Here is a 56,222-nt window from a genome sequence, read left to right as displayed (position 1 = left end):
CCGCGACCGTCAGCATCCAAACAACAACGAAGTGGCTCCAGAACCGAGCTCGTATCCAGCCCATCGAGTGCCTCACCGCCCCGCGCGGCCGGGCAGCGCGGTGCGCTCGTGCTGCACGAAAGCGGGGGGCTGCCGGTGCGCGGGGCGGGCGGCGCCGAACTCGTCAGGCTCCCACGGCCCGGAGGCGTACGGAGCGGGCGTGCTCCTTCGGATCAGCGTGATGTTCATGGAGGCTCCCGGGGTCAGGCGGCGTGCGGAGCGGGCGCGGCGGGGGTGTGTGCGGGCTCGGCTGGGACCGGCTGTGGACGTGGGGCTGCGCAGGGTTGGTCGAGGCAGTCGACCCAGCCGTCGGCGGTGCGGATCGAGATGTGCACGCCGTAGCGGGCGAGGACGTCGGCCAGGCGTCCGCCGCACACCGCGCAGCGAGGCCGCGGCGGCGCGGCGCGGCGGACGGGGCGGGCAGGGCGCGAGGGGGGTGTCGGGGAAGGGGCCGCGCGGTGGTGTCCGGCTCGGGCGGCCAGTTGGTGGGCGCGCTGGTTGTCCTGCTCGGCCTGGCGGCGAGCCTCGGCCGCCTTGTGGCGGATGCCTTGGTGCTCGGCGGTGAGCTTGTGCTCCAGGTCCTCGGACAGCACCAGGCCACGGCTGTTGAGGCCGAGTTGGGCCAGGGGGACGGTCTCCTCGTGGAGGTCGTCCCCCGCGCAGGGCGGGTGGTGCAGGGCGTAGCGGGACAGGTCCTCGCTCTCCCACCAGCGGCCGGTGCGCGGGTGGGGGTGGCCCCACAGGATGCGGACCTGACGGTCGGCGAGGTCGAGGATGCACACCGCGCTCTGCTCGGCGAGCAGGACGTGGGGCAGGGCCGTTCCCGGGCGCATGAACCAGATGTCGCGGATGCCGGCGACGGCGTAGTCCCGGTGGCGCTGCTGCCACAACGAGTCGGTGATCAGGCTGCTTTGGGCCTCCAGGGCGAGGCGGGAGCCGTCGGCGAGGCGGACGTGGACGTCGGCGCGGCGCTCGCGGCCGGGAATCCACTGCTCCTGGCGGACCTCGGTGACGTAGGGCAGCGAGCGCGCCCACCGTTCGAGCTGAGCCTTGGCCTCCAGGTGCCAGAGCGTTTCGGGGTGGTGGCCGCCTGGCGGGGCCATGTGCGGCGGGTGCGCGAAGTGGTGGCGCCGGGCGCCGCCGATCCTGCCCCGCGGGATCAGCGGGACGCTCGTGCCCGCCGGTACTCCGTCCAGGCCGAGGAAGCAGGCCGCGCACACCAGGCTCTCGCGGTGGCGGTAGCCCAGCGTGCGCCACTGGTCCATCGGCCGGTCCTCGATGTGGACGTGGCGGCCGGTGTCCAGGTCGAGCCCGACCACCAGCAGATCGTCCGCTGCCATGCGCTGCCCCCGTCGTTCTGAATCTGCTCGGTGCTGGCAGTTTTCGGGACGCAGGTGCTGGTGAGCGCCGTGCGGGGGCGGCGTCCCGCCCGGCGGACCGACGGGCGCGAAACATCTTCCGTGGCGGTCCGCCGGGCGGGACAAGGGGCGTCGTCCGGGAAAGGCGGGGCTGGAGGTGTCACAGGCTGCGCAAGCGAGGGGCCGCCCTCGTCGTCAGGCCGTACGGCCAGGTTCCTGCAGGAGGTCAGCCCCGGTGAGCCGCACCATCCCCGTGCTTCTTTCGTTCGTTGCGTCGATGACGGTGCTGAGCGCCGCGTTCAGTACGGTGCGCGCGTTCATGCTGGCGCAGGCGTCCTCGTCCGAGGCGCGTCTGGCCCGCCAGCGTGCGATGCAGGCCTGGGTGGGTGCGGTGCTCGTCGCGGTGGTCGCCTGGGTCGTGCGGGCGCGGCTGCCCGACGGCGGTGGGGACGCCGGGCGGCCGGGCTCGGTGTCCATACCGTGGCGGACCGTGGGGCTCGCGGCGGCCTCGGTGGCTGCCGTCGTGGCGGTGGCGGTCCTTCTCACGGGTCTCGTGCGGGCGCAGCGCCGCCGGCGGGACCGGGAGCACAAGGAGGAGGAGACCCGGTGGGCGGTGCAGGAGCGCATCGCCGCCGCGACGGCACGCCACGATGCGGTGCTCGAAGAGTACGGCGCTCATCTCGTCGACTACATGGCCGCGCTGGAGCGGCCCGCGCTCAACGATCTGTCCGTCAGCGAGACCGAGCGGTTCGACCGGGCGAGGATCAACGCGGACGACGCCCGCCTGACCGTGCGCCACGGCGCGCAGGAGCTCGTTGCCGCGTACCACGAGGCGGTGGCCGAGCTCGAGGTGTCGTGGCAGATCGCCCGGGACCATGCGGAGCGCGTCGGCACCTCCTACCTCGAGCCCGCGGTCTCCCGGCGCCTGGCGAAGGCCGCCGATCTGATGGCCGTGGTGCACGGTGGTACGACCGAGCACGAGCGGACGCTGGCGTATCAGCGGGTCCGCCGGCTGGTCGGCCCCTCGATACGCGTGCCGCAGGTAGCCGAGCTGGCGATCGCGCGCCTGGTCCGCCCCGTCCTGACGAATGAGGGCTTCGACGCGGCGGGCGGCCTGGACTCTCTGGTACGCGCGAGCCGGTCGGAGGAGGTCGTGGTGATCGCGCCCGCGCGCGGGGTGCCGTTCACGCGCCACCGCCTCGAAGATCTCACCTGACCCCGCCCGCCGGTTGCCGGCCGTCAGGCGGGCTGCCGCAGCAGGGCGATGACGGTGGCGTCGTCGCGGTAACCGTCCGCGTCAGCTTGCGCGGCGGAGGTCAGGGCGTCGGCGAGGGCCTGAGGGTCCGCCTCATGCGCGCGGCACAGCCGCTCCATCTCCTCCGGGTCCACCTGGTCCGGGATGCCGTCGGTCACGAGCAGGACCAGGCGGAGGTGTTCGGGGATCTGCGTCTCGCGGCACATGGCCGCGCCGGCCTGAGCGAGCCCGGTCCTGGACCAGTTGTCGTGGGCGGCGGCGAGGTCCACGGCCACGCCGTTGCGGCGCAGGTACTGGCCCATGCTCTGGTCGGTGCTCCACTGGGTGAGCGCGGCGCCGTCCCAGGCGTAGGCGCGGCAGTCGCCGATCCAGAGGATAGTGGTGGGCTGGCCCGGCTCCATGCGGGCGTAGACGGCGGAGGCGTGCGGCGGGGTGTCGTAGGCGTGGGCCATCTGTCCGGCGGTGGTCAGGGCGGCCAGTCCGCCCATGGTCATGCCGATGTGGGTGATCACCGGAGGCACCGCCTGGGCGTAACGGACGACTGCCGCGTCGTGGCCTGCGCCGTCGACGACGGCGCCACACACCCGCTGCCCGCGCCACTGGAGGTCGTACCCGTCAGCGCACGGGGGCTCAGTGCCCGGCCGCTGCGCCATCCCCACCGTGATCGCCTGCGTGCCCGCCTCTTGGTGGATATTGGTCTCGGCCATCGTCTTCTCCTTCGTGTCGGTCGTCGGCCTTGTCGGGCCGCCCTCTACTCCGGCTGAAGAAGAAGTTCGTCATGGAGTCCACGGGATTGCGAAGTTGAGGCTAATGGGACAGGAGTGACCCTTGGCGGCCGCGTCCAGCAAGCGATGTTGGGTCGGCTCCAGCGGCCGCATCCGGTCAGATCTTGTGATCCCCGCGCGCAGGTGAACGGTGCTGCGTACGCTAGAGGTTGACGTCCCGGTGGTCCCCCCGTGCCACCGGGACGCTGTTTGTCAGTGATCCCGGATCTGGTGGATCCCGTCCACCGGGTCCGATGCAGCCCGGATCCGGTCGCACCACGCGTCGGGCCACAGTGTGGCGGCGTCCCAGCGCAGCCCGCCGAGATATAGGTGGGTGAGGTCGACCGTGCGCAGGTCTGCTCTGCGGACGTCGTTGCACACACGGTCGAATGTCTCGTCCGCCTCCGCAAGATCAGTGGCCAGGCGCCTGAGCGTACTGCGGATGATGCGCGGCGTGGCGGTGGCGAGTTGCTCGGCGTCGCGACGGGCCTGGCGCAGGACGAGGGCGAGCTGTTCTGCGCCCGGGCCAGCATCGCGGACTTGGGGCGGGAGGGTGATGTCGAGCGTGTCCGCCACGGTGGTGATGGACCGGCCTGGGTGATCGAGAGCGTCCTGGGCCGCCCGCCGGGCTTCGGCGATCTGATGGGCGGCCCACAGCAGGTGCCCGCGGGTCTGCAGGCGCGTCGCGGCGTTCCAGGAAGCGATGGTCCGGGCAGCGGCCGCAACGGGGCGGCGGCGCCATGGGAGGTGCCGGGACACGTACGCAAGCCACGCCGCCGTGTTCACCGTTCCCCCCTTGTCCGCCCGGTCCTCGGAGCACTGTATGCCCGAACGCCGCCCGATACGGCCACGATCGAGGTGCCCGGCATGAGAGAGGGCCGAAACGATGAAGTCCCGCTTTGCAGCGGGGCTTCATCGGGCTCTAAGGACGGGCATGCGCAGCTGTGGCGCAGGGGCTCGTCCTGCCCGCGGACGGGAGGCCGGCGTCAGCGGCGCGACCACCTGAACCAACGCCCGGTCATCCGGCGCCCGGTGACCAAGAGCAGACCGAGGAGCAGAACGAGCAGGCCGACAGACTGTGCCAGCTCGACGCTCGGGCCGTCGTGGCGGACCACCATCAGGCCGCTGACCAGCGACATGACGACGGCGCCGAGCCCAAGGACAGCCTGGAAGAACACCATCAGTCGCCACATGCTTGGTTCCGCCTCCTCTGCCGTCGAGCCTCTTGCGCGCGTAAGGGTTGTTGTGCTCGTGACAGATGACTGTAGCAGTCTGATGATGTTGCAACGCTGTCAAGACCCGTCGGGTCGCGACAGCGTTGCTAGTTGATGGGTTGCCCGAGCCGCTCGGCGATCTGAGCGCGGATGGTTGCGGTCCTCTCAGGCGCGGTCACTTCCATGAGCATGTTGACCAGGTCGGAGGCGAGGGGGCCCGCCTCGTGGAGGGGAAGGTGCATCCATGCCTGGGCAGCGTTCTGTGCCGCGATCTGGGTGCGCCGCTTGCCCGGCCCGAGGCGATCGAACCAGGCGAGGGCGAGCCAGGTCCACGAGGCGGTCGCGAAGGCGAACTGGCCGCTCAGGTAGGCCAGGTCGGCTCGGAACTGTGCGGCCTCAAGGGTCGCGGAGGCCGTCTCGCCCTGCTCGGCGGTGAGCTGCTGCAGGATGCCGTCGGCCGCGGCTATGGCGGTATCGAAGTCGTGGGCCCGGCCTGCGGCCTGGGCGGCGGCGAGCCGCTCGAAGAGGCTGCTCGGCGTCTGCCCCGTCGCGGTGGACGCCGGTTGCGGGGCCACGGGCGGGGTTCCTGCCGCCTGAGTGGTGCCGTCGGGCATGACCTGCATGTCGAAGTGGGAGGCGGTGCGCTCGTCCTGGACGTGCACGAGGACTGGCTGGCCGCTGCCAGCGGCCTCGATGTGGAGGACTTGGACGACGACCTGCGAGGGGTCGACTCCGTCGGGGACGACCTGCGGCTCGTTGTCGAGGTAGAGCTGGCCGTCACGGCTGATGTGGACCTGGTAGCGGGTGCTGGTGTTCATGGTGTGTGACCCGCGGTATGGCTCCGCGGGCACTCCTCCTTGAGTAGGTCAGAGCGAGAGTCCGTGGCTGCGGAGATAGGCGCTGGGGTCGATGTCGGATCCGTACGCGGGGCCGGTGCGGGCTTCGAAGTGCAGGTGCGGGCCGGAGACGTTGCCGGTGGCACCGGAGAGGCCGATCTGCTGTCGGGCCTTGACCGTTTGTCCCTTGCTCACGGTGATCTTCGAGAGATGCCCGTACTGCGTGTACTTGCCGTCGCTCATCTTGATGATGACGTTGTTGCCGTACGCGCCGCCCCATCCGGCTTCGACGACGGTGCCGGTGCCGACGGCCTGGACGCGGGTGCCGGTGGCGACGGGAAAGTCGATGCCCGTGTGGTGACCTGAGGACCACATGCCGCCGCCGGCCTTGTAGGGGGTGGTGACGCGGGAGTTCTCCACGGGAAGCGCCCACCCGCCCTTGGCGCCGGTGGAGTTGGCCGCGTTCTCGACGGCGTCGCACCCGGAGGTCGTTGTGAGCACGGCCTTCTTGCCCCAGCTCTTGACGACGAGCTCACCGGCGGCCTTCTCCCATTTGGCGTACGCGTCGGGGAAGCCTGAGCGCTGAACGTTCTGGGCGGCTTGGGTGAGCGGCTTGACCTGCCACTTGTCGACCTTGGCGAGGCGCTCGAAGAAGGAGTTGCTCGCATAGATGGGGTCGGTGACCTGTGCGACGGTCCCCCAGCCCTGTGAGGGCCGCTGCTGGAAGAGGCCCTGCGAGTCGCGGTCTCCGTGGTGGATGTTCCGCAGCGTCGATTCCTGGATCGCGGTGGCCACCCCGATGACCGCCGCGCGGGGCGGCAAGCCTCGGCTCCGGGCGACGTTGGTGATGATGCTGGCGTTGCGCTGTTGTTCCTCGCTCCAGTTGACGCTCTCCTGTTTGCCCTGTGGGTTCAGCGGCACCGTGACCTGTCCGCCGGGCTCCGCGGCCGGTATTTCCTGCTCCTTGCTGGCCACCTGCATGGCCGAGTTGGCGGGTGTGCAGGAGTCCTCCCACCTCGATCCGTCGTCCGATCCGCCGGCGCCCAGCATCAGCGGCAGGCAGAGGACCCCCGCGAACATCGCCGCGATCCCGCCCCCGGCGATGCGTATGGCTGTGCTCATGTATCGATCCCCAGTCGTCGATGCGCATCCCGCCACGAGGGACGGAAACCGCAATTCCCGTGCCATGGGGTGAGCCCGTTTAGCCGGGCGTCCCAGGGCTGCGAATGCGCCTCTACATAGCCGTGTTTTGCGCGGCTAGCGTCTGCGCCGAGTGAAGGCAGCAGGGAATCGACAACTTGCGCTGAATTCTAAGGCATTGAATTGCGGATGCGTCAACGCATCGGCGCTGGGGAGGCGTTTAGCCGCCTCCCTATATTCGGCTGAAAACAATTCGGCGTGAGGCTCGCTTTCCGCGCTGTTGACGACCAGTTGTCCAGGTCCTTCGCGGACTGGGGCAGGCTTTCGCGGCCTGGGAGGGAATCGTGCAGGTAACACAGCAGGTGGTACAGCTCGCAGCCGAAGGCGGCATCGGTTCCATTACTGATGGCATTACGCCCAGTTGGGACGTGTTCGGCGAGATCGGGACCAAGGCAAAGATCATCGTCGGCGTGGTCATGGCCGGCGCGATTCTCTTCCTGCTCGGCAGTGCCATCATCGGCGCCGTACATATTCGCGTCGGAAACCAGCAGCACAACACGATGGAGACGAAGAAGGGCCAGACCATGGTCGCCAGTTCCCTTCTCGGTCTCTTTGCAGTCGCCTCCATGTCGACCCTGTTCGGCATCGTCTACGGGTTTGGAATCTAATGGCCGGCAACCAAAAGCAGACCGGAACGCGGAGCCTGACGGCGAAGGCGTCGGAAACTCCCGGCGCCGGAGAGCCATCCCCGTGGCGCAGGCTCAAGGTCGGCTCGATCATCTTCGGTGTCGTGCTGGCGCTCGGGGTGGCGCTGACCTTGTTCGGCGGCGGCGGGGGCACGGACGACAAGGGCACTCCCGAGACGCCCGCCACCTCCACGCCCACGTCGCAAGCAGGAGGCAGCGGGCCCGGCGCCAAGGCGAAGACCATCAAGGCCGGTATCCCGGTGGGGTATCCGCGCACCAAGGACGGCGCCGCGGCGGCCGCGGTCAACTACCAGGTCGCCCGTTCATCGCCGGGGTATTTCACCGACCAGGCGCTGCGCCACCAGGTGCTGAAGACAGTGATGACGTCCTCCGCGCTGGCCAATCAGCAGGCCCAGGACGACCAGTCCGCCAAGGCGCTGATGGCGGCTCTCGGCGTGACCGAGCAGACGGCCCCGGACATGGTGATGCGCGCTGCTTCGCTCGGCACCAGCGTGCGCTCGTACTCCCAGGACACGGCGACGGTCAAGGTCTGGATGAGCGAGGTCGTCGGGGTCCCCACGGAGAAATCGAAGATGCCCGTCTCCGGCAGCTGGTCGACCTACACGATGATCCTGCAGTGGCAGGACGGCGACTGGAAGGTCGCGACGATCGATCTGTCGGATGGCCCCACCCCCCTCGTCGCTCCTGACCAGTCGGCATCGTCTACCGACGAAATGCGCCTGGCGAACAAGGAATTCGAGGCGCCCCGCTATGCAGGCTGAATTCATGCAGCGGCGGGTGGCGCAGGGCCTTGTCGCCGCCATGTTCGCGAGCCTGCTGGTAGTAGCGGGCCCAGCAGCCCCGAAGGCCCAGGCAATTCCCGGCTGGACGAACCCTTGCAACTTGCCCGGCGGAAAGACCGTGTGCGACAAGGTGGAGGACGGCGCCAAGTGGGTCTATGACAAATCGGGCGCCGATTCCCTTGTCGACGGCGTGGGTGAGGCCATCGACTTCGCAAGTGACCCGCTCGGCTACCTGGAACAGAAGCTGCGGGCCGGCACCAAGAGCATGTTCGGCGCCTTCGGTGAAGAACTCACCGGAAAGAATCCGAACGAGCCCAAGAAGGGCAAGGGCAAGAAGGGCAAGGGGGACTAGGCGTGACGGAAATCGACTGGGGGAACCCGGGATTCATCCGCCTCTACGGTCTCGTCTTTGCCCTCGCCACCGTATTCACCATGGTCCAGTGGCTGATCTCGGTGGTGAAGCGAGTGGTCCGGGGAGTTCCCATCGCTCAGGCGGCCATGGAGAACGTCGGTTATCTACTGATGTCCGTGGCCGTGGCGGGGTTCATGCCGGCCATGGTGATGACCACCGTGAATTTCATCGACAGTGCGGCTGAGGCGATCCTCGGCGACTACATCGCCGAAGTATTCGTCGGTGGACTGGTCATCTTTGCCGCACTGGCCGCCATTTCCGTCCTGGTGCCCGGCTTCGGAGTGGTCATCGCCATTCCGATCGGGCTGGCGATCCTGTTCGCGGTGTTCGGCCTGTGGATCATGCTGGTCGTCCGCGACGCCCTCATACTCCTCGGGCTGATCTTCGGCCCGATCGTCTTCAGCGGTCTGGTCGACAAGGACCTGTGGGGCCACACCCGCAAATGGGTTGGGATCATGGGCGGGATCATCGCGAGCAAGCTGGGCATCTACCTCGCCCTCGCCTTGGCTGGCGCCCTCCTGGACGGCGTCGCCGACCCCAACCACGACATGACCTTGCCGCAAGCCATCGGCTCCTGCATCACCTTCATTGCCTTGCTCTTCATCGCCCTTTTCATGCCCTTCCAGATCGCGAAGTGGATACCCATCGTCGGTGACGAGATGCAGGCCATGGCCCAGGTCAAGGACGAGGCGGGCCAGCGGGCCAAGGCCGCACATCAACAGGGAAAGCAGAAGCAGAACGAGCTGCAGACACAGGCCGCGTCCAAGCCCTCGGCCGGCGGTGGAGGCGGTGCCGCGGGAGCGGCGAGCAAGGCCGCGCCACCTGCCGCCGCGGCGATGGCCGTCAAGGAAGCCGGCGACCAGCTCCGCGACCAGGCCGTGCAGGCCGCGAAGGACGGCGCCAACAACGCCTCCGGCGACGGCGGTGGGGGTGGTGGTCAGCAAGGTGGCGGTCAGCAGGGCGGCGGTCGTCAGGGCGGCGGCCCGGGCAGGGGCAAAGGCCCCGGCGGTGGTGGGAGCAGCCCGCGTGGTGGCAGCCGCGGCGGCTCCGGGGGCGGCACCCCGGGTGGTGCCCGGCGTCCGGCTCCCGCACCGCCTCCTCGGTCGAGTGCACCGGGTTCACGGCCCGGGGGTGCTGTCCCGCCCCCGCCGCCCAGGCCGGGCGGCCAGGCGCCCCCGCCCCCGGCGCCCGCTCCCCCGCCCCCTCCGCCGGCGAGCTAGCGGCAACCCTCCCCTCCCACAACACGCTTTGAGAAAGGAGTCGCGATGGACCGCGTCTTCAGCTTCCCCCGACCGCGGCCGCGCGGTCTGCTGGGGCGTCGCTTCGAAATGGACGAGCAGTTGGTCCTGCTCGGCGGCATCGTTCTTGCTGTCGGCCTGTTGGCCGGCCTCCCCGGGATTCCACTGAAGATCCTCGGATGCCTCGGCGCGGCCGGGACGTGCATCTACGTCACGATGGTCCCCTACAAGGGCCGCACCTTCCTGCGCTGGTACGAGATCCGCCGCACGCACCGGACACTGCTGCGCGACGGCAGGCTCCTGTACAAGTCGACCGCCCCGCTCGCGGGCCGCCGCCGGGACGGCACGCCGATGCCGGTGGAACAGCCGGTAGGCGTCCCGGGGTCGCTGGAGTGGATCACGGCGAAGACCGCGTACGGGGACATCGCCGTCCTCCTCCAGCCCACCGAGTCCATGTTCGTGGCGTGCATAGAGGTCGAGGGGGCCAAGAACTTCGGCGGCCTGGACGGCGCGGACAAGGAAGCGCTGGTCTCCGCCTACGAGTACCTGCTCAAGGAGACCGCGGAGTCGGGCGGGCGGATCGAGTACGTGCAGTGGTTGGCGCGGTTGCTGCCCACCGACCCCAATGCACACGCACACGATGCCGCCGCGCGGCGGGATCCGTCGGCGCCGTCCTGGCTGAGCGACTCCTACGACCAGTTGGTCGACATGGTGTCCATCTACGCCGAGGACCGCAGGCTGTTCCTGGTCCTGGGCATCCCCTACACCCACGAACTGTCTGCAGAAGCCCTGACCTACCAGACCCTGCACGACGGCTACGGCGAGGTGCTCGGCAAGGAGATCGAGCAGTTCATCCGCGGGCTGGGCGGCGCGCAGCTGCGCTGGGTGCGCAACCTCGACGAGCCCGCGCTCGCGTCTTTGATCCACCACGCCTACGCGCCCGACCACTGGATCAACGACACCCGGGGCATGGACCGCGCGTCCTGCTGGCCGGCCGAGATGGACGCGCGGGAGCCCACCCGCATGGCGGCCCGCAGCTGGGAAGGTGCCGACCCCTGGTACACCGCCACGGCCTGGATCAAGCAGTTCCCTGTGCTCCCGGTGGGCGTGAACTTCATGGCCCCGTTGCTGCTGTACGTCTCCGACGTGATTCTGACGGTCGGGGTGACGATGCGGCTGCTGCCTGCCGACAAGGCCCTCGAGGACGCCATGGCGGACGTCACCAACGAGGCCGGGCAGGCAGACAACCACCCCGGAAAGATCATCGACCCGCGTGAGGAGCGTGAGCTGGGGGCGTCTGCCTCCACCATGCACGACCTGGCCAACGGCGCGGCTGGCGTGAGGCTAACTGGGTGGGTCACCGTCACCGCGCCCGACCCCGAACTGCTCGTCCAGCACCGCAACACGGTGCGGGCGGCCGCGGTCAAGAGCCAGTTGGCGCTGGAGTGGTGCGACTCCGAGCAGTACCGCGCCTTCGCCAACACCCTGCCCATGGTCACCGGACTGCTGAAGGACTGAGGTGCATGCTCGAACTCGTACGCCGCCAGTCCCAGACCAGACGGCGCGCCCTGCGCACCACTACCGCCACCGCCTCCGGGCTCTATCCCGCGGTCGGCGCGCCGTCTTCGGACCCGAGGGGCGTGATCATCGGCCGGGAGATCTACTCCGGCAAGGCCTACATCTACGACCCGTTCATCCTCTACGACCCCTCCGCGCGCGAGCGCCTCCCCAGCGGTCACGCGCTCGTCCTCGGCAAGTCCGGTTTCGGCAAGTCATCGCTGGAAAAGTGCTACGTGCTGCGGCAGCTGCGCTTCCGCGACCGCTCCTTCTGCATCCTGGACGCGCAGGGTGAGGATGGGGTGGGCGAGTGGGACAGCATCGCCCGCGCCCTCGGCGTCACCCCGATCCGCCTGGTGTACGGCGGTGAGGACGGCGAGGGAGTGCGGCTCAACCCGCTGGACCCGCGAATTCCCTCCCAGTACCAGTTCAAGATCCTCTGCAGCATGGTGGAGATCATCGGCGGGCCGCTGAGCAGCGAGAGCGAGTTCTCCCTCTCGGTCGCCCATGCGGCCGCACAGGTGCGGGCCGCGGCCGAGGACCGGGTCGCGGTCCTGTCCGACATCCACGACGCGCTGACCAACCCTGAGCCGGCCATGCTCGGCCGGCGCCAGGTCGGCGTCGAGGACATGGTCGAGTGGGGCCAGCCAGCCAGCCTCGCGATGGACCAACTGTGCAGCCCCACTCGGGACTTGGCTGGGTTGTTCAACGGTCCCACCACGCCCGGGATCGACTTGGACGCGCGGCTCATCGTCTTCGACCTCACACGCCTGCCGCGTGAGGGCGAGGCCATGCCGCTGCTGATGAGCGTGATCGGCCCGTGGCTGCGCTACGCATGGATCAAGCCCGGCGACAGCATCAAGCGCACCTTGATCGTCGAAGAGGCGTGGCACATCCTGTCCCACCGGCCCGTGGCCAGGCTCTTCGAGGAATTTGTCCGGTACGGACGACGCCTCGGCCTCTCCTTCTGGGCGATCTTGCACCACCTCGGCGACCTGATGGTCGAGGAGGCCCCCGAGGCGGCGGCGATCTTGAAACTGACCGCCACCCGGGTGCTCTACCACATGGACAAGGCCGAGGCCGACATCACGGCGGACTACCTGCAACTGCCCGACTGGGCGCGTGAAGCGCTAGTCGACGGTGCCAGCCGCTGCTCCCCGGGACGAGCCGTGTGGCAGGTGGGCAACCGGATGCATCTGGTGGAGCACATCCGCAGCGCGACCGAGTCGGAGCTGACCAATACCAACCGCAAGATGACCGAGGCCGCCTCCGAGAGCCAGGCGCCCGCGGCACCGCTCATCTCGATGCGAAAGAGCGCCGCCTGATGACCCTCTGGAACCTCACCGCCCGCGCCCCGGCCCGGCACGCCGCAGCCCCATCCGCCGCGTCGTCTGCCCGCCTCTGCACGGCATCGGTGCGCCGCAGGGGCCACGCCGCCGCCCCTGCCTCGATATCCACCGGTGGGGGTGCTCGGTAGTGGCCAAAGTTGTCACCCCGCACTCGGGCAACCGCCTGCACGTCTACAAGGACGCCTGGTGGATCGCCCTGTGCATCACCGCAGTTGCTCTCACCCTCTGGGCGTGGGTGGCCACCATCCTCTCCGGCCTGCTCGCGCACGCCTCGCCCGCGATGGTGTCGTGGAACGAGACAGCGGCCGCCATCCCCGTGCTGGTCACCAACCCCCTGCACCCGCAGGACGCCTACCCGGCCGGATCCGGCGTAGGCGGGCCGTTCGCCTTCTATCCGCCGTTTCTCGCGGTGGCGGCCGGCACCTGCTGGGGCGCCCGCGCCGGATGGCGGCGCTGGCGTACGACGCGGGACGAAGGTACTGACGGCCTGGCCACGAGCGCCCAGTTGCAGGAGGCCATGGGCGAGGCAAAGGCCCTGTCCCGGCTCGGGGCCCTGCGCCCGAGCCTGGCCACTCCGAAGCCCTCCCTCGACAAGGCGGCCGCACCGTCCAAGGCTCTGCCGTGGCGCTCCAGCGCACCGTCACGGGTGACCGACGTGCCGGTGAGCGAAGTCGCCGTGTTCTGCGGCACCGCGATCCCGACCGGCGTGAGGCTTTACATCCCGTTCGAGGAAACCGTCCTGATCGTGGCCCCTCCCCGAGAGGGCAAGACGAGTCAGCTGATCATGCCGTGGATCCTCGACTTCCCCGGCAGCGTGCTCGCCACCTCCTCCAAGACCGACGTCCTGTACGCGACGGCCAAGAGCCGCGAGAAGTACGGGCCGGTCATGGTGCTCGACCCGACGGGCCTGTCCAACTGGCCGCTGCAACTGCAGTGGGCCATCACGGATGGCTGCGAGGACTTCACCGTCGCCCGCAAACGCGCCGAGACCCTCACTGGCACCGCAAAGTCGGATGAAGGCACCAAAAACGGCGGCTACTTCGTCATGAACGCCCAGATGCTCATGACGTGCTGGCTGCACGCCGCCGCGCTCGACGGGCTGAGCGGCATGGACATCCTGCGCTGGGCCACCGCTCCCACCGAGCGGCAGCCGGTAGACATCCTGGCCGCCCATGGCCAGGAGAACCTCGCCCGGGCCCTTGCCGCCCAGCACGCCGCGGCGCCCGAGGAGCGGTCGGCGAGCTGGCGCACCGCCGAGCAGTCCATCCTCGCCCTGTACGACCAGAAGGTTGCCGCCATCTTCGGCAAGTCGGCTCGCGATGAGAAGAACTTCTCTATCGCGAAGTGGCTCACCGAGGGCGGCACCGTCTTCCTCATCGGGGAGGAGGACGAGGGCTCCAGCCTGGCGCCCATCCTGGCGGCGTTCTCGCGGGCCATCCTCGACACTGCCAAGGTGATCGCGGCCCGGATGCCCAACGGCCGCCTCGACCCACCGTTTGCGCTGCTCGGTGACGAGTTGGCCAACGTGGCTCCGCTGCCGCAGATCCCGAGCCTGATGTCGGTGTCCGGCTCGCAGAACATTTTCATGGTCGCCGTGTTGCAGAACTTGGCGCAGGCGCACGAGAGGTGGGGGGAGCTGGGCGTCAGGAAGATGTTCGCGGCTGCGACCATCAAGGTCATCTTGGGTGGTGTCTCGGACGAGCAGGAGCTCAAGACGTACTCCCAGCTCGCCGGCGAGTTCGAAGAGGACACCGAGTCGGTCAGCGACGACGGAGAGCGCGCTTCCATCAGCATCTCTACCCGGCGCCGGGCCGTGCTCGAACCCGGGGACATCCGGCAGATCAAGGAGCGCGAGGGCCTGGTCGTACACCGGCGAACTCCCGTCACACGGGTGAAGTTCGAGCGGATCCACGAAGGCCCGCGCGCCAAGGAGATCAGCGAAGCCACTAAGGAAGCCCTGAAGAAGGTGAACAGCCATGCCGCCAGCAACTGAGTGGTCCCTGGTCGTCCTGCAGTCCGTGCGCGGCAGGTTGTCCAACCTCACACGACGCGTCGCCCGCCTGGAGGCATGTGCGGCCCCGGGCCCCGCCCAACCGCGCCGCTCCGAAGAGGCCGATGACTTCTTCGATGCTGTCCTCGATGCGCTGGACGCCTTCAACAACGAGCAACGTGTGGTGTTCAAGCACCTGAAGCGCCTCGAAGAGGCTCTCTCGGTTGCTCCCACGCCGCCGTCTGCCCGCCGTGACAGCGATCCTCTGGGCCCGCTCTTTGACGCGCTGGAATCCATCAACGACGAGCTCACCGGTTTCGCCGCGCGCCTGGCCCGACTCGAAGACGCCGCATTCCAGGTCCGGTTCCTCCCCTGGCTCCCGCGGTTGCTGAGCTCTTCATCCGCTGCAGCGACCGTGCGCGCGGCGAGGAGCCGCCTGGCACGAAAGGCGGTGTCACGTGCCTGATCCGCTCGGCCCGCTCTTCGACGCGCTGGAGTCCATCAACGGCGAGCTCACCGGTTTCGCCGCGCGCCTGGCCAGGCTTGAGGACTCTGGAGCAGTGCGGGGTGCGGCGAAGCAGGGGGCCGCCGGCGAGGATGGCGGCAGTGACAGCGCCCGCGCCCGCGGCGCGCCCGTCGTGTGGCACAAGGTCAAGGAGGAGGAACGCGCCGAGCTGTGGGGCGAGTTCACCGCGTGGGTGATCCGCATGGCCGACACCTACGAGCTGACCACCGAGCAGCTTCCGCATGCCTGCTGGTGGGAGCACGGAGCCGTGGTGGCCGAACTGACCGCGCTGTGGACCGGCTGGGAGTCGGCCTTCGGCAACGAGGAGGACGCGGCGGCAGGCCCCTACCTGTGGCATGACGCCTGGGCACGCGGCATCGAACGGATCGGGCGCTCGTGGCTCGGCGAGTGCACCAACGGATACCACCAGGCCAAGTCGCGCACCGTCTGGGGCACCGATCCCGCCTATCGCAAGAAGATCATTGAGGCGGGGCCACCCGGTGTGAGCAGCGGCGGACCAACTAACCCCAAAGCCGCATAGCCCCCTCCCCGGTCCCGGCATCACCCAGCGTCATCACCGACCTGGGTTGTGCCGGCCACCGCCAACCGAGTCTGCCGTGGGCACGCTCATCCTCCGACGAAAGGTACGACCTGATGACCACCGCCATCCGGCCCCGCCACGCCTGCGACCAGGTACTCCATGTCAGCGCCGTCGAGACACCCCTGATCACCGAATTCGTCGCCTCCCTCAGCCACCTCGAGCGCGCAGTCGCCCTCTGCGGCACCTCCGCCGCCCTCGTGCTGCCCAACGGGAAGTCCGTCACCACTCGCGAGATGAGCGAATGGGTGGCCATGAACACCAACCGCCTCCACGCCCTCCTGGAAAAGATCACCGACACCTTCCCCGAGCAGCGGACGACGTCGGCCCCCGTTCTCCCCTGAGCCGAACTGCGGCGCGCACCCGGCGGCGCGGCCAGGCGCAGCGGCCTCGGTCACCGCAGCCGGGTCACCGTCACCACCCCGTGCCGAGTCGTCCCGCTCAGCACCTCGACCAGCGGGCCTGACTCCACCACCTGGTACACCGCCCCGGAATCCGTGCGTGCCCTAAGCGCCGGGTGTGCGCCGGTCAGGTGGGCTGCCACCTGCGACGCGAGCTGTGCGTTGACCTGCTGGGAGAGCGCGATGCGGCTGTCCGGCAGACGGACAGCCAGTGCCCGCGGCCGCGATGCGGGGCCGGTGTAGCCGACAACCTGCGCATCCACGGTGTCCGCGTGGCGCACCTTCTTCCAGATCCGGCCCGCGCGATACGGGGAGGTGGCGTGCTTGGCGACCAGGCCCTCGACCCCTTGCACCCGCAGGGCGTCGTGCCACAGCAGCGCGGTGGCCCGGTCGTCCGTGGCCGGGACCGCCTGCAGGGGTGGCCCCACGTCTTCGAGCACGTCGAGCAGCAGCGCCCTGCGCTCCAGGTACGGGCGGGATCGGACGTCTCCGTGCTCGGGGTGTACGAGGATGTCCCATGCGGCGTACGAGGCAGGCCACCGGGCTGCGAGATTCGCCGCTCTGGCAGGGGCAGAGGCCGCCCGGGCCTGCGCCGCGCTGAAGTCGACGTGGCCGGATACGTAGACGATGGCTTCGCCGTCAAGGACAGTCACGGCGGGCAGTCGCAGAGCCGCCCGGGCCAGGTCCGACCAGACGTCGGTCACCTCGCGGCCGGACCGGGACTGCAGGCGCACGCCGCTCTCCTCACGCCACAAGATCACCCTATGCCCATCGAACTTGGGTTCGAACCACCAGCCTCGTCCGGCCGGGAGCTGGGGCACCGACTGGGCAAGGGCTACGGGCGCTGGGAACTCCACCCCACCAGCCTGCGGTGGCCCCTGGCGCACCGCCCGTCGACGCCCGCTCCTCCGCGCACACCCCTACGTCTTGTCTGAGGTGCGGACGCGGAAATGAGTATGACCGCTCATGTCACGGCACCGGCCTCTGATGAACATGAAGATCAACATCGCCAAGAGGGGGAGACCACTCATGCTCAACCGCATCGCCGGCGTCCTGGTGCCCACCGTTGGACGTCTGTCGGTGACCACCGATTCGAGCTTCACGATCATGCCCGGCAGCCTGTACGCGGCGAATCACACGTCGCTCGTCGACCCGGCGATCGTGCTTGCCGCCCTGCACCGGATCGGCGCCGATCCGGTCGTGATGGCGACCGCCGGGCTGTGGCGCGTCCCCCTGCTCGGCCATCTCCTCGCCCGCGGGGGCCACATCCCGGTGCATCGAGGCGACCGGCGGGCAGGCGACGCAGTCGATGCCGCCGTGCAGGCCCTGGAGCAAGGCCGATCGGTGCTCATCTACGCCGAGGGGGGCCTGCCCCGCCGAAGGGACGCCGGTGAAGCGGCCCCCGGGTCCTTCCGCAGCGGCCTGGCCCTGCTGGCCGAGCGCACCGGAGCGCCCGTCGTGCCTGTCGGGCAGGCAGGGGCACGCCGAGTCACCTCGGGCAGCACGGTGAAGCAGCTCGCTGGGCTGGTCACGGCGCCGCTGCGCCGTCCGGGACTTCACGTCCACGTCGGGGCGGCGCTGCAGCTCACCGGTGACCGGGCGGGGCGCTTGGCCACAGCGCACACCGCGGTGACCCAAGCCTGGCGGACGGCGGCCACCCGGCTCGGGGAGCCCGCCGCGCTCTCGTTCTAGACTCCCCTGTCCCGGCGGACACGGTCGGCACGGCCCGGGTCACCGCTGTCGCCTCTGCTGGAGGTGCCTCAGGAGGCAGCGGGGCGCTGGGCTTGCTCGTACGCGGTCCTGAAGGCGGCTGTGGGCATATGCGGGTCGGCTTCGGCCGGGGCTGGGGGCTGCTGCGCCGGGGCGCCTGGGCGGCCGACCCGGTTGACGGCGGCTCGCGCCCGGAGGGCCATATCGCCGCGGACCGCCTCGGCGAACTGTCGCGGTACGTCGCGGCGGTCCACCACGCCGACCATGGTCCCGTGCTGGGTCCCGACCCAGGCGTAGGTCTCCACCCTCCAGCCGAGCTGACGTGCCGCCGCACGGAGCGCTGACCGGAGCAGGTCGGCGCCGCCGAGGTCGTCCGCCTCCTGATCGGGCATACGGAGTTCGACGCTGCCTCCGTAGCCGCCTCCCTGCGGTGGACAGCTGGCCTGGAGCAGCGGGACGAGCACGGTGATCATGACAGCGCGGCGAGGGTCCGTGGCCGGTGTAGGCATCAAGGGGTTCCCGGGGTTGGCACTACGCGGACAGTGGGGACAGTGGGGTGGTCGGGTCGGCGCGCCGGACCGCGATGATGTCGGCCAGAGCCATCCCGGCTTGCAGGATCTCGTGGGCGGCCACCCGCAGCCAGGGTTCGTCCCGCGGGCCGGCGGAATGCTCCTCGATCCCCATGACGTCGACGCAGTACCACTGGGCCTTCTCGTGGCGGCCGCCCGGGCCAGCCCAGCAGACCCCCAACCGCACGGAGTGGCCGGAGGTTTCGACGCCCGGCAGGATCTCGCGCAGCTGTGTGAGGGCCGTCGTGGTGTGATCGCTCAGGACCAGGCACCCGGTGGTCTTGAACGGCTCCTCTGGGTCGAGGAGTTGGGCGTGCCGGGTCTGCTTGTGCAGGACGCCGCCCAGCTCAGTGAGGACGGTCTGGCGCACGGCCGCGATGAACGGGGTGCGGGCCCGGACCGAACCGGTGGCGCGCTGCTCGAACGCGGAGGCGCCGCCGGGGCCGTGCCAAGGGCCGGGGCCCGGACAGCACGGCGAGCCGCATCCGCAGTCCTGGGGCGCATCGTCGAGGTCCTCCAGCTGCGGCCCGTCGTCCTGGCGGCGCGCGTCGGCGATCTCCTGCTGCAGAGCAAGGAGATGGAGAGCCTCCTGGGCGTCGGCGGGCAGCCGGTCGAGGACCTTCCGTGGATGGCTGCGGCCAGCCGGCCGCGGGTGCACGTTGGCGAAGGTGTGGAACCAGGTCTCCGGCCGCAGGTCCTCGCGGCTCATCTTCTTATTGACCTCGTGATCGGGATGTTCGAAACCGGTGGTCTCGCCCCACAGCAGGTAGGCCTCAGCGGCTGCGGTGAGCGTCTCGTCCATCAGTGAGTAGTCGAACTCGGACGGAGCCAGGCGGGCGAAGGCATGCAGCGGGATGCCGTACCAGTCGTAGTCGGGATCGTCGTCGAAGGGGTCATCGGCCATGGCCTGCGCAGATTCGGCCCGGTCGGCGGCCCGATGGCTGGTGATGAGCAGCGCCAGGTCCTCGCCGTGGGTGCGGGGCACCGGCAGCGCCCCGGCGCGGACGTCGGCAGCCAGGTCGGCGAACGCGCGGGCCACCTGAAGTCTGAACGCCTGGTTCTGTCGGTCGGCGCAGCGCGGCAGCCGCATGAAGACGATGTCCTCGGGGTCCTCGTCGCCCGGCACCAGCGGAACGTACGGGGCGTCCGTCCACTCGAGCGCCTGGTAGTAGGCGCACTCGGACAGTTCCTCGGCGACGCCAGCCCACAGCCGGGCGCCCGCCGGCGACAGCAGGTCGGCCCGCGTCCCGCGCGGGCGGTCCTGCTCCCGGTCGTTCAGCGCAACCCAAGGGTCGCCCTCCACCGGGCTCAGCAGGACGGGCGTCTCGGAGGCCAGTTGGGGCTCGGCGGGCTGGGTGTTCGTCCGGAACGGCAGGAAGCCGTAGTGATAGGACCAGCCGTCCGCCGATGTGGTGAGCGACGGGGACGGCCCGCTCGCGGGGCTCAACGCGACGCCGCCGTACAGGCTCAGAAGATCGTCTTCCATGAACAGCAGTCGGCGCAGCTCGGACCAATCGAAGTGCTCAGGGTCCTCCAGGTCGCTGTCGGTGAGCCCGCAGCCGGCTCGGAACTCCGAGTCGGTGACCGCGCGGTAGTGGATAGCGCGCGCCTCTTCGATCATGAGGTGCATCAGCAGCCCCTCCGCCGGGTTACGCCCCAGCGGGATCCGGGCGTCCTGCAGATCGTCCAGCAGTCCATCCGCCGCTGGTGCCAACAGGGTGCGGAAGTCGCTGCCGAGGCGGTCGGTGCAGCGTGGCAGTCGCGCCAAGAGTCCCGCGCCGCGCCCGTCGTTCGGATCGAACGGCTCGTCCCCGAAGACTGCTGCGTCGTGAGAGGCTGCGGCGCTGAGCGCGCGCAGGGCCAGCACCAGGATTCGCCGCGTCACCGGCGAGCACAGCCGCTCCCAGTCCTCCGAGATCCCCAGCTCGTCCCAGTCCTCGTAGCCCGCCTCGGCGTCGTCGTCGAAGGGCTCGTCCGGGGTGGCTCCAGGGAGTGCGTCATTGCTCACCCGGAAAGCGTAGTGGTACATCTGGCGGCCGTGTCTCGGGCCAGCCTTGCGGTCCCCTCGCCGAGGGAAATGGCGCGCTCAGCGCTTCGCCCTCATTCGGCTGCGGCGGGCGGGCGGGCGTCGATCAGGTTGACGGTGTAGCCGTGCCCTTGCATCCAAACCACGGTGGCGTCCAGCCCGGATGGAGCGACGGCTCCCCGTTGGGCGAAGGACTGTTCCATGGCCCGCTGGATGGGCCCGAGAACCGGGGTGTTCGTGGACTGTATGGGGGCGTGCCATTGCGGGCGGAAGCCCTGGAGGCCGGTTCGGGTGCGGCCGCCGATGGGGTGCGAGCTGTAGGGGAACTCGACGTGCATGTACTGGCCGTCTTCGCCCGCGATGAGGACGTTGAGAGCCGGGTCGGGGTCGTCGAGGGGGACGCCACAGGCGATCTTGACGTCGCAGGTTTCCCAGCTGAGAACAACGCAGTCGGCGGCTACGGCGGCCGCCAGGAGGGAGAGGCCCTCGATGCCCTTCTGGGCGTCTGCGCCGGTGTAGAGCGGACGGGTGTGAGCTACGGCGACGACGCGGCCGGCACGCAGGGCGGTGAGGGACGGCGGGTGTGCCATGCCCTGGGCCAGCGCCGTGGTGTGTGCTCGCGCCGTGGAGTCGGTGAGCATCTGGATGATCGTCCCTTGTGGGAACAGGTCGCCGGGCGTGCGCTCGAGCGACCGCTCCTGGCGGGGGCGACGTGTGCGGGTCGGTTTCCTGCGGCCCATCTGATTCTCCTGACAAGCGGCGGCGAGCTCCTCAGGAGGGGACGCTAGGTGTCGGTGGACGGACCAGGTGGACTTGGAGCGGCCGCGTCCCGCGAGGCGGACCGTCGGGCTGCAGGTATCTGATGGGCTGTCCCGCCCGGCGGATGGCTGGCGTCTGAGGGCTCGTCGGTGGAGTCGGGGCGAGGGCCTTCCGGACGACTTTCGCCCTCCGGCCTCGGCCGCCGGAGCCGAGCTGAGACGATGGCTCGTGCCGGGGCGGCTGAGGGGTTTGGATGGCCCCGCCGTGACGGAGGCTGCCCCGGCAACTGGAGCAGCCGCAGGCGTGCGCGCCCGCTGTCGTGGGTCAGATCCGCTCGAGCCAGTTGTAGGTGAGGTCGACACCGTCGTGGTGCAACGACGGACGGACCGTTGCGGACCTCAGGGTCGTGGTGAGGATGCCTCGGCGCTGGGTGTCGGTCATCGAGCGTTGCCACTGACTCAGCGCGTGCTGGGGGGAGACGGGGACATTCAGCTCCAGTTCGACACCGTCGGCCAGAAGGATCTCCTGTGCGATACCGAGTTCACGACAGCCCTCGGTGGAGAACGCGCGGGCGAGTACTTGCTGCGCGATGCGGAGCTCGAGGCGGTCGGCGGGGAGCTCGGGCAGGCATCCCGTGGCGCAGCTGTAGGTGGTCGGCTGGCCACCGCCGGTCAGGAGAAGGCCGCACAGCCCGCAAGAGAGCAGATCGGTCAGCAGCGGCCCGTACCAGAGGGCGGGGGTTGACGGCGCGGCCATGAGTACGGGTACGGGCTGGGCGCTTCGCGGAACGAAGATGATCTGCTGCAGGTCCGGGCGCCCGCTTGGGACGGTGACCATGCAGGCGGAGATCGGGTACGCGCCGCTGTCCGTACGCCAGACCAGTACCTGCCCGTCGGGGCAGTCCCGTGAGACGCTGCACGAGGAGAGTCCGAGTTTGGCCGCGTCGTCGCGGATGGCGAGCAACTCGGGGTCACGTGGCACCGCAGTGATGGCGGCGTGGAGGGCACCGGAGAAGCCCTGGGCGACGTCGTCCCAGTTGGCGAGCCGTCTTCGTGCGTCGGCGTCCAACAGGATCCAGCGCATCAGGTTCCAGCCCGATCGGGCCGAGTCGGGTAGTAGTGCGCGGGCAAAGGTGTTCGCCTCCACCGTCCGCCAGTTGCTGTCCACGATGAGGGCCGGGATGTCATAGCGGTGCAGCATGCGCTGCAGGTAGATGTCGAGGGGAGCGCCGGCCGTGGTGAGACGGGCACGGTGACTGTGGGGGATCTTGAGAGCTTCGATGATCGCCTCGACGGCTTCCCTGCCTGGCCAGGCGGTGCCTTGTTCGAGGGCGAGGTACTGAGCGAGGGAGATGCCTGCCCGCTCGGCCACATGCGAGGGTTCGAGAGCGGCTCGGGCTCGGTAGACCGCGATTACCTCAGCAAGGTTGGCGCCCACCATGCTCGGCTCCTGACTTCGACTATCCACTCACCCGGGTCGGGTGTTCCACCAGCGCTGTACAGACTGTTCTACTGCCCCGTACGGTCTCAGTGGAAGGAACGCTTGTATAGCGAACCCAGACAACGATTTGTCACGTCCATAGCCGCATCGTGGACCACGTCTTCGCTCAAGAGTACGGCGCAGACGGCTTCAGTACAGGGCAGTCGGCGCATCGAGCGTGCTGCTCGACCTGCCGGTGGCAGCGGCAGGGTGTTGGACTTTTACACAGTGGCAGTGCCGCTTTGGCAGGCCCGGCTCGGGAGGCAGGTGCTTCTCGACGGATTTCGTCGCGCCCCAGAGCGTGTGCCGAGCGCGTTCGGGCCGGCCGGGTCACAGACCGCGCCCTCGGAGCTCAGGTGGCTGCAGTAGGGAACAGTTCGCAGACGATCCCGTAGACCGCGGTTGCATCCTGGACCGTTCGGCCTCTGGCCATGAGCGCGCGGCGTGCGGCATCGCGTGCCCTAGGCTGTTCCGGGCTGATCAACAGGGCTTCGGCCACCGCCTCTTCGAGTTCCCGTAGATGCTGGACGTGTCGTTCCGTCGGGTGCGCCGACACCGTCACGGGGCCTCTCTTAAGTTCCGTGATCGGGGCGGCATGCGGCGCGACCGTCGTCGGCGTGCCGGGCGGCGGATTCTCCGGTGCGTGGTTGCCGGCGCGGGGGTGCTCTGCTGGTGCCCGGGATGCTGCCAGGACCAGAAGGGCGCAGAGGTCGAAGAGGCTCACGGGGCCGAACCCGCGGCTCGACAGCCGCTGGAGGGTGCCGCGCGCGTCCCCGGAGAGACGAGCAGCGTGGGGCATGGTGTGGTTGATCAGGTCGTCCGCGATGGTCTCAAGCGCCGCCCAGTATTCGGCGGTTCGGAATGAGGAACTCGGGGAGAATGCGGCGGCCATAGCCATAAGTTAGTTGTCCTCGGCACCGCGCGGTCCCGTCAACCGCTTCGCGATCGGCAACCGTGTGCACAGCGGCAGGATTGCTGTCGAAGGCAGTGGTCACCAGACGCTCCATGTCCTCAGGGATCGTCGACTCTGCTGGAGGCTGCCGGTTCCTCCTGGCGGTCGACTTGTCCGGCGGCCCGCAGGACGGGCCGCCACGGACGGTTCAGCCCACAGCGCCCTGGTCCGGGGTGCTCAGGACGGTGTTCAGGGGTGGTCACGGAGCTGGTCCGCGACACAGTGCCCTGTTCGTCAGCGGTGGTCGGCGGGCAACCGCGCGCCCGATCGGGTGCGGTGCACCAGCCCCGGCCCTGGGAGCTGCTGGTGGGTCAGGCTGCGGAAGGAGCCGTCTGGGCCAAGGTGGCCTGCGGTAGCCGGCTGGCCAGCTCGGCCGTGTCCCCCTGGTAGTGCAGCGTGCGCATTCCCAGTCGGGCTGCGGCTTCGATGTTGTCGGCTCGGTCGTCGACGAACAGTGTCCGGCCGGGGGCGGGCCACCCAGCCGCTGCAAGGGCAGCTTCGTACGCTCTGTCTTCGGGCTTGTTCACCCCGATCCTGGCCGAGTACACGGTGCGGGACATCAGGGTGGCGCACCACTCGGTGTCGTCGAGAGCCGAGGCCAGTGGGAGCGGGGCGTTGGACAGCAGCGTCATGGGGACGCCGACTGCGTGCGCGCGGTGGAGGACCTCGAGGACCGCTGGGTCGGTGCGGGTCCACATCTGGGTGTCGGCCGTGCGCAGGGCGGCCAGGAGCTCGCTTCCGGGGGCCGCTTCCCGTCCGCCGCGCACCAGGTCCTGCCAGAACGCCTGATCGCTGACGGCGCCAGCGTCGTAGGCGGCGCGTCTGCCCCAGAAGGCCCGCTGGAAGATCTCGGTGTGCGCGGCGGGCCAACCGGCCAGGACCGCGAGACGCGACCACATGTCGAGGGTCGGCTGTTTCCCGATGACCCCGTTGTAGTCCCAGATCACCGCCTCCAGCTCGTCGACGGGCAGGGGCTGGGAAGCGGTGGTGAGTGTGCTGGTCATCAAGACTCCAGTGCTCGGCGGGCGGTGACTGCGACGACGGCAGCCAGGACTGCGGGAAGAACGAGGGCTGCGGGAAGCGTGAGGACCGAGGCGAGCGCGCCGATCGCGGCGGGTCCGGCCAGCAGGCCGATATACCCGGTCGCCGCTACGGTGCCCACGGCTCGCGGGCCGCCGCGTCCGGCGGCGGTGATCAAGGAAGGGACCGCTGTGGACAGGCCCAGGCCGAGGGCCATCCATCCGGCCAGTGCCGCAGGAGCGGAGTTGGCGAGCACTCCTGCGGCCAGGCCGGCGGACGCGATCAGGGCGCCCGCTCGTACGACGGTGACCGCGCCGAAGCGGGCGGTGAACCGGTCACCGAACAGTCGACCTGCGGCCATGGCCGCGCTGTAAAGGGCGTAGGCGGACGCTGCAGCGCTTTCCGACGCGTCCAGATGGCGCAGGTGCACAGCCGCCCAGTCGGTGGCCGCTCCTTCCGCGAGCAGGCACGCTGCGGCGAGCGATCCCAGCAGCCACATCGTCGAGCGGCTCAGTCCCTGGGGCCCTTCGGAGTCGCTGTGCGCTTCACCGGCGGGGTGCTGGTCGAGCTCCTGTATGTGCCGCATCTTCGGCCCGGCTGCTGCGGCCGCCAGGGCAACTGCGGCGGCAACAGCGGCGAATACGACCTGGTGGGACAACCAGGTGGTGGCCGCAGCGATTCCGGCACCGGCCAACGCGCCTAGGCTGTAAGCGGCGTGGAGTCCGGACATGATGCTGCGGCCGTACCCCTGCTGGCACTGCACCGCTGCCGCGTTGACTCCGACGTCGAGAAGACCGTGCGCCAGGCCGAAGGCCACCGCGACGACGCAGAGACTCGTCAGGGAGCGGCACTGTCCCAGGGCACCGAGAGTGACGCCGAAGACGATGGCGGGCGCCACGAGCAGCCGGGCGGGGCCATGCCGCTGGGCCAGGCGGCCGCCGAACTGCAGGCCGGCGACCATACCTGCCGCTGCGGCCAGCAGCACCACGGCCAGTCGGCCGGGGCCGAGGTGGGCCGCTGCCTGCACGGCAGGCATCCGCGCCCCCCATACCGCCATGACCACACCCAGCCCGATGAAGAAGCCGGTGAGCAGGCGCCGTGCGGCCCGAGGCGGAGCGCCAGCATCGACCGTGATCGTCGCGGTCACCATCGTGCGTCCTGGGCCGGTGCGGCAGAGCCGGGAGTCCGCACACCGAACACCCGTGCCGCGACGGCACGGTGCGGCGCTGCCGGGATGGGTCTGGGCACGGTCACAGGGGTATCGGGTGTCATCGTGACCTTCGCTCGCCAGGGGGTATCGGGGCACCGTGGCTGGTCCGCCGGGGGCCCAGGCGGGCAGGGGCCGGAGAAGGAGACATCAGCGTTGTCGCCCGCGTAGTGCTCCAGCCATGCCCTTCGGGCGGATGCCTGCCGCGCTCCCGCCCGGCATGGATCTGCCGAACCAGGAAAGGCAGGGAACGGATGTCGGCGGGGGACGGCAGGCACAGATTCCTCCGGAGCAGCACGGGCGGCGAGCACGGTGGGTGTCGGGAGGCAACGCTGACCGAGTCCAGGCATGCCCGCAATGCGCCATTTCTGTTGACGGGAGCCCTGGTCGGGAAAGCGTCAGGCCCAGGAACACGTCCCGCCTCTTCCATCCCGCCAGGCGGTCCCGCGGCAGGTCACTCGCGGCCATCACCGGGCGGATGTGACGGCGACAGTTCAGTGCAGTGCGGAGTGACGGCTGCCGGCGGCCTCCCCTTGGCATCGCGCTCTGCGCGCCCGCCCGGCGGCCAAGCCGCGCCGTACAGGACGGAACGCAACCGCCACTCGGTGAACCACCTTCCGGCTCCGCCCAGTTGCCCGTCCCGCGGGACGGCCTACCCCTCTCCCCCGCACCTTGCCCCAGCTCTACCGTCCACTTTCATGACCGAGCCACTTACTGGTGCCGTGCACGAGCGGATCATCGAGACGTCCCACTTCCAGCCCGGTGACGATGTCCACGTCATCGGGTCCGTCATCGACGCCCGCCGCTTCGAGCGGCCGCACATCGTCTACCAGGTCCGCGAAGGTGCAGGGACCCACGCCAGCGGGGAGCCTGCGCTCCTCCTGCACGATCGCGGGAGCACGCTGAGAGCACCGGCCCGTTATCTGATCCACCTAAAGAACTGCCCCCAGTGTGCAGTCTTCGAGGCCGAGCTCCGCGAGGAGATCACCACGGCCGACTACGGCGACACGGCGCCCCATGAGGTGATGCTGGTGGCCCGCTCCGCTGACGGGCAACTGCTTCACATCCTGGATGTGCTGCGGATTCAGGATGAGCTTGGATACTGACATCGTTCGGCCAGGAGCCGTCAGGGACTGCCCCTCCGCACAGCCGACCTGACGCTCAGGGACGCCCGGGGCGAGGTCGACGCCCACTTCGTACGCTGGCTCGCTGCCGCGGAGACCGCGCTGCGGCCCAAGCCAATCACCCTCGCCCGTGCGGCCGGGGGTTCAGCTCGACCTCGGCGGCAGACGCCGTGTCCTCAGAGCAATGTTCTCGTAGTAACCCATCCATCAGACCTGGATTGGCCTAGGCACCTAGGCGCGGGGCGGTGCACCGCGCCTATGCAAGGGGTGGTTGCTCTCATCGCCTTCTGGGGGGAAGGTAGAACGCCGAAGCGTCCCTCCTCACTACGCTTGAGGAGGGACGCTTCTGGAACTGCTGACTCAACGCGGAGTTGGGTCAGGTTTACACGGCTCCGAACTCATCGTCGGCTGCCGCTGCCACGAAGCTGTTCCATGCCGCGACGGGGAACGCGAGTTGTGGCCCTGCCTTGTCCTTCGAGTCACGCACGAGTACCTCGCCTGGGCGCCCCGCCGATCCGGCGGTCACCCGCGCTGCGCACTCGATGCAGTCACCTCCGTTCTGACCGCTGTAACTGCTCTTTCGCCATGTGAGCTCCTGCGTCAACGGAGACTCTCCTAACTTCTTCCATAACCGACGGCCTTCCACGTGAAGGCCTCCCGGGCCGGTGCCCGGGCATCCTCTCAGAGTCTCCCCTGCGTCCTCGGATCGCCAGCGCCTACGTGGGCAGAGTGCTAGCGGCCCAGGCTGGCGGCAGCGTCATCGATCATCGTTGCCGACAGGCTGGGGTCGGCGGCCAGGGCCTCGAGCCGTTCGAAGGCGTCGATGAACGGAGCGACCTTCTCGGCGTCCGAGTGGACGCCGCCGTCTACAAGCGTCTCGAGATAGGCAAGCTCGCCAACTGTCTCGTCTTCGAAGTCCCACAGGGTGAAGGGGCCGTGCATGGCGGGATGGGCGCCAGCAGCGAAGGGGAGCACTCTGATCGTGATGTGCGGTTGTTCAGCGAGTTGGCTGAGCCGCAATAGCTGCTGCTGCATGACTGCGGCTCCGCCAACGGGTCGGCGGATGATTCCTTCGTTGAGGACCACAGTGACAGACGGAGGGTCGGAGCGCTCCAGGATGCTTTGCCGCTTCGCCCGAACCTCGGCGTGGACGCGTTGGATCTCCTCATCGGCGTCGGAGAGGGCGAGGATGGCCCTGGCATATTCCAGATCCTGGGTGAGGCCTGGCACGAACTCGGACTGGTAGATGCGAAGCTTCCGGGCCGCAGCTTCCAGGCCGAGGCAGGCCTGAAACCAAGGCGGGATCTTGCCCTTGTAGGGCTTCTCCTCCCACCAGTCCTTCCTGGTCTTGGTGATGAGGGCGTAGTTCTCCAGCTCGTCGCGCAGTTCAAGCGGAGCTTCGTAGTAGTCGCACAGCAGCCGGACGTCGCCAACCTCGACCGCAGTGTCCTTCGTTTCCAGGCGGGTCATGCGAGCCGTAGACCAGCCGAACACCTTGGCGACGGCCGAGGCATTGAGTCCTCGTTCCTGGCGGAGCCGGCGGAGCTGCAGTCTGAGCAGGATGCGGCACAACGCGACTGATCTGTCGTCAACGGCGGCCATCTCGACTCCTTCAGTGCGGACTTGGCCTTGAGGCGACACGCGGCCAGGTGTCTCTGTGTCACGTGTCGATATGACGATAGCCCTCGGCCGCAGACCCTGGGAACGCGAAAAGGCTCGCTGAGAAATTTTCGCAACATAGCTTTACGTAAAGAAGATGGCGCTGCCATACTCGACGCGTCGCAACAGTTGGCAGCTATCTGCGCACACTCCGTGACCGCGTCCGGCTGCCCTTCGCCAACCGACGAGGACCGGCTATGCCCCCCACCTCGCTTGATGCGCACCCTCACTTCGAGCCGCGTACGAGCTGCGACTCGACCATCACCGCCGACGCGACGCGGGAGGCTTCCTCGGCGCGGCACCGCCCGTCGGTGCCCGACAGGAGCTCCGAGAGCCTGCACGCCGACCGCGCTGCATACGACACCGTGCGGAAGCGGCAGGTTCAGCTGGTCGTTGCGCCCGGGGTGTACGACCTCACCAGGTGGTGGGTGCGCCCTCTCTCGGGTGGGGATGGTTGGCTGGCGGCGCCGAACGAGCTGGAGGACGTGGATGGCCATGCCGAGTGACCGACTCGGCACGGCTTCCCGGCCATGTCACTGGCAGCCTGCACGGCGTTCTGTGACCGTTCTCACCTTTCCTGCCGAGATTTCGCGAAGCGTCAGAAACGTCTCTGAGTTGGCTGGTCCCCGACAGTTACTCGGCTCCCTGGTCGGGGGCAGCCCAGTACCGGGTCAACATCTCGTCGACCCATGTGGGGACATGTACCTCACCCTGGGGACCCATGACCGGCATCCAGGGCGCGACATCGAAGACGGGCGTGCCGACGACCGCGTCGAAGTCCGTCACGTAAAGATCTCGTCCGTCGACCTGTACGAGCTTCGGGTGGCTAACGGCCAGTTGGTTCGGCCGTCGATGGTTGCGGTGAGCGAAGGTGCCCGTTGCCGGCCAAGCCGGGTTGTTGCGTGGGCTACGCGCATGCAGGGCCACGTCCGTGGGGCTGGCCCGATGGAAGTGCCACAGGACCTCCAGGTGCGAGAACTCCTGGAGTCCTTGAAGGGTCTCCAGCGGGAAGTCCTCGTTCATGCGGATGATCGACTCCACGCCGCCTTGGAAATCGTCGACGGGGTCCGTATGGCCCGCGACGACCTGCGCGACTGCCGTGATCTCGATCCGCGTTGGGCTGCTCATTCGCGTCCCTTTCGTGTTCGGCCGTCCCGGCCTCGTCAGAGGTTCATTGGCACTTCAAGTCGGTCAGCCTATGGGGCGAGTAGCGCTCCTTCGTTGGCTGGCCGTGGGCAGTGTGCCGACGACTGCGACGTCCGCCAACTTGGGAAGGGCGGCGGGGGCCCGCGGGTCCAGGTATGGGGTCCGCGCAGGTTAGGCCTGGCTCAGCATGGAACGGGCGCGCGCGTCCAGCTCCGCGGCTTGGCTCCCGGCTCGGTTCCGGAAGGGCGACAGTGCGCGGCGCATCTGGACAACGGTCTCCTTCGCCCGGCCCGACTGGACGCCGGTCATGGCGTCGAGGGCTTGGTTCCAGGTCTCGCAGGCGCTGTCGAGGTGTCCTTGCTGGGCCTGCACGGCGCCGAGGTAGCCCAGGGTGACGGAGTGCGTCCTCGCGAACTGCGCTCGCCGTGTCCGGACGCTGCGGTGGAATTGCGTCTCGGCGCCCTTGAGGTCGCCCAGGTCTCGCAGAGCGGCGGCAGTCTCGTGGGCGAGGCTGGCCTCGGTGTAGAAGAACACCCGGCTTGGCTCATCGTCTCCATGGCTGGCACGGCCGAGGTCTTGTTCTGCGCGCAGAAGTGCGGCGGCGGCGGCCCTCTTCTCGCCGGCGGCGGCCAGACCGCGAGCGTGCACGACGCCGAGCAGGGAGCGCTCGCGCCAGCAGGCGTGTGCGTAACGGCGGCTGGACAGGGAGGCTTCGGCCAGTCGCACGGCCTCCTGCGGTTGGCCAAGGTCGACGGCCTGGTGGGCCATCGCCCGCAGGATGTGCCCGGCCAGTGGAGCGTCTCTGGCCTCTTCGGCGAGTCCCGTGGCGATCGTCAGCCAGCGCTGCGCGAGGGGGTGTTCACGCCCGTCGAAGGCCGTCCATCCCGCGAGGTAGGCGAGTTCGGCTGCTGCGGAGGTCATCGAGCGCCGGACGTCGTCGGACAGGAACCGGCCGCTCAGAAGCTCGGCGACATCTGTGCGGAGGTATGCGACAAGGGCGGCGCGGCCGGCGCGGCCCCCGCGCTTCTGGTCGCGGCGGGAGAAGATCGCGGTCATCTCGCAGACGTCGTCGACGTCCTGAGCCGTAACCACGTAGCTCGACAGGGGTTTGCGCGCCCGGGCTCGGTCTGCGGCCCGCTCGAACCACTGGTCGTCGGGGAGGGCCAGGGCGGCCACCGAGTATGCCGAGGTGGCCAGCAGGTGTCGGCGGTCGATGTCCACCATGTCTTTGCTCCCGAGCGTCACCAGCGTTGTCAGTGGGTCGTCGCTCCACGCCGGCAGCTCGAACTCGTCAGTGTCCGCCGTCAGTCCGATGTCGGCGAGCGTCACGAGGCGACCGAGGCATCGGGAGAGCGTCTCGGCCAAGATACGGGCAGCCTGGGGCTCGGGGACGACGCCGCCCACCCACTTCGCGATGTGGGACTGGCCCACGCCGGTCAGCTCGTTGGCACCGTGTTCCGCGGCGACCGACCTGACGCGCGCAGCCAGGCGGCTCTGGGACAGGCCCGCCTGGGCAATCGCAGCGGCCAGCTTGACGTTGCGCGTACGCCCCATGGTGCGTCCTCGTCCCCGAAACGATCTTTCATCACGTTCATTGGTCCCGCGGCCTCACCGGGATACCCAGCGCTGCGAAGACGCGGTTGTCTCGTGAAGACGATATTCCTCAACCCCTCGTGCAGCGCAGGGGATTCGCGGACCTCATCCACACGAATCCACCGGGCGAGTGGCCCTGAAAACCCGATGGCAGGAGAGGAGAAGCGGCCGATGAACCACCTGACACGCAGGAGGCCCGGCTGCCCGACAGCTCTACCCGCAGTGTATGGGGGCGTGGCCCTGCCGGCTCAAGGAGTGTGTGCGGTGAACAACCCCCCTCTCGACGGTGTCAGTACACGTGGTGCGAAAGAGCCCCAGTTCGAGGTGTCATTCCCCGCCGAGCAGGCGGCCATCCCGAGGGTGCGGCGCCAGCTGCGCGCACGTTTGGAGGAGGACGGCCTTGACAGCGTTGCCGATGACGTCGTCCTGATCTGTACGGAGCTCGTGACCAATGCGGTCCTGCACGGCTGCCTCGGCTTCCCGCCCGGGAGCACCGTCAAGGTCACTGTGATGTGGTCCGACGTCCAGCTGCGCATGGGCGTGCGTGATCCGTCCGGCGTACGGCCCAAGGAGCGGGGCCTCTCTGCGAGTCGGACAAGTGGACGCGGTCTCCGGCTTGTCGACCAGCTCTCCGACCGCTGGGGCGTCGAGACCGATCCTTCCGGCAGCGGCAAGACCGTCTGGACGGAGCTCGACGCCCCCCGGAGGCGAGCATCATGAGCGTCTACGCGACCACCTGCTCCCCGGCTGGGGCAGGACTTGCGACCTCCGAGAGCACGCTGCCGAACACGCTCGATTTCCCGCCACCCTCGAATGCGGCCCGGGGCCGAACCGCACCGACCGGCGCAAGGGAGACGGCGTACGGGCAGCTGCTGAACCGATTGGATGTGTCGGCCCGCTTCACGACAGCAACAGAGGCCGAGGAGACCGAGGCGCTGCTGGAGGACGTCCTAGGTGAGGCGGCCGCACCGGACCGAGCCCAGATCGCCGCCTGGACGGATCGCCCAGCTTCACGGTCCCGACGCGAGCGCGGCCGTCCAGCACGGCCTGGCCCTACTCCAGTACGTACCGGCGGCGGCACCGGTCTTGGGACGACGTCGGCGCCTCGCTCACGCCGTCTCGGCGATCCTCGACCTCGCCGGAGACGCCCCGTGAACACGAAGCGTCCGCGGCTCCGGACACGCCCGCAGCCCCTCCGCCCGCAGCGGCATCGGGCGCCCGCCGCTGTCCGCCCCCAGATCGGAGACCACGTGTTTTCCGCATTACGCCTGACGCTCGGTTGGCGTAGGCGCTCCCCGTCCCTGCCCCCGGCCCTCCCGGCGCAGTGGCCCGCCCCGCCCCGGGGCTTCGTGCATGGCGTCGAAGACCTGGTGGAACGGGTGCTGGGCACGTCGCCTCTGCCCCGCGACGACAACGACGTCACGCTGCTCCTGGTGGGCTTGCGCCTGCAACTCCCCCACCTGGAACAGCTCCTGGATGACACGGCCCCGGACCTGGTCAGCCAGGCACGCTGTATCCGTGAGGAGCCGGTACCGGAAGAACGCATGCCCCTGGTGATCCTCACCATCCGGCTCGCAGAGATCGCCCATGCCCTGATCGACGCTCTCCCAGTGAGCGCCCTACCGCGTGGCACGGACACACAAGGGCCCCTCCCTTCCGACGGCCAGGCAGTGGAAGGTCCCCGGAACGTGGACGAGGCGAAACTCGCCAAGACCGAGCCGATGCCCCTCCCCGCGCTCGCTCGAACGCCAACGCCCGGCCCCGCCCAGCCCCCCTCGCAGCACAGGTCACAGCGGGCGGCCGAGTTGGTCAGTGCCGCGGCGGGTCCGCTGGGGGATTGCGGGCCGCCCGCATAGACCCGAGCCCGGCGACACACCACGCCCCGCCCGTCGCCGGTGCTCGCCCGTGGGCTTTCGGCCTCCGACTCTGGGGGACCGTTCGGCACACCGCCGGCCCGGTCCCGGAAGCCGAAAGCGAGTGGCAGATCCCCCGTGCTGCCGTCCCGGCTGCCGCGGTTCCCAGATCCCCCGCGGCAGCCGGTCCACACCTTTGCTCGTTTGCCCCCGACCCTTCGCCCGAGGACTCCATGACCCCCGACATCTCCCCCACTCACCCGAGGCGGCGCAGAAGGCGCCGGCTCGTCGTGACCGTTCGCGCCCGGCTGGTGATGGTCGCGGTCATCACGGTCACCTGCCATGCGTGAGCGGACGACGGCGCGGGCCGCCGGCCGAGTGTTCAGGCGTCCCACTCGTAATCAGGTCCGAATCGCTGTGTTCGCCCTCGCGATGCTCACCCTGATCGTCGCCGGATCAGTACCGAGGCAGGGATGACCCTCGCCGGAGGAATCATCACCGGCCTGCTCATTGCCGCGATAGGAGTGCTCGTCCTCTTCGGGCAACGCGCGCACAGCAACGGCCGTGCTCGAGGACCTCGCACGAGCGCAGACGACCGACCCACGCACCAGCACGACAGCATGAAGGGCACCCCGCCATGACGACCGCGCCTGCCGACGTCGACACCCCAGTCGACAGTGCCTCTCTGGAGGCGCGCCGTGCCGTTGCGCGAGAACTGCAGACGGCCTTCCGCGACAGCGGTGTCCACGCCATGCCGAAGATCGGCATGACGGCCGCAGCACCCGCCGTATCGCTCACCATCCCTCTGTCAGGGTGGGAGACCTCGCCGTTCCTCGTCGACGGACAACTGCCGGCGGCCAACCCTGCCGCTCCCCTGCAGCATCTGCTCGGTCAGCACGACGTCCATGCGAAGGTCACGCTGGTCGAGTTCGGTCCCGAAACGGCCGCAGAGGTGGCAGTTGCTACATGCGGCGACGCACGGCGCCTGGCCGCTTTGGTGGTCGAACGGCGCTCCGAGGCACACAATGCGGCACTGCGGCTGCGGGCAGCCTTCACCAAGGTCGGCATCAAAGAAGACCACATCTACGTGACCGACGGCACGGTGCAGATCGGCGACATCAACGCTCCTGACGCCGTCACGCTCCTTGAGATCCTCACCAACGGCCGTTCCAGCGCCGCGTTCAACGAGCTGGGTCTCTGCGACCGCTGGGACGCCGAAGGCTGGCGCGAGGTGGAGAAACTCGCCCAACTCTTGGGCCGCGTCGTCTCCCAGGCATGCGGACAGTCCATCGAGAGCGTGCCCAACCCGGCGTGCCACACCTGCGCGTCCAGCCGTCCGCACCGGATCTCGCTCGGCAGTGCAAGCCCCCAGCATGCCCTGCTTCTCGCCAATGCCATCACCGCGGCCGACGAGCCCGGAGCCTGCGGCGACGTAGCACCGCCGGACATCTGATCACACATCCATGGCCGGCCCCGCCTGCCTCTCCAGCCGTACCCGAAACATCAGCCCTTGTGCCGGCCCCATGGCGGTGGCGGCACTCTCGACGAGATGGACGTTCATGCCCGGGCGCATCGAGGACTACGCACTCATCGGAGACATGCAGACTGCCGCTCTGGTCTGCCGGGACGGCACGGTGGACTGGCTGTGCCTGCCCCGCTTCGACTCTCACGCCATATTCGCCGGGCTGCTTGGCACCGAGGAGAACGGCTTCTGGCGCATCGGGCCTGCCCACCCGGCCGACGACACGCCTCTGCCCGCTACGCGGCGCAGGTACTGCGGTGATTCGCTCATCCTCGAATCGGAGTGGGACACCCCGCACGGCACCGTCCGCGTGACCGACTTCATGCCGCCCCGTGACGGCGCCCCGCAGCTGACCCGGATCGTCGAGGGAGTCCACGGCCGCGTCCCGATGCGCTCAGCCCTGCGTATGCGCTTCTCGTACGGCCGCATCACGCCGTGGGTGTACCACGTCGATGGACGGACGGTTGCCACCGCGGGGCCCGACTCAGTGTGGTTGGACGCCGATGCCGAGACCTACGGCAAAGACCTGACGACGTACGCGGACTTCACCGTCTCGCCCGGTGACCGACTCGCCTTCACCATCCAGTGGCAGCCCTCCCACAAGGCATCGCCGCCGCTGCCGGACCCCGAGGCCGCGTTGAGGGCGACGCAGGAGTTCTGGCGGGATTGGGCCGGACACTGCACGTACACCGGGCCGCACCGGGAAGCAGTGGTGCGTTCCCTGATCACCCTGAAGGCCCTGACGTACGCGCCGACCGGCGGCATCGTCGCCGCCCCCACGACCTCGCTGCCCGAGTCGATCGGCGGCGTACGGAACTGGGACTACCGCTACACCTGGCTGCGTGACGCGGCGATCACCCTGTCCTCGCTGCTGCGTACCGGCTACCGCGACGAGGCCCGCGCCTGGCGCGAGTGGCTCCTGCGCGCGGTCGCCGGCGACCCAGAAAACCTCCAGATCATGTACGGCATCGCCGGCGAGCGCGAACTCGGCGAGATGGAACTGGACTGGCTGCCCGGTTATGAGAACTCGGCCCCGGTCCGGGTCGGTAACGGGGCAGCTGACCAGCTTCAGCTGGACGTGTACGGCGAGGTCACCGAAGCCCTGCACCTCGGACATATGACGGGCCTTGCGCGCAACGACTACGCCTCGGCGCTGCAGGTGAAGCTCATCCGGTACCTGGAGGACCACTGGGGCGAGCCGGACGAGGGCATTTGGGAGGTCCGCGGTCCGCGCCGGCACTTCGTGCACTCCAAGGTGATGGCCTGGGTCGCGGTCGACCGCACCATCAAGCTGATCGAGTCCGGCGACGCGGACGGGCCATTGGAGCGCTGGAAGCAGCTGCGCGACGACATCCACCGGGACGTGTGCGAGAAGGGCTACGACAAGGAACGCAACACCTTCACGCAGTCGTACGGCTCGAGGGAGCTGGACGCGTCCCTGCTGCTGATCCCGCAGGTGGGCTTCTTGCCGCCGGACGACAAGCGGGTCATCGGCACCGTGGAGGCCATCCAGCGGGAGCTGTCCACGCCGGACGGTTTCATCCTCCGGTACCCCACCGAAGGTGAGGACGAGGGTGTCGACGGTCTGCCGGGCGACGAGGGTGCCTTCCTGGCCTGCTCGTTCTGGATGGCCGACGATCTCGCGATGATCGGCAGGGTCGATGAAGCCCGCAAGCTCTTCGAGAAGCTGCTCGCCCTGCGCAACGACCTCGGCCTGCTCGCCGAGGAATGGGACCCGGTGAACCGGCGCCAGGTCGGTAACTTCCCGCAGGCCTTCAGCCACGTCCCGCTGATCGACACCGCGCTCAGGCTGACGGCCTCGGGCGCGTACGGCGGGTGAGCGGAGTGAGAAGCCGTTTGCCGTCTCCCAGTGCCTCTGGCGTTGTCCACTCCAGCCCGAATGCGCACCTTCGCCAGGCGGCTGGACACCGTGACAGAGCCGCGAGAACTGCTCTTGCCCTGCTGTCCGCCGCGCTGCGGAGGGTGGCACGGTTCTTACGGCCCGAGCTGCCCGGATCCATGGGCAAAGCACTGCAGCCGATGGCGCAGCTGCTTGCTCTCGAACAGTCGTGGGCCGACCAGGGCTACGCCACGTTCACCGAGGACCCGTCTCAGTCCGATCCGCAGGACCCGCGAGTGTCCCGTCCGGGCGTCGCCGAACGCCCGAAGTCTCATCGTCCGGCACTTCTGTCACCAGGGAGGGCAACATGACGACGCCGCAAACCCGAACGCTCCTGCACCACCTTCTGGAGACCCCGGAGGTGAACGGTGCATCCTGGCCCAGGTTCCGGGTGCTGTGGAGGCACATGGCGGAAGGGGCCGCCAGGGACCTGCAGGACCGGAGCCTGGCCAACGTGCGGGTCGTCTCGGAATCGACTTACCGACGGTGGGTGGCCGGCACCCACATCGCCCGCGGACAGACGGCCACCATTCTGGAATGGTTCTTCGGCAAGAGCGTCGAAGCCCTCGCCCAGCCGGTACCCGTCCGCGAACTCGTGCGGCCGCGTCAGCTGGATCGTCGTACCCGCGCCGCGGCGAGGACCCTGGACTACAACTGGCCCACCTCCCGACATGTCCCGGGCGAGCCCGACGTAGGGGTCCAGGGCACATGGGAGCTTGCCGGCGGCCGCCATTTCGACGGCACCGCCATCGGGGTCCAGCTCTACGAGGCCGAACTGCGTGGCGACATCGTCGAGCTGGACGACGCCGACCTGCCGCATCTGCAGTCCTTCGTCCGCTCCTCCCGTAGGGGGGTGGTACTCGCCTCACTCGGCGCAGCAGGCGGACCGGGCCTGTACGCTCTGGACTCCGCGCTCGCCCGGCAGCATCTCGTCCTCGGGCAAACCCCACAAGTGCCGCTGGCCTACCGGCTCGACGACCTCACCTACGCGATCCTCTGGGCCCTGCACGTCCTGGACGACGGACTGCTCGCGGATGATCACCCGCTGTCCGACCGCGCCGACGAACTCCGGCACTACGTGAACATCAGGAACTCCGCCCCGCCCCGAACCGACATGCCCGACCTCTCCCCCATCGGGGCAGCATGGCTCGGCTCCAGTCTGTGCGCCCAGTACATCGTGCGGCACCTGGATGAACTCTCCGACGTCCCCGCATTCTGGACCCGGGAGGCCACGGGCGAGGAGTGTGCACCATGGCTGCTTTTCCGTCACAAGCACGACTATCTCCAGGCTGTGGCGGCACGCTTCGCCGGGCCAGCCAGCGCTCTCGGCCGCGCCTTCTGCATCCCGGAATCCGCCGTGCGCAGCACCGAGCCCTACGAGAGGATCCTGCTCTTCCTCACCGTCGCGATGATGGAGATGCACGGGATCAAGGTCTGGATCTCCAGCGCTCCGGAGTACAGCCAGATCGAAGGATTCGTTCTGGCGCAAAATACGGCGATCCTTGCGAACTGGGTGCGGGAGGAAGCCGTCTGGCGCGTCGCGACCACCACCGCCCGACGGGACGTCGCCCCGTACCAGGAGGCGATCGCACACGCCCGGGCCCACAGCCTCGTCGACGGGCAGACGCCGGCTGACCGACTGCAGGCCCTGGCCGCCTATCTCGACCTGGACTGGAAGTGGCTGATCACCCGGTGCCGCGCTCTCGGCGAGGAAGGCGTGTGCAGCATGATGCGGCCGCGCAGCCGCCTCCTCACGCTCAAGGCGCTCGACCAGACCCTGCGCTTCGTCGGCACCGTAGGCACGCAGACTGGCGGCCGATAGTCTCAACCCGCTCCATCCCACCGGCGACCCGAGGAACACCGCGTTGAAGCAGCAGATCCCCCGCCCCACCGTGCTCGTGGTCGGCCTCGGCGGCACCATCGCCATGACGCCCTCCGCCGCAGACGGAGCAGCCCGGCCCACGCTCAGCGCGGAGGACCTGCTGGCTGCGGTGCCGCAGCTTAGCGACATCGACGCCGACATCGAAACGCTGTCCTTCACGAACAAGCCGGGCGCCTCCCTGACCCTCGACGACGTCGAGGATCTCGCGAGGCGGCTGCGGACGATGACCAGCGAGCGCGCCATCGACGGCATCGTGGTGACCCAGGGCACCGACACCCTGGAGGAGACGGCCTACCTACTGAGTCTGCTGTACGAGCGGGACGCACCACTGATCGTCACCGGTGCAATGCGTGCTTCCTACCTGGCTGGCGCCGACGGCCCCGCCAACCTGCTCGCCGCCGTTACCGTCGCAGCCAGCCCGCAGGCCCGCGGCCGCGGTGTCCTGGTGGTGTTCAACGACCAGGTCTTCGACGCCGCGAGGGTGAGAAAGACGCACAGCACGAGCACGAACGCGTTCACCGCGCCCGAAACCGGGCCTCTGGGCACCGTCGCTGAAGGCCGGCTGAGACTCCTTGCGGCACCCGCCCACCAGCCCCTCCCGATCGCCGCGGCGCTCACCCGACCGGCACGCGTCGCCTTGTACACCGCCACCCTCGGCGACGACGGCGCCCTGCTGGAGCCGCTCCTCGACCAGGTCGACGGCATGGTCATCGCAGGATTCGGAGTCGGCCACGTCCCCGCGTCCTGGGTCCCCATCCTCGCGAAGGCCGCCCAGCGGATCCCGATCATCCTGGCCTCCCGGACGGGCGGCGGCACCACCTTGACCCGCACCTACGGCTTCGACGGCTCGGAGAAGGACCTGCTGGCCCGCAGCGTGATCGGCGCCGGACACCTCGACCCGTACAAGGCCCGTCACCTCCTCACCGTGCTGGTGCGCAGCGGCGCCGATCACGAGAAGATCCGTGCCACCTTCGCGCCTGCCGGAACCACTCCTGAAGGGCGCGGCTGATGCGGCACACGGAACTGACCATGGGGCGCACCTTCGCACTCGCCTTCGACGACGGCGACGACTTCGTCGACGAGCTCACCGGGTTCTGCGCCGAGATGGACATCCGTCAGGCGATCATCCCGATGTTCCTCGGAGGCTTCCGGCGCGTGGGACTCGTGGGGACCGACAAGCCACTCGAGGACCCGGAAAAGCCCCTGTGGGAGGAGACGGTTCTGCATACGGTCGAGGCCGTCGGCGCCGCCACCCTCGCCTGGAGCCCCGAGACCGACTCTCTCGCCCCGCACATTCACGTCGCAGTCGGCCGTAAGGACCTTTCGGCATCTGGCAGTGTGTCTCACCTGCAGTGGGCCGAAGTGCAGTTCATCCAGGAGATGTTCCTGCAGGAAGTGACATCCCCAGAGCTGCTGCGCCCGAAGTGCGGACCATACGGAGTGCCAACCCTGTCCTTCGCCCCCACCGCCCCAGTCACGCCGGCGTAAAGCGGCAGCTCCTTCCGACGGCCACAAACACGCCGATCGACGAGCTGGATCGGCCGTGACGCCGCGCGGCCGAGGGTCATCGGCCGCCGCACACGGAGCGGCCGCAAATCAGCCGGGGCGACCGCCAGGTGAGCGATGGCTCGCGTCCGCTGGCGCCTCGAGCGGCCCCGGCTGGCGCGATTAGGTGGCGTGCGGTGCCGTCGCGGGGCGGTCGCCCCAGCGGGACACTCGCTGAGGATGTCCTTGCGCAGCCTGCGCAGTTCGCGCCGGGCGCGTCCGCCCCGGGGGCGGGTCGGATGGCTCGGGTGCGGTCACCGGTGGGATCCTGGGACCGGCGTGGAGGACAGGCCCGGATGGATCGGAACGGTACAGCGGATGAGTGCACGCAGGCCGAGCTGAGCTCTCGCGGGTAGCTGCAGCAGGACGAGAGGTCGGCCGCCTGGGTCGTGACCGAAGCGGACGAACTGCCAACCGCAGCCCTTGGCGTGGGTTAGGAGACGGAGGGATTCCTCTGAGGACAGGTTGTCGGTGCTCACCTCGCAGCGTACCCATGTCACGCCGAGGCGGGCAGCGAAGTCCTGCGCCCACAGCGTCATCAGCCGACCGATCTTGTCGGGCGCCGCGCTGGGGGCGCTGTAGGCGAGGGACAACTGCAGCATGGATCCGGCCTCTTCGGTCTCCCACTGAGAAAGGGACGGGTTCCGGTGCAGACGCAGGCATCCAACAGGGCGCCCATCCTCGAACAGTGCAACGGCTTCCACCCATTGCTCACGGTACAGAGTGATTACATCGCCTGTGTACGGGTGGGGCATATGACGTGCGGAGAGCCACTCGGTGCGCAGGGCTACGAGTTCCGCAACGGCGTCCAAGTCCTCTTCGGCTTGTAGCAGCCGCATCTCGTACGGCGGGGGGACCGGCGTTGATTGGTCCTCCTTGGCGAGATGAGCGGCGGACAGCGGGTGCTCTCTCTGCGCGCGGTGGCTCATTGGGCGGCTCCGGCAGGTTCGCTGGCAGCCCCGGTGGTGTCGTCGCTTGTTGTGTTCCTGCTCGGTCCGAGGAGCCCCCATGCGTGTGCCAGTCCGATCAGGTGGGTTTCGTTGTCGGCGCCGACCTCGGCGACGAGATTCTTGATCTGCGAGCGGACGTCGGCTTGTGCGATCCCGGCGGCCAGGGCGATGTCCGGGGTCTCGGGGTACTTCGCGATCGCGCGGAGCAACCGCAGGTCCGCCGCCGTGAGCCGGGGAGCTTGGGCAGGCGCCGATGGCGGGGCAATCTGCTTGCTGGCGAGCACGGCATGCGCGCGAGCCGCCCGGCCTGATCTGCTGGTGATCTGGAACTTCCGGCCGATGCTGGCAACGTGGCCGGCGAATGTGGTGGTGCTCATGCCCAGCTCCTGCGCACCCTGGATGTTGGACGCGCCAGCGACGAGACGTTCCGCGACCCGCTTCTCGGCGGGTGTGAGCTGTGTGAGGGCTTCCGCGCTCTGGATCTTCACGGCCATGAGGGTCTTCCGGTAGTGAGATGGGTAGGCACGGCCTGCGACTACGCGACGGCGTACCGGGCGTGGTCGACGTGCCAGATGAACGAGTGGGTGATGCTCTCCAGGGACGCCGCGTGAAGTGCGAGTGGTCGCGCGCGGCTCTCGGACAGCTCTCTGACCCGTTTTCGCGCGACTGCGGCCTCTTCCTCGCACATGCGTGACGCCCTTTCGAACGCCTGCGGGAAGTCGATCTGGTGCTCGGCCATGAGCACTGTTGGCAGGCTCAGCGGCGTCGCTTGCTGCCGGTCCGCTTCCCGCAGGTGGGAAGCGAGGTCGTTCGCCCAGCCAGCGAGATTTGCGACGGCTGTCTCCGCCTGCCTGACCGGATCGGATGCCCGCTGCACCTGGGAGAGGTCGTAGGAGAGCACGATCGGAGCCGTGGCCATCAGGGTGTGGACGAAGACGGTGTAGGGGCGCATCGTGCAGTAGGTCTGCACGGTGACACGGTCCTGCTGGTTCAGGTGGTGGGCTTCCCAGACGAGTCCGACGAGGTTATCGCGCAGATGTCCGGTCAGCCGGAGGTACTGAGTGTGCGTAGCCCGGGCCCGCACGCGTCTGAGGAGGCCCCGAAGTGCGGCGGTACCAGGGTCATCTGGGCCTGCCAGGGCGTTGTCGTCAGCCAGGACACGGATCAACTCAGCAACGCGGTCGACCAGGAGGACCGGGTCTTCGGCGGCGGTCGCTTCGCCGTGGACGTCGTCGAACGCCACGAGCCACAGGAAGAGCTCGGCGCAGAGCGCGAGGCCGTCCAGATCAGCGGCCGGGAGTGCGCGGGCGACGCCCTGGCCGGTGATGTTGCAGAGGGCGCGGCGTGCATCGCTCGTGGCCAGGAGGTCGAATTCGTCGGTCCATTGCCGAAGGTGTTGTTCCACTGCGTCGGCGTGCGGGCTGCTGGGAAACGGTCCCGGGAAGGCGTCGCTGAGGTTGGGCAGGGGCATGCCGCGGGGCCCGGTGATGCCGGGGTGGTTCACGCCGCCTCCCGAATCGGGCGGCTCTCGCGGGCCGTCGCGGTCATGCGCAGGAAGGACGGGTGGACGGTGATTTCACCGATCGGCCGGGGGGAAGCGCCGGGGGCCGGCCGCAGCCGCCATCGGGAGGCGATGAGCGCCGTGACGATGATGGCCTCAGTCCAGGCGAACGCTTCACCCGCGCACTGGCGCTTTCCCAGGCCGAAGGGGATGAACGCGCCCTTCGGAGGCTGGGGACGCTCGGGCAGCCAGCGGTCGGGGTCGAAGCGCAGCGGCTCGGGATACAGGGCAGCATCGCGGTGCAGCGTGTAGGGGCTCCACAGGAGGTCCGTCCCGGCCGGCAGAGTCACGTTGCCGAGCTGGACGGGTTCGATGGCCTGCCGGGTGACCAGCCAGGCCGGGCTGTAAAGACGTAGGGTCTCGCTGACGAGTCGGCGGGTGAAGGTCAGCTGGGGAAGGTGCGCAGCGGTGAGTGTTTGTCCGGCGAGGACGGTGTCGACCTCGTGGTGAAGTCGCTGTTCCAGTTCGGGGTGGCGGCCGAGCTCGTGAAAGAGCCAGGCCAGGACGACGGCCGTCGTTTCGGAGCCTGCGGCGAGCAGGCCGGTGACCTCGGAGAGGATCTCGTCGTCGGGCAGCGCGGCGCCAGTCTCGTCCTGGGCGGCCAGGAGCAGTGAAACAACGTCGTCGTAGGCGTCAGGGTTGGCGCGGTGGTCGGTGATGATGTCCGCGACCACCTCGTGGAGGATTTCGCCGGCGCGGGCGACCTGCCGGTTGCGGCGGGTGGGCAGTCGCTCGAGCAGGGGCACCGGCAGCAGCGCGCGCCGGAGGGCGGCTTTGAAGACGGTGTCGACGCTGGTGAGAAGTGCGCGCGCGGTTTCCATCTCGGGGTTGGAGGTGAAGGCCACGGACATGACGACGCTCTGGGCAATGAGTTGCATCTCGGTCTTGAGGTCGAGCTGGTGCCCGTCGCGCCAGCTGGCAATGGCTGGCTCGGCGGTTTCGCGCATGGTCTGGACGTAGCCGCTGACCTGTTCGCGGTGGAAGGCGGGCTGTATCAGGCGACGTCGTGTCAGGTGGCGTTTGCCTTCTGCGACCGGCAGGGCGTCCTTGCCGAACAGTTTCAGTTTCTCGAAGAGCAGTCCCTTGCTGAACTGGTGCGACTTGCTGGTGAGCATCGTGTGGATGAGCTCGTGGGAATTGACCACGGTCAACCACTTCGGCCCGATCGCGATCCTGACGATCGGACCGGCGGCCCGCAGGTCCTGCAGGAAGCCCAGCCGGTCCCTCAGTAGAGGGGCGGCGTGCCCGATGAGCGCCTGGTGTCCCGGCGCGATCGGGGGAAGGTGCACCGGTGCAGTCATGAGGCTGTTCCCTCCGTGTCTCGCTCGTCCCCGGATGCGGCGAGTCCGGTTTCGCGGCGCATGCGCAGCATCTGGAGCGCGGCCATCACCTCGGCCTGGATCATGGCGTGGGGGGCGTAGAGGGTCTTGTCGTGCCAGAGCGCCGGATGCCGGTGGCCGGAGGTGCGACTGGCTGCCTCCAGGACTATTTCGGCCCGGTTCAGCGCCTGGTCGGCTCCGGGCTGGTGGAAGACGGGCTGGGCGGCGAGGAGGATCTTCACTGCGTAGGCGGTTTCCTCCGCGGTGCCGCCCCACACACCCCAGGAGCCGTCGTCTCGTTGGGTGGCCACGACCCAGTCGGCGGCCGACCGCAGGGCGGTGCGCACGGTGGGCCCGCCGTGGCGGGCGAGGGCGGTCACGCACCGCTCGGTGGCGTAGTACGGGGAGGCGTGCCACTTGTCCGCCCAGGCGCCGTCCGTCTGCTGCTGGGCGAGCAGCCAGTCGGCCACCAGGTCCATGCGGGGCCGGTGGGCGGCGCCCGCTGTGGCCTGGCATAGCGCGTAGGCGTGCAGGGCCTGCAGTGCGTGGGCGTTCGCAGTGACCGATCCGGTGTCCTCGCCGACGTAGCAGTCGAAGTGGGTGCCGGACCAGAAGGTGTCCAGCGGGGTGACGTCACGCGGTTCGCCGGCGAGGGCGGCCACCAGCACCACCATGGCTGTGTCGTCGGCGTCGGGCATGAGACCGGGGGCGCCGCGGACTCCGGCCGCGTCGTAGAGGTCGTGGATCCAGGCGCGGATGGTGGCCCTGCATGCCAGGGGCAGGCCGGGGCGGGCGAGTGCGGCGGCGACCCAGAGCCGCTCCACCGTCTTGAGTGGTGCTGCTTCCGGGAAGAGCCCGCCGTAGCGGCGGGCCACCGTCCTGAGTTCCGTGACTGCCTTCTCGCTCTGCCCGGAGGACGGGGTGGCGGCGAGCCATGCGGCGGTGGCGGCTGGGGAGCTGCCGAGCAGTCCGTGGGGCGCCAGGACAGCGCCCTGGGGTACGCGTCGGAAGACGCCTTCGAAGGTGTGGTGGAGTTTGAGGGGGACGCCTTCCGACTGGGAGCGTTGCGCGACCTGCTCGTGCCGACGGGCGAAGCCGTGCGGTACGTCCAGGCGCGCACCCCGCGACCACGGGCCCAGGGAGGGTGTCAGCTCGATCGTGTGCTGGTCCAGGTGGTCGTTGATCTGGGTGACCAGGCTGGGTACGAGGATCTCGATGGCCGCCGTGTCCGGCCACGGACCGGCCGGCGGCAGGTTCCGTACCGCGGCGAGTCCGGCTGCGGCGGCCGCGGCGAGCTGTTCGGGCCCCGTGCCGCTGGAGGTGTCGGAGCGCACGGTGGACAGGAGGGCTTCCACTGCGCTGAGGGTCGGCAGCAGACGGTACGGGGCGGGGCCCTCCCCCCAGCTTCCGTCCTGCTTCTGCTGTTCCAGCAGCCACGTGAGCCGCGGCTCGTGTCCGGGCAGCCTGGGCGCCAGGGAGACGACGCGGGCCGTCTCGTACAGCGAGGCGCGGACGCTGCCCCAGGGGTCGTGGTCGACGTCTGTCACGAGCCGTACGGCTTGGGAGCTGTATGCGCGCGACGCGCGCCGCAGCAGGTCGCTCCTCATGCCTGCCTCACCGTGGCTATCTGCGCTATCTCGCGCAGTGCCCTGGTGGCGGCCGGGGGCAAGGGCGCCTGGTCCAGGCCGGACAGGGCTGCGTCACGTCGGGAGGTGATCATCTCTTCGACGTGTTGCCTGGCATTCGTCCGTTCGAGGACGGCACGGACGCGGAGGATGTCGTCCTCGGCGAGATCGGGGCTGCCGACCAGCGTGCGCAGGAGCTGTTCCTCGGCGGCCGTGGCCTCCCGGAGTGCGAGCGCCATCAGCACGGTGGCCTTGCCCTCGCGGATGTCGTCGCCGACCGGCTTGCCGGTCTCGGCTGGGTCGCCGAACACGCCAAGGAGGTCATCGCGTAGCTGAAACGCTTCTCCCAGTGGCACGGCGAAGGCGCTGCAGGCGGCCTGGGCGCCCGGTGCGGCGTCGGCCAGGACGGCGCCGAGGCGCAGCGGCCATTCCACGGTGTACTTCGCGGTCTTGTAGCGCACCACCCGAAGCGCAGCCTCGACGTCGTCCGACAGACGGCCGGTCGACAGCAGGTCCAGGTACTGGCCGTACACCAGCTCGGTGCGCATCGTGTCCATCAGCGGCGCAATCCGCTTCAGCGCCTCTCCGCCGAGGCCGTGGTGAAGAAGCTCGTCCGACCACACCAGGGCCAGGTCGCCGAGCAGGATGGCCGTGCTCCGACCGTGTGCCTCGGCTCTGCTGCGTCTCCCGCCGCCGGCGATGTACGCGGCGGCGAGTGCGCGATGGGCGGTCGGTCGTCCCCGGCGCAGGTCGCTGCCGTCCATGACGTCGTCGTGGATCAGCGCGAACGCCTGGAACAGTTCCAGGGCGGCGGCCACGTGCAGGACGTCGTTGTAGGCCCCGTGTCCTTCCCCGGCGTGCCATCCTGCGACGCACAGCTGCGGGCGCAGCCGCTTGCCGCTTTGCAGAAGGCGGCTGAGCTCGGTGGACAGCGGTTCCGTCTCCGGCCCGAGCGCGAGGCGCGCCTTCTGGTCGAGGAACGCGGTGAGGAGCGCATCGACGTCAGGCCGCACGGTGGACAGGTCCGGTGTGTCAGCAGCTGGTGCGTGAACCATCAGCGGGCTTACCCCCTGGTCTTCAAGAACCGTCATGGGCGGATTCCCTTTTCCTCGAGGACGGACAGGGGTAGAAGTCCCGGCACGCCACGTGGTGGTGCGCACCGGTGTGCTGTGGTGAGTGCGGATCGCAACGGCGCAGCTTGCCGCCGGGATTGGGCGTGCGGTGGGATCAGGCGGGGACTGGTGGACGTCCCGGCGTGGGGCGCGGCGGGGCGTTGAGGGTGCGTGTCCGGGGTGTGGGTCGCTGTGCCTGCGGGGCGAGGGGGGTGAACCGGCAGGGCAGGGCGGTGAGAAGGCGGTAGAAGGGCCCGGGCTGGTAGGTGAGTTGTTCGCGCGGGACGGCGAGCTGGATGTCGGGCAGGTAGGAGACAAGCCGCTCGATCGCTGTCGCCGCGATGAGCAGGGCGATCTTGCGGGCCGGGCAGGCGTGCGGGCCGGCGGCGAAGGCGAGGTGGGCCTTGATGCCGGAGCGGTGGCGGCCGCTGGAGGCGTTGGTGTGGGGGCAGGTGTTGGCCGCGGCGTAGGAGACCATGACCGGAGCGCCGGCGGGGATGTGCACGCCGCCCAGGTCGACGTGCCTGCGGGGGAAGTGAAGGCTGTACATGGCCAGCGGCGGGTCCTCCCAGAGGGCCTCGTCGATGGCGGCCTCGATGGTCAGGGTGCCGGTGGTCAGGGTGCCGCGGTAACCCTTGTCGGACAACAGCCGTACCAGGGCGTTGGTGATCAGACCCGCCAGGGTCGGGTACGCGGCACCGTCGGTGATCACGATCTGTTCCCCGACGTTCTCCGCGGAAAGCTGGTTGGGGTGGTCGATGAACCAGGAGGTGAGGTCCGGGCCGCGCCGGGCGAGCTTCGCACCGAGGAGCGCGTTGAGGTAGGCGCCCAGCGCCTTCTCGCCCTCGACCTTGGCTGCCAGGTCGGTGCTCATCAGCGCCGCGAGGATCGCGTGGAGCTGCGGGGCCTGTTCGTCGAGGCCGCCGAACAACGCGTTCAGGATCATCGGTGGCAGCTGCTGCGCGTACTGGCCGACGAGGTCGGCTTCGCCGGTGGGGGCGAAGTGCTGGAGCAGCCCGTCGGCGAAGCGCAGCGTCACATCGCGGACGTGGCGCGGGTCGAGGAGGGCGAGGCTGTCGGTGATGACCCGGCGGAGGTGGGCGTGCTCGGGGCCGTCGGTGAAGAAGAGGCTGTGCCGCCACTCCACGTTGGGCCTGACGGGGCTGTTCTGCGGCACGAGGTGCATCCAGTGCCGGGAGTCCTTGGACCAGGTGTCGGTGTCCTGGAGCAGGGTGAGCGCCGTCTTGGGATCGGTGACCACGTAGACGTAGACGTTGGGGTCGATCTCACCGACACCGACCGGTCCTTGCTGGCGCAGCAGGTCCCAGCTGCGCTGGGGGTGGGCGGCGTGCTCGGGGCCGTACAACGGCACGGGCGGTGCGGGGGCGGGCGTGCTCATGAGGAAGCGTCTCCGGCGAGGGTGATGAGGTGGGCGGTGAGCTCGATGAGCGCGTCCAGGGTGGAGTTCTTGTCCCGGGCGTCGCAGACGACGAGAGGGGTGTGCTCGGCGAGGTCGAGCTTGTCGCGCAGCGTGTCCGGTTCGACGGTGCGCGAGTGGGGGAAAACGTTGACGGCCACCGTGTAGGGCAGGCCGCGTTCCTCGATCAGGTCCATGACCTCGAACGACTCCTGCAGCCGTTCGGTGTCGACCAGGACCAGGGCACCCAGGGCCCCCTCGGCGAGGTCGTCCCACAGGGGCCTGAAGCGGCGCTGGCCTGGTGTGCCGAACAGGTACAGGATGACGCCGGCCTGGTCCAGGGTGAGGCGCCCGAAGTCGGTCGCGACGGTGGTGGTCTTCTTGTCCTGAAGCCCGCGGTGGGCGATCTCGTCGGTACCAGCTGCGGCCGTGGTCATGACCTCGTCGGTATGCAGGGTCGGGATCTCCGAGACCGTGCTGATCGCGGTGGTCTTTCCGATCCCGAGCGGGCCCGCGACGAGGATCTTGATCCGCTCGTGGGGCGCTTCAGGCAGGTAGACCGGCGTTGAGGGCAGCGCTGGGCTAGTCCTTGAGAGCGACGAGTCCACTTCTCACCCTTTCCAGGAGCTCCTTCGTGGCCGGGGCTGCAGCACCAGGGGCGGCCTGGCTCGGCCCCTCGGCGCGCAGCAGCCCGTCGTCTATGAGTTGTGTGGCGAGGACCTTGCACGCGCCGACCGGGATGTCCAAGTAGGCGGCGGTCTCGGCGACGCTGAGCGCGCCCTTTTCCAGCAGGGAGAGCAGGCGCTGGTGTCCCGGCGAGTGGTCGGGGCCGGGAGGGACACCGGTGGCGTACAGGGCTGTCAGGCCCTGGAGCGTGTTGCGGGTGGGGATGCCGCAGCCGCCGGTTGCCAGGTAGCTCGGGACCATTCGGCGCCCCACCTGGCCGCGGGTCATGACCGCGTGCCGCCGGCGTCGCGGGCCGGAACGGACATCAGTTGCTCGCCGACCTTGCGCGCCTGCCGGGCGGCCAGGCCTGCGACGACTCCCATCGGCATGTCCTGGTCCCCGACTACGACCAGGAAGGCGTTGTGGCCGGCGGGCATCATCATGCAGGTGCCGAGCTCGGTGATGGTCGTGATCGTCTCGATGGGGTTGTCGAGGGGGTTGTCGGGGTCGCGCTGCAGTGCTGCGTTCGTCGTGGCTCGGATGGCGCTGAGCACCGAAGAGCTCATCGCTGCCACGCCTTCGGCCCGGTCGCGTGGCAGGTCCTCGGATGCGGCGACCAGCATGCCGTCGCTGGACGCGATGACGACGTGCCGCACCTGGGAGACCTCGAGGAGGGGCTTGAGCACCAGGGAGTAGTCGTCGCTCTTGATGGCACGGTCGGTGTCGGTCACGTGGCGTCCTCGGATTCGGTGTCGGTGCGGGCAGCGGCGAGCCCGTTCTGGAAGTCGTCCCACATGGCCCCGGCCTTGTCGGGGTCGGGCGTTCGCGACGCGGGAGCGGGCTGAGCACTGGCTGACCCGAGCGGTTGCTTTCGGTGGCGCTGAGGCAGATCGGAGTCGGGGGCCGGAGCGGGCGCGGCGTGGGAAGCGGATCGCTGGGGCCTTCGTGGGGGCGGTGCGGGCAGGGGAGCCATGGCCGACACGGGGTTGGTGCGCTCATCGATCTCGACCAGCAGGTGCGGCGGGATCGAGAGCACCGCCCTCACGCCGTTGTAGGGGGACGGCTGGTCGATGGATACCTTGAACCCGTGGTCGGCTACGAGTCGCCCGATCGCGGCGAATCCGAAAGCAGGCGGGTCCCCCAGTTGAGTCAGCAGCAGGTCGTGTGCTCCCTCGCCGGACACCAAGCGGGTGCCCCGGGCGCGTTCCTCAGGGGTCATGCCGGTACCGGCATCGTCGATCTGGATACTGACGGTGCCGTTGTCCGTCTGCAGCAGCGTGACAGTCACCTTGAGGTCGTCGTTGGAGTGCTCCAAGGCGTTGGCCATCAGCTCGGCGCAGGCCACCGCTATCGGTTCGGCCGCCCGGCCGACGATCCCAACATTCGTCGCCCGCAGGTTGGAGACGATCTGGATGCGTTCGTATCCGTGCAGGCGCGACTGGGCGCCGGTCACCACATCGGGCACGTGGGTGTCCTTGCGCACGTGGCCCGGCCACCCTCCAGCGGCGATCGCGGCCTTTTGCAGATGGCGCATCATCTGCTCGTTGAGATGGTCGATGCCGAAGAACGCGTTCAGCAGCTCCGGGTTGTCGTTCTTGCGCTGCAGTTCGTCGATGACGTCCTGCATCCGGTTTGCCACCGACTGCGTGTGTGACGAGGTTCCGCGCACCGCCGACCATGCCGCGGCATCCATGCGGCGGCGCTGGGTCAGGATGGCCTCGGCGAACTGAGCGAGCACGTTCTCGATCAGCTTGCCGCTCTCCGTCTCGGACAGGCGTGAAGAGAGCGGTCCGGGGATCGGGTAGTGAGTGCTGATCAGGTGGTGGGCGTACGCGGGGAGCCGGGCCTGAACCAGGTGCCGGACCTCTTCCCGGAGCTCTGTCTCGCTCGCCTCTGCACGATCGGCGCGGTCAGCGTGCGCCTGCGCGGATTTGGCGAAGGCGGCACGGGATCGCGCCAGCAGCACCGTGGCTACAGCACCGGCGGTGGTCGTGGCGCCCAGCGCCACGGCGGCGGCTTCGGGGATCGCAGTCACGGTCAAAGGTCCTCGGGGTCTGAGCCGTCTCTCCGAACGTCGGGCGGTGAGGTCAGGTTCACCCGGGGGATTGACCTGGCGTTCGAAGAGACGGCGGCTAGAGGTGGACAGGGACGGGGTGGAGCTCATGTGCTCCCGCGAGTCGAGGCCTGAGCAGCGCGTCGGGTGATGACAGGGCATCAACGCGGGTGCGTGGTCGACCACTTGGAAGCTGATCAACAGCCTGCCGTGCGCGTCACCTGTCCGGCCAGACGATCTGGCTGTCATTTCGGTGGTCACTTTCTCGGGGGCACGAGGCATCGCTCTGGCTTCCCATTTCCAGTCATATAGGCACGACTTGCACCGACCGGCTGACTGGTGGCGGGGAAAGTGACGCCTGAAATGACAGTCGCCGTACCTGGACTTCACGATCGGACAAATGCCACGGTGAGAGCGGGGCCAGCCAGAGCCGCGAGCTACCCCGATTCCCTGCGCCCTCACCTCGAAGCCGTGTCGCGAGCAGTCGAGGGGGCGCCCCGATCATCGCGATGAGAGCGAGCCCCGTCGTGACCGCATCACACCTGCCCAGGCGACGCCTGATCGCCGGATGGGACGAGCACCCTCTGGGTGTCGGTTGCCGGCCCATCGGCGGGCCGGCAACCAATCAGGACGCCGCTGTCGGATGGGCGCCCGTAGCCGACGACATCGCCGTCGAGGCCCTCCTGAGCGCTCATGCTGAGGGCGCGACCGTCTTCGACACCTCCGACATCTACGGTATGGGCCACTCGCAGAGACTGCTGGGGCGGATGCTCGCCCAGGTACCCCGTGACCAGGTACGGATCTCCTGCACGGTCGGTGCGTTCAAGGGCACTGGCCTCAGCGCGTACAGCTCCCTCAATCTGCATGGGCAGGTGGAACAGAGCCTGGAAAACTTGGGCGTGGACTACCTAGACGTCCTGACCTTGACCCATACGGATTTCGGACCGCGCGACCGCTACCTGGAGGATGCGCGGGAGACCCTGCAGGCACTCCGCGACCAGGGCGACGTCAAAGCAATCGGGCTACGAGCCCCCTGTCGGCTGGTCACCGGCTCCACGGCCTGCCAGTCAAGCTCCCGTGACCGCGAGAGCGCTGCGCGATTCGCCTACCTCTTCCAGCGCATCGGGCCCGAGGTGATCTCGACCTCGATCAACCCACTCGACCGGCCGTTTCTTCCCGGGAACGCGGCGGCAGACAGCGAAGCTGAGGAGGACATCTTCAGCTTCGCCCACCGCCACGGCGTCGCCACCATGACCTACAAGCCCCTTGGTCAGGGACTGCTCACTGGGAAGTACGGCCCGGACTCGGTCTTCCTGCCCGGTGACGTTCGCTCCCGTATCACCACACCGACGCTGGACATCGTGCACAAGCGCCTGCGTCCGCTGCGAGAACGCTTCGGGGCAGATCCCCAAGACCTTGCCCGTATCGCTCTCGCCTACTGCCTCAGGCTGTGCCCGACCTCCATTGTCCTGGTCGGCATCTCCAACCCGCACCAGGCGTTGGCGAACTTCCAGGGTGTCAACACCGAACTGAGCGATGAGGACTACGACTTCATCGGGTCCGTGTACGCATCCCTGCGTGAGGAGCTCTACAGCTCTCAGGAACCTGCGGTGTCCAGGCCCTCCGCCGTTCGAAGGTCACCATTGGACCAGATGACATGAACACATGGGTGACGATCGGTCCGGACCAGCTTCGTGACCAAGGCCACCGTCGTCGGCGGCGTGCAGCTGGCCGCGGGTGAGCAGATGCGGCTTGCTCTACGGACACGCACGCCGGTGGGGCCCGGCTGGGAAGTCCTACTCATGCCCACACGCCTCGCCCACCCCGCTCTGCACCCCTTCACGAGGACAACGGCATGGGCCTCTGCCCTGGGCTGGATCTTCGCCTACGCCGGCCTGGTGGTCCATCCCATCGTCACCTTGATCGCCGCCGAAACCTCCTGCGCCCTTCCCGTACCGGAGCCCTGACCATGCCCACTGCCTACCTCGCCTCGTCACCGAGCACAACCAACGCGCCCACAGGCGAACACCCGGGCCAGCCCACCCGTCCCGAGCGCCTCGCCCTCGCCGAGATTCTCGACCTCCAGGAGGTCGAAGTCCCTGGCACAGCGCACGCATTGCGCCACTTCTTCCCGGAAGCCTGATTCGCCAGCCCCTCCTGACCCTGACCACCACTGACCGCTGTCTCCAGCAGGAAGGCCGAGGCCATGGGCCCCCGACCGCTGTTCCGCGCCCAGCACAGCATCATGGTGCGGTCCGTGCTCGTCCACGATCTGCCGATCCCACCGGTGCCCGAGCTGTTCGAGGCGACGCCCGTCGCGGCGGCTTCGTGGCGACGCTGGGTGCTCGAGGTCTGGGACGTCCAGCAGATCGCGGCCGCCGTCCGCCATGCGAGTCCCGACCTATCCCAAGAGATCGACAACCTTGCAGACGGACCCGCGGACGCCGTGACGCTGCGGCGCCTCGCCCTGACCCTGCTCAGCTACATCCTGCGCCTCACCCACCGGTGCACCCCTTTCGGCCTGTACGCCGGCATCGCCGAGGGTCGCTTCGGAGTGGCAACCGACGTCCGGTGGGGGCAGGAGCACCGCACCCGAACACGGGCCGGCGGGCTGTGGTTGGCTGCCGTCGTAGAGCAGTTGGAAGCCGTCCCCGGGCTTCGGCGGCGGTTGCGGCTCTGCGCCAACAACGGCCTGCGCGTGCGTGGCGAGCGGCTGGTCCTGCCCTGGCAGCCGCGCGCGCTGGAGGAGACGGGCACGGCCGTGCGCGAGGTATCGGTCCGCCGCACCCCGGCGGTCAGAGCCGCGGTGCAGATGACCAGCGCTCCCGTGCCGTACGGGGACGTCATGCGCAAACTCGGCGCCGAACACCCCGAGCTCAGCGCGCGCGAGGCTGAGGAGCTGCTGGACCTCCTCATCACCAAGCGAATGCTGCTGACCAGCCTCCAGCCGTCGGGCACCGAGACGGACGCCCTCGGGTACGTGGTGCGCGAGCTGGGCCGCATAGGTGGCACGCAGGACGAGCCGGCTGCGCTGGCGGTCGCCCTGAAAACGATCCACGGGCAGATGCGCGACCTCGACCAGCGCGACCCAATGTCAGCGGAGGCCGACCACCAGCGGACCGCACTCGCCACGCGGATGCGGCAGATCGCCAACCAGCCTTCCCCACTGGCCGTGGACGCGCAGCTGGACGCCGGCCTGGTCCTCCCCCGCGCGGTGGCGTGGGAAGCGGAGGCGGCGGCCGGTGTCCTCGCGCGGGTCACTCCGGAGCCGCGGGGGACGCAGGCGTGGCTCCGTTACCGCGAGCGCTTCCGTGACAGGTACGGCGAGGGCACCCTGGTTCCGCTGATGGATCTGCTCGACCCACACACCGGCCTCGGTCTGCCAGAAGACTTTCACGGCACCGCGCGGGCCCCGGAGCCCGACACCATGCACCGCGACCGGCTTCTGATCACCCTCGCCCAGCGAGCCTGGGCCGAGGGGCAAGACCTCGTTCTCGACGAGGACCTTATCCAGCAGCTCGCCCGCGGCCAGGCGCCCGCACCCGAGGACCTGCCGCCGCACGTGGAGATGACGGTCAGCGTGTATGCCGCAGGCGCCCAGCAGTTGGACCGCGGGGAGTTCACTGTCGCCGTGCGTCGCAGCAGCCGCGGGTGGGGCCACTTCAGTGGCGGCCGACTCGCCGCCCTACTCGCCGAGCAGGACTCACCCAGCGACCTGCTGGGGACGCTCGCCCATCGGCCGACGACCGTGCGGGAGGCGCTGCCGGTCCAGGTGTCCTTCCCCTCCTTGTTGCCGAGGGCGGACTACATCACCCGCACGCCCCGCCTGCTCTCCCCGCTGATCTCCCTGTCCGAGTACCGGCCCGCGGACCCCGACCTCATTCCGCCGAGCGACCTCGCGGTGACCTGCCGCCAGGGGCGGCTGCACCTGGTCTCCCTCTCACGTGCCCGCGTGCTGGAGGCCGCGATCCCCCACCCGCTTCAGCTCGAATGCCAAACACCCACGATCGCGCGCTTCGTCGACGAACTCCAGCGCGGCCAGAGCAGCCGCCTGATCGGCACGTTCGGCAACCTCGCCGGATGGGACTGGGGCGCCGCCCGGCACCTGGCGTTCCAGCCGCGCGTGCGGGCCGGACGCAGCATCCTCAGCCCGGCCACCTGGCGCCTCGCCCACGCCGGCCTGCCGGGCCCCGCCGCCTCGACCGCTCAATGGGACAAGGCCCTTGCCACGCTGCGTGAGCGGTGGCGGCTGCCACGCCATGTCTACCTGGAGCGCTTTGACCACCGGCTCCGTCTCGACCTCGAGCACCCGGCCCACCGTGCTCTGCTGCGCTCCCACGTGGACCGACCGCAGTTCGGGCAGCTCACACTCACCGAGAGCGAGCCGGACGACGCGTACGGCTGGTGCGGTGGGCGGGCCCACGAGGTCGTCACCTACCTGGCGTCCACAGCACCGGCCCGGCCAGCTGCGGTGATCCGCAGCGCCCCCACCGTGGGCCGCGACCACGCGCGCATGCCCGGCGCCTCCCGCTACCTGTCCGCCCGCCTACACTGCCAGCCCCAGGTGCGGCGCGCGCTGCTCACCGACCACCTCCCGGCCCTGGTCGCTGACCTTCCCCACTGCGTGTGGTGGACCACCGCTCAGGACGAAGGCGACCGGCCGCACACCGAGTTGACCATCCGCCTGCCCCACCCCACCGACGCGGCCGGGGCGATGCGTCTGCTCGGCGTTTGGGCGGCACACCTGATCGACGCCGGGGTCGTCAGCGACTTCGCCCTTGTCCCCTACCGGCCTCACGTGGGCTTGTGGGGGACCGAGAACGCCTTGACCGCCGCAGAGACCACGATGAGCGCCGACACGGCGGTCATCGCCTACCAGCACGCCCGCCTGCGCTTTCCAGCCACTCAGCCGGTCCTCGCAGCAGCCAACCTCCTCGCCCTCGCGGCCGGCTTCCACCAGGACGTCACCGAGGGGATGCGGTGGCTGGCCGCAGAGCCCAAGCCGACCGCAGACGTGTCGCTCCCCCGCCCCCTGCTGCAGCAGGCCCGCACGCTCGCCGCCCCGGACGACGGATGGGCCGGGTTGCGTCAAGCCCCCGGCGGCGCCGACCTCGTCGACGGCCCCTGGGCGCAGCGGCACGAAGCCCTGGCCACATATCGCGAAGCCCTGCGCTGCTCGCCCCACACCGACTCCGACGCTGTGCTCCGCACACTTCTGACCGCCCACCTGCGCCACATCGGTGAAGCCCCTCATGGCACCGCCTGGCGGTTGGCCCGGGCCATCGCCCTCGCCAACACGCGTCCCCGCCGCCAGTCCACACGTTGACACGCCCGCACCCGCACAATCCGCCTGCCGCTTCCGGGCCGACGACCGCCTGGGCCGGAATGGCCCGGCCGGCCCCCGACCACTGACGATGAGGATGAAGCC

The 56,222-nt window shown here is 69.2% G+C and carries 54 protein-coding genes; 24 read left to right on the top strand and 30 right to left on the bottom strand.

Annotated features, from left to right (window positions below):
• Window positions 1–72: 72 nt before the first annotated feature.
• On the bottom strand, window positions 73–228 hold the full coding sequence (locus tag ABZ404_RS27095; protein ID WP_358990982.1) for a hypothetical protein: 156 nt from the start codon (window positions 226–228) through the stop codon (window positions 73–75).
• 14 nt (window positions 229–242) lie between these two features.
• The gene (locus ABZ404_RS27090; RefSeq protein ID WP_358990979.1) at window positions 243–1,379 is read right to left on the bottom strand and encodes a competence protein CoiA family protein; all 1,137 of its coding nucleotides are present in this window, start codon (window positions 1,377–1,379) and stop codon (window positions 243–245) included.
• A 295-nt stretch (window positions 1,380–1,674) separates the two neighbouring features.
• Between ABZ404_RS27090 and ABZ404_RS27085 the strand changes: the two genes are divergently transcribed.
• Window positions 1,675–2,613, top strand: a complete 939-nt coding sequence (locus ABZ404_RS27085; RefSeq protein WP_358990976.1) for a hypothetical protein — start codon at window positions 1,675–1,677, stop codon at window positions 2,611–2,613.
• 23 nt (window positions 2,614–2,636) lie between these two features.
• Here the strand turns inward: ABZ404_RS27085 and ABZ404_RS27080 are convergent, their stop codons facing one another.
• The 5 genes from ABZ404_RS27080 to ABZ404_RS27060 all read right to left on the bottom strand — a co-directional run bounded on the left by ABZ404_RS27080 (window position 2,637) and on the right by ABZ404_RS27060 (window position 6,588).
• The gene (locus tag ABZ404_RS27080) at window positions 2,637–3,359 is read right to left on the bottom strand and encodes a hypothetical protein (protein WP_358836874.1); all 723 of its coding nucleotides are present in this window, start codon (window positions 3,357–3,359) and stop codon (window positions 2,637–2,639) included.
• A 270-nt stretch (window positions 3,360–3,629) separates the two neighbouring features.
• Complete coding sequence (locus ABZ404_RS27075; protein WP_358836875.1) at window positions 3,630–4,202, bottom strand: hypothetical protein; 573 nt, start codon at window positions 4,200–4,202, stop codon at window positions 3,630–3,632.
• Window positions 4,203–4,402: 200 nt separating this feature from the next.
• Window positions 4,403–4,609 carry a hypothetical protein gene (locus ABZ404_RS27070; protein ID WP_358836876.1) on the bottom strand — a complete coding sequence of 69 codons (207 nt, stop codon included), beginning with the start codon at window positions 4,607–4,609 and terminating at the stop codon, window positions 4,403–4,405.
• A 128-nt stretch (window positions 4,610–4,737) separates the two neighbouring features.
• Window positions 4,738–5,448: a hypothetical protein gene (locus ABZ404_RS27065; RefSeq protein WP_358836877.1), complete on the bottom strand. Its 711-nt coding sequence runs from the start codon at window positions 5,446–5,448 to the stop codon at window positions 4,738–4,740.
• A gap of 48 nt (window positions 5,449–5,496) precedes the next feature.
• Window positions 5,497–6,588: a M23 family metallopeptidase gene (locus ABZ404_RS27060; RefSeq protein WP_358836878.1), complete on the bottom strand. Its 1,092-nt coding sequence runs from the start codon at window positions 6,586–6,588 to the stop codon at window positions 5,497–5,499.
• 362 nt (window positions 6,589–6,950) lie between these two features.
• Here ABZ404_RS27060 and ABZ404_RS27055 point away from each other — a divergent pair, with 362 nt between their 5' ends.
• The 10 genes from ABZ404_RS27055 to ABZ404_RS27010 all read left to right on the top strand — a co-directional run bounded on the left by ABZ404_RS27055 (window position 6,951) and on the right by ABZ404_RS27010 (window position 16,088).
• Window positions 6,951–7,274, top strand: a complete 324-nt coding sequence (locus tag ABZ404_RS27055) for a hypothetical protein (RefSeq protein ID WP_358836879.1) — start codon at window positions 6,951–6,953, stop codon at window positions 7,272–7,274.
• Complete coding sequence (locus ABZ404_RS27050) at window positions 7,274–8,074, top strand: hypothetical protein (protein ID WP_358836880.1); 801 nt, start codon at window positions 7,274–7,276, stop codon at window positions 8,072–8,074. Before ABZ404_RS27055 ends, ABZ404_RS27050 begins: the two co-directional genes overlap by 1 nt.
• Window positions 8,064–8,447, top strand: a complete 384-nt coding sequence (locus tag ABZ404_RS27045; RefSeq protein WP_358836881.1) for a hypothetical protein — start codon at window positions 8,064–8,066, stop codon at window positions 8,445–8,447. Before ABZ404_RS27050 ends, ABZ404_RS27045 begins: the two co-directional genes overlap by 11 nt.
• 2 nt (window positions 8,448–8,449) lie before the next feature.
• Complete coding sequence (locus ABZ404_RS27040) at window positions 8,450–9,727, top strand: hypothetical protein (RefSeq protein WP_358990973.1); 1,278 nt, start codon at window positions 8,450–8,452, stop codon at window positions 9,725–9,727.
• A 45-nt stretch (window positions 9,728–9,772) separates the two neighbouring features.
• Window positions 9,773–11,263 (top strand): SCO6880 family protein, encoded by a 1,491-nt coding sequence (locus ABZ404_RS27035; RefSeq protein WP_358836796.1) that lies wholly within the window; start codon window positions 9,773–9,775, stop codon window positions 11,261–11,263.
• A gap of 5 nt (window positions 11,264–11,268) precedes the next feature.
• On the top strand, window positions 11,269–12,627 hold the full coding sequence (locus ABZ404_RS27030; RefSeq protein WP_358836795.1) for an ATP/GTP-binding protein: 1,359 nt from the start codon (window positions 11,269–11,271) through the stop codon (window positions 12,625–12,627).
• Between the two features lie 151 nt (window positions 12,628–12,778).
• Entirely contained in the window at window positions 12,779–14,644 is a 1,866-nt protein-coding gene (locus tag ABZ404_RS27025; RefSeq protein WP_358836794.1) for a TraM recognition domain-containing protein, read from the top strand.
• A complete protein-coding gene (locus tag ABZ404_RS27020) occupies window positions 14,628–15,107 on the top strand; it encodes a hypothetical protein (protein ID WP_358836793.1) in 480 nt (159 codons plus the stop codon). Before ABZ404_RS27025 ends, ABZ404_RS27020 begins: the two co-directional genes overlap by 17 nt.
• Complete coding sequence (locus ABZ404_RS27015; RefSeq protein WP_358836792.1) at window positions 15,100–15,687, top strand: hypothetical protein; 588 nt, start codon at window positions 15,100–15,102, stop codon at window positions 15,685–15,687. Before ABZ404_RS27020 ends, ABZ404_RS27015 begins: the two co-directional genes overlap by 8 nt.
• A 113-nt stretch (window positions 15,688–15,800) precedes the next feature.
• The gene (locus ABZ404_RS27010) at window positions 15,801–16,088 is read left to right on the top strand and encodes a hypothetical protein (protein WP_358836791.1); all 288 of its coding nucleotides are present in this window, start codon (window positions 15,801–15,803) and stop codon (window positions 16,086–16,088) included.
• 50 nt (window positions 16,089–16,138) lie between these two features.
• Here the strand turns inward: ABZ404_RS27010 and ABZ404_RS27005 are convergent, their stop codons facing one another.
• Entirely contained in the window at window positions 16,139–16,966 is an 828-nt protein-coding gene (locus ABZ404_RS27005; protein WP_358836798.1) for a DNA ligase, read from the bottom strand.
• Between the two features lie 208 nt (window positions 16,967–17,174).
• Between ABZ404_RS27005 and ABZ404_RS27000 the strand changes: the two genes are divergently transcribed.
• Window positions 17,175–17,837 carry a lysophospholipid acyltransferase family protein gene (locus tag ABZ404_RS27000; RefSeq protein ID WP_358990996.1) on the top strand — a complete coding sequence of 221 codons (663 nt, stop codon included), beginning with the start codon at window positions 17,175–17,177 and terminating at the stop codon, window positions 17,835–17,837.
• Window positions 17,838–17,905: 68 nt separating this feature from the next.
• Here the strand turns inward: ABZ404_RS27000 and ABZ404_RS26995 are convergent, their stop codons facing one another.
• The 7 genes from ABZ404_RS26995 to ABZ404_RS26965 all read right to left on the bottom strand — a co-directional run bounded on the left by ABZ404_RS26995 (window position 17,906) and on the right by ABZ404_RS26965 (window position 25,810).
• Window positions 17,906–18,328 carry a hypothetical protein gene (locus tag ABZ404_RS26995; protein WP_358836821.1) on the bottom strand — a complete coding sequence of 141 codons (423 nt, stop codon included), beginning with the start codon at window positions 18,326–18,328 and terminating at the stop codon, window positions 17,906–17,908.
• A 58-nt stretch (window positions 18,329–18,386) separates the two neighbouring features.
• Window positions 18,387–20,432, bottom strand: a complete 2,046-nt coding sequence (locus tag ABZ404_RS26990) for a hypothetical protein (RefSeq protein WP_358836822.1) — start codon at window positions 20,430–20,432, stop codon at window positions 18,387–18,389.
• A 92-nt stretch (window positions 20,433–20,524) separates the two neighbouring features.
• Complete coding sequence (locus ABZ404_RS26985; RefSeq protein ID WP_358836823.1) at window positions 20,525–21,190, bottom strand: hypothetical protein; 666 nt, start codon at window positions 21,188–21,190, stop codon at window positions 20,525–20,527.
• Window positions 21,191–21,533: 343 nt separating this feature from the next.
• Window positions 21,534–22,649: a helix-turn-helix transcriptional regulator gene (locus ABZ404_RS26980; protein ID WP_358836824.1), complete on the bottom strand. Its 1,116-nt coding sequence runs from the start codon at window positions 22,647–22,649 to the stop codon at window positions 21,534–21,536.
• Window positions 22,650–23,040: 391 nt separating this feature from the next.
• Window positions 23,041–23,580, bottom strand: a complete 540-nt coding sequence (locus tag ABZ404_RS26975) for a hypothetical protein (RefSeq protein WP_358836825.1) — start codon at window positions 23,578–23,580, stop codon at window positions 23,041–23,043.
• Window positions 23,581–23,951: 371 nt separating this feature from the next.
• Complete coding sequence (locus tag ABZ404_RS26970; protein ID WP_358836826.1) at window positions 23,952–24,644, bottom strand: HAD-IA family hydrolase; 693 nt, start codon at window positions 24,642–24,644, stop codon at window positions 23,952–23,954.
• Window positions 24,644–25,810, bottom strand: a complete 1,167-nt coding sequence (locus tag ABZ404_RS26965; RefSeq protein WP_358990970.1) for an MFS transporter — start codon at window positions 25,808–25,810, stop codon at window positions 24,644–24,646. The genes ABZ404_RS26970 and ABZ404_RS26965 overlap by 1 nt, the downstream gene beginning before the upstream one ends.
• A 755-nt stretch (window positions 25,811–26,565) precedes the next feature.
• Here ABZ404_RS26965 and ABZ404_RS26960 point away from each other — a divergent pair.
• Window positions 26,566–26,973, top strand: a complete 408-nt coding sequence (locus tag ABZ404_RS26960; protein WP_358834748.1) for a hypothetical protein — start codon at window positions 26,566–26,568, stop codon at window positions 26,971–26,973.
• A gap of 400 nt (window positions 26,974–27,373) precedes the next feature.
• Here the strand turns inward: ABZ404_RS26960 and ABZ404_RS26955 are convergent, their stop codons facing one another.
• From ABZ404_RS26955 to ABZ404_RS26940, 4 genes are all read right to left on the bottom strand, one after another.
• On the bottom strand, window positions 27,374–27,637 hold the full coding sequence (locus tag ABZ404_RS26955) for a DUF397 domain-containing protein (RefSeq protein ID WP_358834747.1): 264 nt from the start codon (window positions 27,635–27,637) through the stop codon (window positions 27,374–27,376).
• Between the two features lie 86 nt (window positions 27,638–27,723).
• Window positions 27,724–28,593 carry a helix-turn-helix transcriptional regulator gene (locus tag ABZ404_RS26950; protein WP_358834746.1) on the bottom strand — a complete coding sequence of 290 codons (870 nt, stop codon included), beginning with the start codon at window positions 28,591–28,593 and terminating at the stop codon, window positions 27,724–27,726.
• A 690-nt stretch (window positions 28,594–29,283) separates the two neighbouring features.
• Window positions 29,284–29,778: a TrmO family methyltransferase gene (locus tag ABZ404_RS26945; RefSeq protein ID WP_358834745.1), complete on the bottom strand. Its 495-nt coding sequence runs from the start codon at window positions 29,776–29,778 to the stop codon at window positions 29,284–29,286.
• 189 nt (window positions 29,779–29,967) lie between these two features.
• Window positions 29,968–31,350, bottom strand: a complete 1,383-nt coding sequence (locus ABZ404_RS26940; RefSeq protein WP_358834744.1) for a Tat pathway signal protein — start codon at window positions 31,348–31,350, stop codon at window positions 29,968–29,970.
• A 303-nt stretch (window positions 31,351–31,653) separates the two neighbouring features.
• Between ABZ404_RS26940 and ABZ404_RS26935 the strand changes: the two genes are divergently transcribed.
• The 7 genes from ABZ404_RS26935 to ABZ404_RS26905 all read left to right on the top strand — a co-directional run bounded on the left by ABZ404_RS26935 (window position 31,654) and on the right by ABZ404_RS26905 (window position 40,034).
• A complete protein-coding gene (locus tag ABZ404_RS26935) occupies window positions 31,654–32,109 on the top strand; it encodes an ATP-binding protein (RefSeq protein WP_358834743.1) in 456 nt (151 codons plus the stop codon).
• 629 nt (window positions 32,110–32,738) lie between these two features.
• Window positions 32,739–33,245 (top strand): hypothetical protein, encoded by a 507-nt coding sequence (locus tag ABZ404_RS26930; RefSeq protein WP_358834742.1) that lies wholly within the window; start codon window positions 32,739–32,741, stop codon window positions 33,243–33,245.
• A 634-nt stretch (window positions 33,246–33,879) separates the two neighbouring features.
• On the top strand, window positions 33,880–34,695 hold the full coding sequence (locus ABZ404_RS26925; RefSeq protein ID WP_358834741.1) for a hypothetical protein: 816 nt from the start codon (window positions 33,880–33,882) through the stop codon (window positions 34,693–34,695).
• A 106-nt stretch (window positions 34,696–34,801) separates the two neighbouring features.
• On the top strand, window positions 34,802–36,604 hold the full coding sequence (locus ABZ404_RS26920; RefSeq protein ID WP_358834740.1) for a glycoside hydrolase family 15 protein: 1,803 nt from the start codon (window positions 34,802–34,804) through the stop codon (window positions 36,602–36,604).
• Between the two features lie 367 nt (window positions 36,605–36,971).
• The gene (locus ABZ404_RS26915; RefSeq protein WP_358834739.1) at window positions 36,972–38,486 is read left to right on the top strand and encodes a transcriptional regulator, XRE family protein; all 1,515 of its coding nucleotides are present in this window, start codon (window positions 36,972–36,974) and stop codon (window positions 38,484–38,486) included.
• 43 nt (window positions 38,487–38,529) lie between these two features.
• On the top strand, window positions 38,530–39,555 hold the full coding sequence (locus tag ABZ404_RS26910) for an asparaginase (protein WP_358834738.1): 1,026 nt from the start codon (window positions 38,530–38,532) through the stop codon (window positions 39,553–39,555).
• Between the two features lie 20 nt (window positions 39,556–39,575).
• Complete coding sequence (locus tag ABZ404_RS26905; protein WP_358834737.1) at window positions 39,576–40,034, top strand: PPC domain-containing DNA-binding protein; 459 nt, start codon at window positions 39,576–39,578, stop codon at window positions 40,032–40,034.
• Window positions 40,035–40,345: 311 nt separating this feature from the next.
• On the opposite strand, the gene ABZ404_RS26900 is transcribed toward ABZ404_RS26905, so the two are convergent.
• From ABZ404_RS26900 to ABZ404_RS26850, 11 genes are all read right to left on the bottom strand, one after another.
• Window positions 40,346–41,020, bottom strand: a complete 675-nt coding sequence (locus ABZ404_RS26900) for a hypothetical protein (RefSeq protein ID WP_358834736.1) — start codon at window positions 41,018–41,020, stop codon at window positions 40,346–40,348.
• On the bottom strand, window positions 41,017–41,529 hold the full coding sequence (locus ABZ404_RS26895) for a LuxR C-terminal-related transcriptional regulator (protein WP_358834735.1): 513 nt from the start codon (window positions 41,527–41,529) through the stop codon (window positions 41,017–41,019). The genes ABZ404_RS26900 and ABZ404_RS26895 overlap by 4 nt, the downstream gene beginning before the upstream one ends.
• Window positions 41,530–41,576: 47 nt before the next feature.
• On the bottom strand, window positions 41,577–42,545 hold the full coding sequence (locus ABZ404_RS26890; RefSeq protein WP_358834734.1) for a hypothetical protein: 969 nt from the start codon (window positions 42,543–42,545) through the stop codon (window positions 41,577–41,579).
• Window positions 42,542–43,903: a cytochrome P450 gene (locus ABZ404_RS26885; protein WP_358834733.1), complete on the bottom strand. Its 1,362-nt coding sequence runs from the start codon at window positions 43,901–43,903 to the stop codon at window positions 42,542–42,544. Before ABZ404_RS26885 ends, ABZ404_RS26890 begins: the two co-directional genes overlap by 4 nt.
• Window positions 43,900–45,528: a prenyltransferase/squalene oxidase repeat-containing protein gene (locus ABZ404_RS26880; RefSeq protein ID WP_358990967.1), complete on the bottom strand. Its 1,629-nt coding sequence runs from the start codon at window positions 45,526–45,528 to the stop codon at window positions 43,900–43,902. Before ABZ404_RS26880 ends, ABZ404_RS26885 begins: the two co-directional genes overlap by 4 nt.
• Window positions 45,525–46,637, bottom strand: coding sequence for a polyprenyl synthetase family protein (locus ABZ404_RS26875; RefSeq protein WP_358835687.1), 1,113 nt, complete (start codon window positions 46,635–46,637; stop codon window positions 45,525–45,527). The genes ABZ404_RS26880 and ABZ404_RS26875 overlap by 4 nt, the downstream gene beginning before the upstream one ends.
• A gap of 136 nt (window positions 46,638–46,773) precedes the next feature.
• Window positions 46,774–48,057, bottom strand: coding sequence for a cytochrome P450 (locus ABZ404_RS26870; RefSeq protein WP_358835686.1), 1,284 nt, complete (start codon window positions 48,055–48,057; stop codon window positions 46,774–46,776).
• A complete protein-coding gene (locus ABZ404_RS26865; protein ID WP_358835685.1) occupies window positions 48,054–48,683 on the bottom strand; it encodes an ATP/GTP-binding protein in 630 nt (209 codons plus the stop codon). Before ABZ404_RS26865 ends, ABZ404_RS26870 begins: the two co-directional genes overlap by 4 nt.
• The gene (locus ABZ404_RS26860) at window positions 48,658–49,002 is read right to left on the bottom strand and encodes a DUF742 domain-containing protein (RefSeq protein ID WP_358835684.1); all 345 of its coding nucleotides are present in this window, start codon (window positions 49,000–49,002) and stop codon (window positions 48,658–48,660) included. Before ABZ404_RS26860 ends, ABZ404_RS26865 begins: the two co-directional genes overlap by 26 nt.
• A 23-nt stretch (window positions 49,003–49,025) precedes the next feature.
• Entirely contained in the window at window positions 49,026–49,472 is a 447-nt protein-coding gene (locus ABZ404_RS26855) for a roadblock/LC7 domain-containing protein (protein WP_358835683.1), read from the bottom strand.
• Complete coding sequence (locus ABZ404_RS26850; protein ID WP_358835682.1) at window positions 49,469–50,776, bottom strand: ATP-binding protein; 1,308 nt, start codon at window positions 50,774–50,776, stop codon at window positions 49,469–49,471. The genes ABZ404_RS26855 and ABZ404_RS26850 overlap by 4 nt, the downstream gene beginning before the upstream one ends.
• A gap of 545 nt (window positions 50,777–51,321) precedes the next feature.
• On the opposite strand from ABZ404_RS26850, the gene ABZ404_RS26845 reads away from it, so the two are divergent.
• From ABZ404_RS26845 to ABZ404_RS26830, 4 genes are all read left to right on the top strand, one after another.
• On the top strand, window positions 51,322–52,455 hold the full coding sequence (locus tag ABZ404_RS26845) for an aldo/keto reductase (RefSeq protein WP_358835681.1): 1,134 nt from the start codon (window positions 51,322–51,324) through the stop codon (window positions 52,453–52,455).
• Between the two features lie 33 nt (window positions 52,456–52,488).
• A complete protein-coding gene (locus ABZ404_RS26840) occupies window positions 52,489–52,761 on the top strand; it encodes a hypothetical protein (protein WP_358835680.1) in 273 nt (90 codons plus the stop codon).
• Between the two features lie 2 nt (window positions 52,762–52,763).
• Window positions 52,764–52,937 (top strand): hypothetical protein, encoded by a 174-nt coding sequence (locus tag ABZ404_RS26835; protein ID WP_358835679.1) that lies wholly within the window; start codon window positions 52,764–52,766, stop codon window positions 52,935–52,937.
• A gap of 63 nt (window positions 52,938–53,000) precedes the next feature.
• Window positions 53,001–56,120 carry a lantibiotic dehydratase gene (locus tag ABZ404_RS26830; protein WP_358835678.1) on the top strand — a complete coding sequence of 1,040 codons (3,120 nt, stop codon included), beginning with the start codon at window positions 53,001–53,003 and terminating at the stop codon, window positions 56,118–56,120.
• The last annotated feature ends 102 nt before the right edge of the window (window positions 56,121–56,222 follow it).

Source organism: Streptomyces sp. NPDC005878 (genome assembly GCF_040629815.1).
Taxonomy (GTDB): Bacteria; Actinomycetota; Actinomycetes; order Streptomycetales; family Streptomycetaceae; genus Streptomyces.
Note: the sequence above shows the minus strand (reverse complement) of the source record. Positions and strands in the feature narration are given on the sequence as shown.

What these genes read in the sequence shown, in the direction of transcription:
- ABZ404_RS26985 (WP_358836823.1), bottom strand. Translation starts at nt 21,190, where the DNA reads ATGGGCCGCAGGAAACCGACCCGCACACGTCGCCCCCGCCAGGAGCGG.
- ABZ404_RS26860 (WP_358835684.1), bottom strand. Translation starts at nt 49,002, where the DNA reads ATGGTCCCGAGCTACCTGGCAACCGGCGGCTGCGGCATCCCCACCCGC.
- ABZ404_RS26830 (WP_358835678.1), top strand. Translation starts at nt 53,001, where the DNA reads ATGGGCCCCCGACCGCTGTTCCGCGCCCAGCACAGCATCATGGTGCGG.
- ABZ404_RS27050 (WP_358836880.1), top strand. Translation starts at nt 7,274, where the DNA reads ATGGCCGGCAACCAAAAGCAGACCGGAACGCGGAGCCTGACGGCGAAG.
- ABZ404_RS27070 (WP_358836876.1), bottom strand. Translation starts at nt 4,609, where the DNA reads ATGTGGCGACTGATGGTGTTCTTCCAGGCTGTCCTTGGGCTCGGCGCC.
- ABZ404_RS26965 (WP_358990970.1), bottom strand. Translation starts at nt 25,810, where the DNA reads ATGGTGACCGCGACGATCACGGTCGATGCTGGCGCTCCGCCTCGGGCC.
- ABZ404_RS26980 (WP_358836824.1), bottom strand. Translation starts at nt 22,649, where the DNA reads ATGGTGGGCGCCAACCTTGCTGAGGTAATCGCGGTCTACCGAGCCCGA.
- ABZ404_RS26970 (WP_358836826.1), bottom strand. Translation starts at nt 24,644, where the DNA reads ATGACCAGCACACTCACCACCGCTTCCCAGCCCCTGCCCGTCGACGAG.
- ABZ404_RS27030 (WP_358836795.1), top strand. Translation starts at nt 11,269, where the DNA reads ATGCTCGAACTCGTACGCCGCCAGTCCCAGACCAGACGGCGCGCCCTG.
- ABZ404_RS26975 (WP_358836825.1), bottom strand. Translation starts at nt 23,580, where the DNA reads ATGGCCGCCGCATTCTCCCCGAGTTCCTCATTCCGAACCGCCGAATAC.
- ABZ404_RS26995 (WP_358836821.1), bottom strand. Translation starts at nt 18,328, where the DNA reads ATGATCACCGTGCTCGTCCCGCTGCTCCAGGCCAGCTGTCCACCGCAG.
- ABZ404_RS26880 (WP_358990967.1), bottom strand. Translation starts at nt 45,528, where the DNA reads ATGAGGAGCGACCTGCTGCGGCGCGCGTCGCGCGCATACAGCTCCCAA.
- ABZ404_RS26960 (WP_358834748.1), top strand. Translation starts at nt 26,566, where the DNA reads ATGACCGAGCCACTTACTGGTGCCGTGCACGAGCGGATCATCGAGACG.
- ABZ404_RS26900 (WP_358834736.1), bottom strand. Translation starts at nt 41,020, where the DNA reads ATGAGCCACCGCGCGCAGAGAGAGCACCCGCTGTCCGCCGCTCATCTC.
- ABZ404_RS26925 (WP_358834741.1), top strand. Translation starts at nt 33,880, where the DNA reads ATGACGACCGCGCCTGCCGACGTCGACACCCCAGTCGACAGTGCCTCT.
- ABZ404_RS27045 (WP_358836881.1), top strand. Translation starts at nt 8,064, where the DNA reads ATGCAGGCTGAATTCATGCAGCGGCGGGTGGCGCAGGGCCTTGTCGCC.
- ABZ404_RS26870 (WP_358835686.1), bottom strand. Translation starts at nt 48,057, where the DNA reads ATGAGCACGCCCGCCCCCGCACCGCCCGTGCCGTTGTACGGCCCCGAG.
- ABZ404_RS27010 (WP_358836791.1), top strand. Translation starts at nt 15,801, where the DNA reads ATGACCACCGCCATCCGGCCCCGCCACGCCTGCGACCAGGTACTCCAT.
- ABZ404_RS27035 (WP_358836796.1), top strand. Translation starts at nt 9,773, where the DNA reads ATGGACCGCGTCTTCAGCTTCCCCCGACCGCGGCCGCGCGGTCTGCTG.
- ABZ404_RS26835 (WP_358835679.1), top strand. Translation starts at nt 52,764, where the DNA reads ATGCCCACTGCCTACCTCGCCTCGTCACCGAGCACAACCAACGCGCCC.
- ABZ404_RS27000 (WP_358990996.1), top strand. Translation starts at nt 17,175, where the DNA reads ATGCTCAACCGCATCGCCGGCGTCCTGGTGCCCACCGTTGGACGTCTG.
- ABZ404_RS26915 (WP_358834739.1), top strand. Translation starts at nt 36,972, where the DNA reads ATGACGACGCCGCAAACCCGAACGCTCCTGCACCACCTTCTGGAGACC.
- ABZ404_RS27080 (WP_358836874.1), bottom strand. Translation starts at nt 3,359, where the DNA reads ATGGCCGAGACCAATATCCACCAAGAGGCGGGCACGCAGGCGATCACG.
- ABZ404_RS26905 (WP_358834737.1), top strand. Translation starts at nt 39,576, where the DNA reads ATGGGGCGCACCTTCGCACTCGCCTTCGACGACGGCGACGACTTCGTC.
- ABZ404_RS26950 (WP_358834746.1), bottom strand. Translation starts at nt 28,593, where the DNA reads ATGGCCGCCGTTGACGACAGATCAGTCGCGTTGTGCCGCATCCTGCTC.
- ABZ404_RS27085 (WP_358990976.1), top strand. Translation starts at nt 1,675, where the DNA reads ATGACGGTGCTGAGCGCCGCGTTCAGTACGGTGCGCGCGTTCATGCTG.
- ABZ404_RS27060 (WP_358836878.1), bottom strand. Translation starts at nt 6,588, where the DNA reads ATGAGCACAGCCATACGCATCGCCGGGGGCGGGATCGCGGCGATGTTC.
- ABZ404_RS27065 (WP_358836877.1), bottom strand. Translation starts at nt 5,448, where the DNA reads ATGAACACCAGCACCCGCTACCAGGTCCACATCAGCCGTGACGGCCAG.
- ABZ404_RS27090 (WP_358990979.1), bottom strand. Translation starts at nt 1,379, where the DNA reads ATGGCAGCGGACGATCTGCTGGTGGTCGGGCTCGACCTGGACACCGGC.
- ABZ404_RS26920 (WP_358834740.1), top strand. Translation starts at nt 34,802, where the DNA reads ATGCCCGGGCGCATCGAGGACTACGCACTCATCGGAGACATGCAGACT.
- ABZ404_RS26945 (WP_358834745.1), bottom strand. Translation starts at nt 29,778, where the DNA reads ATGAGCAGCCCAACGCGGATCGAGATCACGGCAGTCGCGCAGGTCGTC.
- ABZ404_RS27095 (WP_358990982.1), bottom strand. Translation starts at nt 228, where the DNA reads ATGAACATCACGCTGATCCGAAGGAGCACGCCCGCTCCGTACGCCTCC.
- ABZ404_RS27020 (WP_358836793.1), top strand. Translation starts at nt 14,628, where the DNA reads ATGCCGCCAGCAACTGAGTGGTCCCTGGTCGTCCTGCAGTCCGTGCGC.
- ABZ404_RS26940 (WP_358834744.1), bottom strand. Translation starts at nt 31,350, where the DNA reads ATGGGGCGTACGCGCAACGTCAAGCTGGCCGCTGCGATTGCCCAGGCG.
- ABZ404_RS26885 (WP_358834733.1), bottom strand. Translation starts at nt 43,903, where the DNA reads ATGACTGCACCGGTGCACCTTCCCCCGATCGCGCCGGGACACCAGGCG.
- ABZ404_RS26875 (WP_358835687.1), bottom strand. Translation starts at nt 46,637, where the DNA reads ATGACGGTTCTTGAAGACCAGGGGGTAAGCCCGCTGATGGTTCACGCA.